General features: G+C 69.8%; 56 protein-coding genes (2 of these 56 only partly in view). 27 read left to right on the plus strand and 29 right to left on the minus strand.

The window, feature by feature from the left end:
• A protein-coding gene (locus JOD27_RS30200; RefSeq protein ID WP_204765698.1) for a penicillin acylase family protein crosses the window boundary here: on the plus strand, positions 1–1,059 show its 3' end. Its footprint begins 1,200 nt before the window's first position; the window shows 1,059 of its 2,259 coding nt (coding positions 1,201–2,259); its start codon lies beyond the left edge, outside the window; its stop codon occupies positions 1,057–1,059.
• Here the strand turns inward: JOD27_RS30200 and JOD27_RS30205 are convergent.
• Positions 1,056–1,814 carry an SDR family oxidoreductase gene (locus tag JOD27_RS30205; RefSeq protein ID WP_204765699.1) on the minus strand — a complete coding sequence of 253 codons (759 nt, stop codon included), beginning with the start codon at positions 1,812–1,814 and terminating at the stop codon, positions 1,056–1,058. The two genes, JOD27_RS30200 and JOD27_RS30205, sit on opposite strands and share 4 nt — an antisense overlap.
• A 99-nt stretch (positions 1,815–1,913) precedes the next feature.
• Here JOD27_RS30205 and JOD27_RS30210 point away from each other — a divergent pair, with 99 nt between their 5' ends.
• Positions 1,914–2,753: a helix-turn-helix transcriptional regulator gene (locus tag JOD27_RS30210; RefSeq protein ID WP_204765700.1), complete on the plus strand. Its 840-nt coding sequence runs from the start codon at positions 1,914–1,916 to the stop codon at positions 2,751–2,753.
• Here the strand turns inward: JOD27_RS30210 and JOD27_RS30215 are convergent.
• Positions 2,746–3,219, minus strand: coding sequence for a GNAT family N-acetyltransferase (locus JOD27_RS30215; RefSeq protein ID WP_204765701.1), 474 nt, complete (start codon positions 3,217–3,219; stop codon positions 2,746–2,748). The two genes, JOD27_RS30210 and JOD27_RS30215, sit on opposite strands and share 8 nt — an antisense overlap.
• A gap of 269 nt (positions 3,220–3,488) precedes the next feature.
• Between JOD27_RS30215 and JOD27_RS30220 the strand changes: the two genes are divergently transcribed.
• The 3 genes from JOD27_RS30220 to lnt all read left to right on the plus strand — a co-directional run bounded on the left by JOD27_RS30220 (position 3,489) and on the right by lnt (position 7,975).
• On the plus strand, positions 3,489–5,012 hold the full coding sequence (locus JOD27_RS30220; RefSeq protein WP_204765702.1) for a sigma-70 family RNA polymerase sigma factor: 1,524 nt from the start codon (positions 3,489–3,491) through the stop codon (positions 5,010–5,012).
• Between the two features lie 103 nt (positions 5,013–5,115).
• A complete protein-coding gene (gene mptB, locus JOD27_RS30225; protein WP_204765925.1) occupies positions 5,116–6,513 on the plus strand; it encodes a polyprenol phosphomannose-dependent alpha 1,6 mannosyltransferase MptB in 1,398 nt (465 codons plus the stop codon).
• Complete coding sequence (lnt, locus tag JOD27_RS30230) at positions 6,500–7,975, plus strand: apolipoprotein N-acyltransferase (protein WP_204765703.1); 1,476 nt, start codon at positions 6,500–6,502, stop codon at positions 7,973–7,975. Before mptB ends, lnt begins: the two co-directional genes overlap by 14 nt.
• Here the strand turns inward: lnt and JOD27_RS30235 are convergent.
• From JOD27_RS30235 to JOD27_RS30250, 4 genes are all read right to left on the minus strand, one after another.
• Complete coding sequence (locus JOD27_RS30235) at positions 7,890–8,570, minus strand: class I SAM-dependent methyltransferase (protein WP_204765704.1); 681 nt, start codon at positions 8,568–8,570, stop codon at positions 7,890–7,892. The genes lnt and JOD27_RS30235 overlap by 86 nt on opposite strands.
• A 549-nt stretch (positions 8,571–9,119) precedes the next feature.
• Positions 9,120–10,055, minus strand: a complete 936-nt coding sequence (locus JOD27_RS46875) for an ArsR/SmtB family transcription factor (RefSeq protein WP_204765705.1) — start codon at positions 10,053–10,055, stop codon at positions 9,120–9,122.
• 169 nt (positions 10,056–10,224) lie between these two features.
• Positions 10,225–10,674 (minus strand): peptidase inhibitor family I36 protein, encoded by a 450-nt coding sequence (locus tag JOD27_RS30245; RefSeq protein ID WP_204765706.1) that lies wholly within the window; start codon positions 10,672–10,674, stop codon positions 10,225–10,227.
• Positions 10,675–10,770: 96 nt separating this feature from the next.
• The gene (locus JOD27_RS30250) at positions 10,771–12,198 is read right to left on the minus strand and encodes a phenylacetate--CoA ligase family protein (protein ID WP_204765707.1); all 1,428 of its coding nucleotides are present in this window, start codon (positions 12,196–12,198) and stop codon (positions 10,771–10,773) included.
• Between the two features lie 92 nt (positions 12,199–12,290).
• Here JOD27_RS30250 and JOD27_RS30255 point away from each other — a divergent pair, with 92 nt between their 5' ends.
• A complete protein-coding gene (locus JOD27_RS30255; protein ID WP_204765708.1) occupies positions 12,291–13,397 on the plus strand; it encodes a glycosyltransferase in 1,107 nt (368 codons plus the stop codon).
• Here the strand turns inward: JOD27_RS30255 and JOD27_RS30260 are convergent.
• The 6 genes from JOD27_RS30260 to JOD27_RS30285 are packed head-to-tail and all read right to left on the minus strand — an operon-like array spanning position 13,390 to position 21,388.
• The gene (locus tag JOD27_RS30260; RefSeq protein WP_204765709.1) at positions 13,390–14,667 is read right to left on the minus strand and encodes a cation:proton antiporter; all 1,278 of its coding nucleotides are present in this window, start codon (positions 14,665–14,667) and stop codon (positions 13,390–13,392) included. The two genes, JOD27_RS30255 and JOD27_RS30260, sit on opposite strands and share 8 nt — an antisense overlap.
• On the minus strand, positions 14,664–15,941 hold the full coding sequence (locus tag JOD27_RS30265; RefSeq protein ID WP_204765710.1) for a cytochrome P450: 1,278 nt from the start codon (positions 15,939–15,941) through the stop codon (positions 14,664–14,666). Before JOD27_RS30265 ends, JOD27_RS30260 begins: the two co-directional genes overlap by 4 nt.
• Positions 15,935–16,930 carry an alpha-hydroxy acid oxidase gene (locus JOD27_RS30270; protein ID WP_307830411.1) on the minus strand — a complete coding sequence of 332 codons (996 nt, stop codon included), beginning with the start codon at positions 16,928–16,930 and terminating at the stop codon, positions 15,935–15,937. The genes JOD27_RS30265 and JOD27_RS30270 overlap by 7 nt, the downstream gene beginning before the upstream one ends.
• Positions 16,927–18,471 (minus strand): NAD(P)-binding domain-containing protein, encoded by a 1,545-nt coding sequence (locus JOD27_RS30275; protein ID WP_204765711.1) that lies wholly within the window; start codon positions 18,469–18,471, stop codon positions 16,927–16,929. Before JOD27_RS30275 ends, JOD27_RS30270 begins: the two co-directional genes overlap by 4 nt.
• Before the next feature lie 12 nt (positions 18,472–18,483).
• Positions 18,484–19,857, minus strand: a complete 1,374-nt coding sequence (locus JOD27_RS30280) for a class I adenylate-forming enzyme family protein (protein ID WP_204765712.1) — start codon at positions 19,855–19,857, stop codon at positions 18,484–18,486.
• A complete protein-coding gene (locus JOD27_RS30285) occupies positions 19,844–21,388 on the minus strand; it encodes an NAD(P)-binding domain-containing protein (protein ID WP_204765713.1) in 1,545 nt (514 codons plus the stop codon). The genes JOD27_RS30280 and JOD27_RS30285 overlap by 14 nt, the downstream gene beginning before the upstream one ends.
• A gap of 63 nt (positions 21,389–21,451) precedes the next feature.
• Here JOD27_RS30285 and JOD27_RS30290 point away from each other — a divergent pair, with 63 nt between their 5' ends.
• The gene (locus JOD27_RS30290) at positions 21,452–22,948 is read left to right on the plus strand and encodes an aromatic amino acid ammonia-lyase (RefSeq protein WP_204765714.1); all 1,497 of its coding nucleotides are present in this window, start codon (positions 21,452–21,454) and stop codon (positions 22,946–22,948) included.
• A 62-nt stretch (positions 22,949–23,010) separates the two neighbouring features.
• On the opposite strand, the gene JOD27_RS46235 is transcribed toward JOD27_RS30290, so the two are convergent.
• The 4 genes from JOD27_RS46235 to JOD27_RS30310 form a co-directional block, all read right to left on the minus strand.
• Positions 23,011–24,258 (minus strand): sensor histidine kinase, encoded by a 1,248-nt coding sequence (locus tag JOD27_RS46235; RefSeq protein WP_204765715.1) that lies wholly within the window; start codon positions 24,256–24,258, stop codon positions 23,011–23,013.
• A complete protein-coding gene (locus JOD27_RS30300) occupies positions 24,255–24,908 on the minus strand; it encodes a response regulator transcription factor (protein WP_372441760.1) in 654 nt (217 codons plus the stop codon). Before JOD27_RS30300 ends, JOD27_RS46235 begins: the two co-directional genes overlap by 4 nt.
• A 274-nt stretch (positions 24,909–25,182) precedes the next feature.
• Positions 25,183–25,980, minus strand: coding sequence for a glycoside hydrolase family 20 zincin-like fold domain-containing protein (locus JOD27_RS30305; protein WP_204765716.1), 798 nt, complete (start codon positions 25,978–25,980; stop codon positions 25,183–25,185).
• A 104-nt stretch (positions 25,981–26,084) separates the two neighbouring features.
• Positions 26,085–26,882 carry a PaaX family transcriptional regulator gene (locus JOD27_RS30310; RefSeq protein WP_307830412.1) on the minus strand — a complete coding sequence of 266 codons (798 nt, stop codon included), beginning with the start codon at positions 26,880–26,882 and terminating at the stop codon, positions 26,085–26,087.
• Between the two features lie 90 nt (positions 26,883–26,972).
• Between JOD27_RS30310 and JOD27_RS30315 the strand changes: the two genes are divergently transcribed.
• The 5 genes from JOD27_RS30315 to JOD27_RS30335 are packed head-to-tail and all read left to right on the plus strand — an operon-like array spanning position 26,973 to position 31,900.
• A complete protein-coding gene (locus JOD27_RS30315; protein WP_204765717.1) occupies positions 26,973–27,851 on the plus strand; it encodes an SDR family oxidoreductase in 879 nt (292 codons plus the stop codon).
• Positions 27,852–27,862: 11 nt separating this feature from the next.
• Positions 27,863–28,738 (plus strand): amidohydrolase family protein, encoded by an 876-nt coding sequence (locus JOD27_RS30320; RefSeq protein WP_204765718.1) that lies wholly within the window; start codon positions 27,863–27,865, stop codon positions 28,736–28,738.
• Positions 28,735–29,193, plus strand: coding sequence for a MaoC family dehydratase (locus JOD27_RS30325; protein WP_204765719.1), 459 nt, complete (start codon positions 28,735–28,737; stop codon positions 29,191–29,193). Before JOD27_RS30320 ends, JOD27_RS30325 begins: the two co-directional genes overlap by 4 nt.
• Positions 29,194–29,202: 9 nt before the next feature.
• On the plus strand, positions 29,203–30,519 hold the full coding sequence (locus JOD27_RS30330) for an MFS transporter (protein WP_204765720.1): 1,317 nt from the start codon (positions 29,203–29,205) through the stop codon (positions 30,517–30,519).
• A complete protein-coding gene (locus JOD27_RS30335; RefSeq protein ID WP_204765721.1) occupies positions 30,458–31,900 on the plus strand; it encodes an acyl-CoA synthetase in 1,443 nt (480 codons plus the stop codon). Before JOD27_RS30330 ends, JOD27_RS30335 begins: the two co-directional genes overlap by 62 nt.
• On the opposite strand, the gene JOD27_RS30340 is transcribed toward JOD27_RS30335, so the two are convergent.
• Together JOD27_RS30340 and JOD27_RS30345 are read right to left on the minus strand one after the other, a co-directional pair.
• Entirely contained in the window at positions 31,866–33,584 is a 1,719-nt protein-coding gene (locus tag JOD27_RS30340) for a sensor histidine kinase (protein WP_204765722.1), read from the minus strand. The two genes, JOD27_RS30335 and JOD27_RS30340, sit on opposite strands and share 35 nt — an antisense overlap.
• Positions 33,574–34,278: a response regulator transcription factor gene (locus tag JOD27_RS30345; protein ID WP_204765723.1), complete on the minus strand. Its 705-nt coding sequence runs from the start codon at positions 34,276–34,278 to the stop codon at positions 33,574–33,576. Before JOD27_RS30345 ends, JOD27_RS30340 begins: the two co-directional genes overlap by 11 nt.
• 79 nt (positions 34,279–34,357) lie before the next feature.
• Between JOD27_RS30345 and JOD27_RS30350 the strand changes: the two genes are divergently transcribed.
• From JOD27_RS30350 to JOD27_RS30365, 4 genes are read left to right on the plus strand one after another with little or no spacing between them, the layout of a single operon-like run.
• Positions 34,358–35,392: a peptidoglycan-binding protein gene (locus JOD27_RS30350; RefSeq protein ID WP_204765724.1), complete on the plus strand. Its 1,035-nt coding sequence runs from the start codon at positions 34,358–34,360 to the stop codon at positions 35,390–35,392.
• Complete coding sequence (locus JOD27_RS30355) at positions 35,389–36,099, plus strand: ABC transporter ATP-binding protein (protein WP_204765725.1); 711 nt, start codon at positions 35,389–35,391, stop codon at positions 36,097–36,099. The genes JOD27_RS30350 and JOD27_RS30355 overlap by 4 nt, the downstream gene beginning before the upstream one ends.
• Positions 36,096–37,265 carry an ABC transporter permease gene (locus tag JOD27_RS30360; protein ID WP_204765726.1) on the plus strand — a complete coding sequence of 390 codons (1,170 nt, stop codon included), beginning with the start codon at positions 36,096–36,098 and terminating at the stop codon, positions 37,263–37,265. Before JOD27_RS30355 ends, JOD27_RS30360 begins: the two co-directional genes overlap by 4 nt.
• 13 nt (positions 37,266–37,278) lie before the next feature.
• A complete protein-coding gene (locus tag JOD27_RS30365; protein ID WP_204765727.1) occupies positions 37,279–37,815 on the plus strand; it encodes a hypothetical protein in 537 nt (178 codons plus the stop codon).
• A 626-nt stretch (positions 37,816–38,441) separates the two neighbouring features.
• Here JOD27_RS30365 and JOD27_RS30370 read toward each other — a convergent pair.
• Positions 38,442–39,461 (minus strand): LLM class flavin-dependent oxidoreductase, encoded by a 1,020-nt coding sequence (locus JOD27_RS30370; protein WP_204765728.1) that lies wholly within the window; start codon positions 39,459–39,461, stop codon positions 38,442–38,444.
• Complete coding sequence (locus JOD27_RS30375; RefSeq protein WP_204765729.1) at positions 39,458–40,042, minus strand: NADPH-dependent F420 reductase; 585 nt, start codon at positions 40,040–40,042, stop codon at positions 39,458–39,460. The genes JOD27_RS30370 and JOD27_RS30375 overlap by 4 nt, the downstream gene beginning before the upstream one ends.
• 135 nt (positions 40,043–40,177) lie before the next feature.
• Here JOD27_RS30375 and JOD27_RS30380 point away from each other — a divergent pair, with 135 nt between their 5' ends.
• Both JOD27_RS30380 and JOD27_RS30385 read left to right on the plus strand, forming a co-directional pair.
• Positions 40,178–41,446 (plus strand): epoxide hydrolase family protein, encoded by a 1,269-nt coding sequence (locus tag JOD27_RS30380; protein ID WP_204765730.1) that lies wholly within the window; start codon positions 40,178–40,180, stop codon positions 41,444–41,446.
• A 10-nt stretch (positions 41,447–41,456) separates the two neighbouring features.
• Complete coding sequence (locus JOD27_RS30385; RefSeq protein WP_204765731.1) at positions 41,457–42,209, plus strand: class I SAM-dependent methyltransferase; 753 nt, start codon at positions 41,457–41,459, stop codon at positions 42,207–42,209.
• Here JOD27_RS30385 and JOD27_RS30390 read toward each other — a convergent pair.
• On the minus strand, positions 42,193–42,969 hold the full coding sequence (locus JOD27_RS30390; RefSeq protein WP_204765732.1) for an alpha/beta fold hydrolase: 777 nt from the start codon (positions 42,967–42,969) through the stop codon (positions 42,193–42,195). The genes JOD27_RS30385 and JOD27_RS30390 overlap by 17 nt on opposite strands.
• Positions 42,970–43,174: 205 nt before the next feature.
• Here JOD27_RS30390 and JOD27_RS30395 point away from each other — a divergent pair, with 205 nt between their 5' ends.
• Positions 43,175–43,402 carry a hypothetical protein gene (locus tag JOD27_RS30395; RefSeq protein WP_204765733.1) on the plus strand — a complete coding sequence of 76 codons (228 nt, stop codon included), beginning with the start codon at positions 43,175–43,177 and terminating at the stop codon, positions 43,400–43,402.
• Between the two features lie 89 nt (positions 43,403–43,491).
• Complete coding sequence (locus JOD27_RS30400) at positions 43,492–43,800, plus strand: DUF1540 domain-containing protein (protein WP_204765734.1); 309 nt, start codon at positions 43,492–43,494, stop codon at positions 43,798–43,800.
• 130 nt (positions 43,801–43,930) lie between these two features.
• Here the strand turns inward: JOD27_RS30400 and JOD27_RS30405 are convergent, their stop codons facing one another.
• Complete coding sequence (locus JOD27_RS30405; protein WP_204765735.1) at positions 43,931–44,746, minus strand: aldo/keto reductase; 816 nt, start codon at positions 44,744–44,746, stop codon at positions 43,931–43,933.
• A 30-nt stretch (positions 44,747–44,776) separates the two neighbouring features.
• Here JOD27_RS30405 and JOD27_RS30410 point away from each other — a divergent pair, with 30 nt between their 5' ends.
• Positions 44,777–45,415 carry a TVP38/TMEM64 family protein gene (locus JOD27_RS30410; protein ID WP_204765736.1) on the plus strand — a complete coding sequence of 213 codons (639 nt, stop codon included), beginning with the start codon at positions 44,777–44,779 and terminating at the stop codon, positions 45,413–45,415.
• A 61-nt stretch (positions 45,416–45,476) separates the two neighbouring features.
• Here JOD27_RS30410 and JOD27_RS30415 read toward each other — a convergent pair whose 3' ends face one another.
• Positions 45,477–45,821, minus strand: coding sequence for an RNA polymerase-binding protein RbpA (locus JOD27_RS30415; protein WP_030466135.1), 345 nt, complete (start codon positions 45,819–45,821; stop codon positions 45,477–45,479).
• 238 nt (positions 45,822–46,059) lie between these two features.
• Positions 46,060–46,815: a thymidine kinase gene (locus tag JOD27_RS30420; RefSeq protein ID WP_204765737.1), complete on the minus strand. Its 756-nt coding sequence runs from the start codon at positions 46,813–46,815 to the stop codon at positions 46,060–46,062.
• A 294-nt stretch (positions 46,816–47,109) separates the two neighbouring features.
• Between JOD27_RS30420 and JOD27_RS30425 the strand changes: the two genes are divergently transcribed.
• Entirely contained in the window at positions 47,110–47,457 is a 348-nt protein-coding gene (locus JOD27_RS30425; protein WP_229812121.1) for a PadR family transcriptional regulator, read from the plus strand.
• Positions 47,454–48,341, plus strand: coding sequence for a hypothetical protein (locus JOD27_RS30430; RefSeq protein WP_204765738.1), 888 nt, complete (start codon positions 47,454–47,456; stop codon positions 48,339–48,341). The genes JOD27_RS30425 and JOD27_RS30430 overlap by 4 nt, the downstream gene beginning before the upstream one ends.
• Positions 48,342–48,344: 3 nt before the next feature.
• On the opposite strand, the gene JOD27_RS30435 is transcribed toward JOD27_RS30430, so the two are convergent.
• Together JOD27_RS30435 and JOD27_RS30440 are read right to left on the minus strand one after the other, a co-directional pair.
• Entirely contained in the window at positions 48,345–49,751 is a 1,407-nt protein-coding gene (locus JOD27_RS30435; RefSeq protein WP_204765739.1) for an MFS transporter, read from the minus strand.
• 54 nt (positions 49,752–49,805) lie between these two features.
• Positions 49,806–50,567, minus strand: coding sequence for a glycerophosphodiester phosphodiesterase family protein (locus JOD27_RS30440; RefSeq protein ID WP_307830413.1), 762 nt, complete (start codon positions 50,565–50,567; stop codon positions 49,806–49,808).
• Between the two features lie 303 nt (positions 50,568–50,870).
• Between JOD27_RS30440 and JOD27_RS30445 the strand changes: the two genes are divergently transcribed.
• From JOD27_RS30445 to JOD27_RS30455, 3 genes are all read left to right on the plus strand, one after another.
• The gene (locus tag JOD27_RS30445; protein WP_045316915.1) at positions 50,871–51,212 is read left to right on the plus strand and encodes a hypothetical protein; all 342 of its coding nucleotides are present in this window, start codon (positions 50,871–50,873) and stop codon (positions 51,210–51,212) included.
• Between the two features lie 72 nt (positions 51,213–51,284).
• Positions 51,285–53,285 carry a putative bifunctional diguanylate cyclase/phosphodiesterase gene (locus JOD27_RS30450; protein ID WP_307830414.1) on the plus strand — a complete coding sequence of 667 codons (2,001 nt, stop codon included), beginning with the start codon at positions 51,285–51,287 and terminating at the stop codon, positions 53,283–53,285.
• Positions 53,286–53,333: 48 nt separating this feature from the next.
• Positions 53,334–53,933, plus strand: a complete 600-nt coding sequence (locus JOD27_RS30455) for a VOC family protein (RefSeq protein WP_204765741.1) — start codon at positions 53,334–53,336, stop codon at positions 53,931–53,933.
• Here the strand turns inward: JOD27_RS30455 and JOD27_RS30460 are convergent.
• Positions 53,930–54,394 (minus strand): PPOX class F420-dependent oxidoreductase, encoded by a 465-nt coding sequence (locus JOD27_RS30460; protein WP_204765930.1) that lies wholly within the window; start codon positions 54,392–54,394, stop codon positions 53,930–53,932. The genes JOD27_RS30455 and JOD27_RS30460 overlap by 4 nt on opposite strands.
• Positions 54,395–54,404: 10 nt before the next feature.
• Here JOD27_RS30460 and JOD27_RS30465 point away from each other — a divergent pair, with 10 nt between their 5' ends.
• Positions 54,405–55,247, plus strand: coding sequence for an alpha/beta fold hydrolase (locus JOD27_RS30465; protein WP_204765742.1), 843 nt, complete (start codon positions 54,405–54,407; stop codon positions 55,245–55,247).
• A gap of 6 nt (positions 55,248–55,253) precedes the next feature.
• Here the strand turns inward: JOD27_RS30465 and JOD27_RS30470 are convergent, their stop codons facing one another.
• Both JOD27_RS30470 and JOD27_RS30475 read right to left on the minus strand, forming a co-directional pair.
• Positions 55,254–56,459, minus strand: a complete 1,206-nt coding sequence (locus JOD27_RS30470; protein ID WP_307830415.1) for a GGDEF domain-containing protein — start codon at positions 56,457–56,459, stop codon at positions 55,254–55,256.
• Between the two features lie 207 nt (positions 56,460–56,666).
• Positions 56,667–56,683, minus strand: the 3' end of a protein-coding gene (locus JOD27_RS30475) for an MFS transporter (RefSeq protein WP_204765743.1). 1,246 nt of this gene lie beyond the right edge of the window; only the last 17 of its 1,263 coding nucleotides appear in the window; the start codon falls outside the window, past its right edge; it ends in the stop codon at positions 56,667–56,669.

Here is a 56,683-nt window from a genome sequence, read left to right on the forward strand (position 1 = left end):
GACATCCAGGTCGTCCCGCACGTCACCGACGAGCAGAAAGCCCGGTGCGCCGGCGGTCCCGACATCGGCCTGGTGATCCTCGACGGCAGCCGTTCGTCGTGTGGCTGGGGCACCGACGCCGACGCGGTCCGGCCGGGCGTGCTGGGCCCGAACCGGTTGCCGCACCTGATCCGCGACGACCACGTGAGCAACATGAACAACAGCCCGTGGCTCGCGAACCCGGCCGCCCCGCTGACCGGCTATCCGTCGATCGTCGGCGACGTCGGCACTGAACGGTCCCCGCGCACCCGCCTGGGCCTCGACATGATCGCCGACCGCCTGGACGGCAGCGACGGTCTCGGCCGGCCCGGCTTCACACTGTCCACTTTGGAATCAACGATGTTCGGCAACCGCAACCTCACCGCCGAGGAAGGCCTGAAGCCCGTCGTGGAGTTGTGCCGAGCCAATCCGACGCTGAACGGCGTCGACGTCCGCGAGGCCTGCGCGACGCTGGCGAAGTGGAGCGGCACCGGCGACACCGGCGAACGCAGCAGGGGAGCGTTCTTCTGGCGGACGTTCATCAACCTGGCGTGGCGGCCGAACGTGAACTTCTGGCTGGTGCCGTACGACCCCGCCGACCCCGTTCACACCCCGCGCGGCATCAACACCGCCGACCCCGGCGTCGGACGGGCTTTCGCAGATGCGGTAAGGGCTTTTGCCAACGCCGGAGTCCCGGTCGACGTGACGCTCGACGACGTCCAGCACTACGAGGGCATCCCGATCCACGGCTGCCGCGGCCCGGAAGGCTGCTTCAACGTGATCTCCGTGCCCGGCGCACCACGGCCGCTGAACCAGATTCCCGACGTGCCGCACGGAACCAGCTTCGTGATGGCCGTGGAACTGACCAAGAACGGACCGCGCGCGAGCACGCTCCTGGTCTACGGCCAGTCCGCCGACAAGGCCTCCCCGCACCACCACGACCAGGCGCGCCTGTACGTGGAGAAGAAGTGGGTCAGCGAGCGGTTCTCCGAGCAGGAGATCGCCCGCGATCCCAACCTCACGGTGCGGCACGTGCATTAGTGCGGGTCGGTGGCGTTGAGCGTGGCGACGACCTGGTCGTAGTCGCCACGCGCTTCGCCGTAGCGCAGGAACTTCACCCGCTCGACCTGGATCTCCCGCACGTCCGGCTGCGTCTCGATGATGCTCATGACCTCGGCGACGTACTCGTCGAGCGGCATGGCGTGGTCGTTGTCGGCCTGGCCCGGCAGGAGGTCCGTCCGCACCGACGGCGGCTCCAGCTCGACGACCCGCACGGACGTGTCGGCGAGCTGCAGGCGCAGGGACTCGCTGAGCATGTGGATGGCCGCCTTGGACGCGTTGTAGCTCGGCGTCACCTTGAGCGGTGCGAAGGCCAGGCCGGACGAGACGGTCATGATCGTGGCGTCCGGCCGCGTCTGGAAGTGCTCGACGAACGCGGCGATCAGGCGGATCGGGCCGAGGACGTTCGTCGTCACGATGTTCTCCGCCGACTCCAGGAACGACTCCGGGTGGTGCCAGTCCTCGACGCGCATGACGCCCGCCATGGTGATCAGCACGTTCAGCGACGGGAAGCGGGCGAGCACGTCCTTGGCCGCGGTCTGGACGCTGTCGGCGTCGGTGGTGTCGATCCGGACGGTCTCGACGCCCGGATTGTCCGCGGCGATCTTCTCGAGCAGCTCGGTGCGGCGGCCGCCGACGATCACGGTGTTGCCGCGCTCCCGCAGGGCACGGGCGAGCGCCAGGCCGATGCCGCTGGTGGCGCCGGGAATGAAGACGGTGTTTCCGCTGATGTCCATGCACCGAGCTTCGGGCAGCGCTCGGCGCGGCGGCAGAGACCGCTCATCGGGGGATCGGCGATCCCTGGTTGGCGGCGCTGAGCCCTCCATACTGGGCAGATGGATCGTGTGGAACTCGCGGCGTTCCTCCGCCGCCGCCGGGAGGAGCTCAGGCCCGAGGACGTCGGCCTGCCCGCGGGAGCACGCAGGCGGGCACCCGGCTTGCGGCGCGAGGAGGTCGCGTCGCTCGCCGCGATGTCCACCGACTACTACACGCGCCTGGAACAGCAACGCGGTCCGCAGCCGAGCGAGCAGATGCTGGCCGCGCTGGCCCGCGCACTCAGGCTGAGCGACGCCGAGCGCGACTACCTGTTCCGGGTCGCCGGCCGCAACGCGCCGTCGCCGCAGGTCACCGGCACGCACGTCGCGCCGGCGTTGCAACGGGTGCTGGACCGCCTCGACGACACACCCGCGCTGATCCTCGACAACCTCGGCGAGATCCTGATGCAGAACAGGTTCGCCGAGGCGCTCTACGGCGACTCGTCCCGCTTCACCGGCCTCGCCCGCAGCGGGATCTACCGCTGGTTCACCGACCCCGACGAGCGGCTGATCTATCCCGAGCACGACCGCGACCGGCAGAGCCGCGCCCAGGTCGCGAACCTGCGCGCCGCCTACGCCGCGATGGGCCCGAAGTCGCGGGCGGGCGATCTGGTCCGCGTGCTGCAACGCGAGAGCGCCGAGTTCGCCGCGATCTGGGAGCGCCACGAGGTCGCGAAACGCTTCGAGGACCACAAGGTGCTCGTCCACCCCCAGCTCGGCGAGATCGAGGTGGACTGCCAGGCGTTGTTCACCGAGGACCAGTCGCAGATGCTGCTCGTGCTCACCGCTCCGCCGCGCACGGAGGCGTTCGACAAGATCCAGCTGCTCGGCGTGCTCGGCACCGAGAAGTTCGTCAGCTGAGCCGCAGGATCGTCTCCTCGATCTCCTCCTTCCTGGCCGGCGCGTAGCCGGTGTCGGTGCCGACCTTCTCGAAGCCCGCCTTCTCCAGCACCCGCAGCGAACCCGCGTTGTCGCTGGCGACCCGCCCGTAGATCGGCCGGTCGGTGACCTCCTCCAGGATCGACGCCACCGCGCGCCCGGCCACGCCCTGACCCCAGACCGCGCGGTCGATCCAGTACGTGATCTCGAGGTCGCCCTCCATGACGAAGATCGCGATGGTGCCGACGACCCGCCCGTCGCCGACGATCACGCGGTTGGTGACGTCGGTGCGTGCCCGGATCTTGCTCATGTGGGCGTCGAACGCCTCGCGGTCATCCGGGTCCTCCGCGGTGAACGCGGCCATCCAGACCGACTCCGGATCCCGCATGAACTCGAAGATCGTGTCCAGGTCCGCGTCCTCGATCGGACGCAGCGCAACCTCGCGCATCGACGAACCAGCCTTTCCGCCAACCACCCCAGTGAAAGCGGACAACGGTAGTCGATCCCGCCGTGCCCGGCGTCGAATAGCTCGAAGTGAACGCGCTCGTCAGTCATTCCCACCTTGGCCGGCTCGGCGCGGAACTCCTCCGCGCCGAACGTGGCCGTCGTCGCCGTGTGACCTGACTCACTAGTCGGCCAGGTTTCTGTGACCTGAGGCGAGACTCCCCGGTCTCCCCAAGGCGTACGGAAGTCGTCGGAGAAGTGAGGGTGTTGGACGTGACGGGTCGGGAGTGGCTGGGCCATCTGGACGAGGAGCAGGTGATCGCGGCACGGGCCGGTGATCGTGCGGCGCTCGACGCGGTCGTCGCGGCTTCCCTGCCTCTGGTCTACAACGTCGCCCGCAGAGCCCTGTCCACCGACGCCGACGTCGACGACGTCGTGCAGGACACGATGTTCCGGGTGATCCGCGGCATCGACTCGTTACGGGAGCCGGAGCGGTTCCGGTCGTGGCTGGTCGCGGTGACGATCAACCAGGTGCGCGAGCACTACCGCCGCCGGGACCTGGCTCCGGCACCGCTGGAGGAGTACGACAGGGCCGATCCGGGGGCCGAGTTCGTCGAGGTGGCCCTGTCGCGGCTGCACTTCGCCCAGCAACGGCGGGAGGTCGACGAGGCCGCCCGCTGGCTGGACCCGGCCGACCGCGAGCTGCTGGCGTTGTGGACGCTGGAGCGCGTCGGGCAGCTGACCCGTGCCGAGGTGATCGACGCGCTCGACCTCGGCGCCCACGCGGTGACGGTGCGGCTGAGCCGGTTGAAGGGCCGCCTGGAGACCGTGCGGCATCTGGTGCGGGCTTTGTCCACCGAGCCGCGCTGCCCCGGACTCGTCCAGGCGGCGCAGGGGTGGTCGGGGCAGCCGAGCCCGTTGTGGCGCAAGCGGCTCCTGCGGCACGTCGACGAGTGCGGGCGGTGCCGTCGCGGGGTGGACGACGCGATGCCGGTCGAGCGGATCCTCACCGGTGCCGCGCTGCTCACCCTCCCCGCGAGCTACCTGCCGCGGTTGCTGGAGAACCTCCGCGAGCACGCGGAAGAGCCCGTCGCGCTCGCCTCCCACCTCGCTGAACCGGCCGGCCTGCTCGGCAAGGTGTCCGCGAAACCCGTCCTGGCGGTGGCCGGCGCGGCGGCGGTCTGCGCGCTGGTCGGCGTGGTCGGGGCGACGGTCCTGTTCCCGTCGGACCCGCCGGCCGCCGTCGCCATCCCGAACACCCTGCCGCCTACGACGGTCACCACGTCCGTCGCAGAGACGACCACCACGAGCACAACGTCGTCGACCACCACCACGACCACGACCACCCAGACCCCGGAACCCGTGCGCGTCCCCACCCCGGAAGAACGTGTCCTGGCCATGATCAACGACGCCAGAGCGGCGCAGGGCCTGCCCGCGTTGGAGGTCGACCCGGCCCTCGTCACCGCGGCCGAGCGGCACACCAGGGCGATGATGAGCAACGGCTGCGGCCTGTCGCACCAGTGTCCCGGCGAGACCGGTCTGGGGGAGCGCAGCACCGCGGCGGCCGTCAAGTGGAGCACGGTCGGCGAGAACGTCGGCATGGGCGGTCCGGTGAAGGACGCCGTCGACCCGATCGCCAGGATGGCCCTCGGCCTGACCCAGAGCATGCTCGACGAGAAGCCGCCGAACGACGGCCACCGCAAGAACATTCTCAGCAAATCCTTCAAGCGCATCGGCATCGTCGTGATCCGCGACGCCAGGGGCACCGTGTGGATGACGCACGACTTCGCGGGTTGACCGACTCAGGTCTAGAAAAGATCATCCTGAAGTAGTACGCCGGAACGCGACCTCAGTCGGACGCGTGACGATCAGTCCGGAAAGCACTGTCTCCTCCGTGCAGATGCCGACGACAGTCGTCCACCGCCGGCCGGTGCCGGTCACCACCGGAAGCCCGGAGCTGTTGCGCTGGACGGGATTCGGCGGTGCCGTGCTGCTCACCGGGGGAGCGTGGGCCACCAGAGCGGTGCCGGTCGCGCTCGCACTCGCCATCGCGGGCGCCGGGCTCGTGGTGCTGACGTGGGCGCTGCTCGGCCGCGCCACGCCCGACGCGGGGTGGCTGCGGCGGACGCTCGCCTGGTGGTGCGCGCCGCTGCTCGTGGCGCCACCGCTATTCAGCGCCGACGTGTTCAGCTACCTCGCCCAGGGTGAGGTGGCCGCCAACGGACTCGACCCCAACGTGGTCAGCCCGGCGGCCGGGGCGAGCGCGGAGGCCGTCGACCGGGTCGGCGTCTACTGGCGCGACACGCCGTCGCCGTACGGGCCGCTGTTCAGCACGGTCGAACGGACGATCACCCAGGTCACCGGCGGCGATCCCGTCACGGGCATCCTGCTGCACCGGCTGGTCGCGGTGCTGGGCCTGCTGCTCATCGTGTGGGCGGTGCCGAGGCTCGCGGGGTCGTCTCGGCGCACCGCGTTGTGGCTCGGCGTGCTCAACCCGTTGGTGCTGTGGCACCTCGTGGGCGGCATGCACAATGACGCGCTGATGCTCGGCCTCATGCTGTCGGGCACCGTCATCGCGTTGCACGCGCTGCCGGAGCTGCGGTGGTGGCAGTTCACGGCCGGTGTGGTGCTCATCGGGCTCGGAGCCCAGGTCAAGCTGCCCGCGCTGGTGGCGCTGGCCGTCGTGGGCACGGCGTGCGCGAGGAGGCTCGGCGGGGGCTGGGTCCGGTTCGTGCTCGCCGGGCTGGGCATGGTCGCGGCCGCCGTCGTGGTGTCGGTGGCGACGTCGCTGGCCAGCGGCTCAGGATTCGGCTGGTTGCAGGCGCTCGGGACCCCGTCGAAGGTCAACAGCTGGATGGCCCCGACGAACTGGCCCGGCTATCTGGTGGGTGCGGTGTTCGGGCCGGAAAGCGGTCAGGCGATGATTTCCTCGGCACGGATCGCGGGGTTCGTGCTGATCCTGTGCGGAGTCGCGGTGGTGTTGAGCCGTCAGCTGCGCGGCGGGGTCTCCGAGGTGATGGCGCTGGGAATGATGATGAGCCTGATCGTGGTGCTGGGGCCGGTGATCCAGCCGTGGTACCTGCTGTGGGCCGTGCTGCCGCTGGCGGCGTGCCTTCCTGCGGGTCGGTGGCGCACGGGGGTCGCCGCGCTGGTCGGCGTGTTCGCGCTGCTGGTGCCGCCGCTCGCGGGCAACTTCGCCGGCCGCGTGCCGGAGCTGATCACCGCGTACGCGCTGGGCATCGCCCTGGTGGGCGGCGCGTACCTCGTCCTGCGCCGGGTGCCCGTTGCGCAGAGCTGATCTCGCCCGCTACGCCGCGGCCGCCCTGGCCGGTGGCGTGCTCGCCCTGAGCTTCCCTCCCCGCACGCTCTGGTGGCTCGCGGTCCCGGCGTTCGCCCTGCTGTGGCTCGCGCTGCGGGGCACGCGGGCCCGCCGTTCCGCCGGCCTCGGCTTCGTGTTCGGGCTGGGCTTCTTCCTGCCGCACCTGTGGTGGATCCAGCACTTCCTCGGCGACGAGTTCGGTCCCTGGCCCTGGCTCGCGCTGTCGGCGATCATGGCCGCGTTCATCTCCGGCGTGTGCGCACTCTTCCCGTTGGTCTCGCGGCTGCCCGCGGCCCCGGTCTGGGCGACGCTCTTGTTCGTGCTGCAGGAGACCGCGCGCGCCCTGGTCCCGTTCAACGGCTTCCCGTGGGGCCGCGTGGCGTTCGGCCAGGTCGACGGCCCGTACGGGCAGCTGGCGGTCGTCGGCGGCGCCCCGCTGGTGTCGTTCGCGGTGGTCCTGACCGGGTTCGGCCTCGCGGCCTGGCTGCCGAGGCTGAAGGCCGGCTGGGCGGTGCTGCCGTTCGCGGCGGGGCTCGCGGTCGGCCCGCTGGTCAACGTCGACGCGCAGAACGGCCAGCGGACCGTCGCGGTCGTGCAGGGCAACGCCCCCGACATCGGGCTCGGCCTGCTCAACGCGAGCAACACGTTGCGCGCCAACCACCTGCGCAAGACCGCCGAGCTCACCGCGCAGATCCGCAGCGGCGCCATCCCCAAGCCGGACCTCGTGGTGTGGCCGGAGAGCGCCACCAGGACCCGCGACCGCGACCCGGTGATCGACAGCGCGGTCGACGACCTCGGCGTACCTGCGCTCATCAGCGCCCTGCGGGACAACCAGAACGCGGTCATCGCCTGGAATCCCGGCACCGGCGCGGGGAAGTCGTACGCCAAGCAGGAACTCGTCCCGTTCGCCGAACACATCCCCCTGCGCGCGCTGGCCCGCCAGGTCACCCCGTTCGCCGATCAGCCGGACCTCGAGGCGGGCACCGAGCCCGGCGTCCTGGACATCGCGAACACCCGCGTGGGCGTCGGCATCTGCTACGAGGTCGCCTACGACTACGTCCTGCGGGAGAGCGCGTCCGCGGGCGCGCAGGTTCTCGTGGTGCCGACCAACAACGCCTGGTACGGCCGCGGCGAGATGACCTACCAGCAACTCGCCATGGCCCGCCTGCGCGCCATCGAACACGGCCGCGCCGTCGTCGTCGCGGCGATCAGCGGCGTGAGCGCGGTGGTCCGCCCGGACGGCAGCGTGGTGCGGCAGACCGGGATGTACACCGACGAGCTGATGGTCGACACGGTGCCGTTGCGGTCGGAGCTGACGTTCGCCACGCGGTTCGGCGGTGCGATCCACGTGCTGCTCACGGCCGGGGCGTTCGGCGCGTGCCTGGTCGCGTTGTGGCGGCGACAGCGAGCACGACGGGAAGGGGAGCCCCTCCCTCGGTGAACCGCTCGACGGCGAGCCCCGCGTCGAGGAACGCGTTGAGCAGCGCGGGCAACGGCCAGTGCGACGCGCCAACCTTGTCCCGGATCCCCTTGTCGGTCCACGACTGCTTGGTCCAGTGCCCGTCGAGGTAACCGGGCCTGATCACGACCGCGGCCTCGTCCGTGCGATCGGCGAACCCGCCGCAGAAGCACGGGTGCACACCGACGTGCACGAACAGCCCACCCGGCGTCAGCACCCTGGCCACCTCGCGCAGCACTGCCGGATACTCGGGCATGTCGGTGTGCACCATCACCGAGATCACGGCGGGAACGCTGTCGTCCCGCAACGGCAGTCGCGCCGCGTCGGCCAGCGCGACCGGCAACCGGCCGCGGGCGTGCCGCAGCATCCCGCCGGAGAGATCGACACCGACGGGCGTCCACCCCAGCTCCCGCACGAGCGCGGCGTGCACCCCGGTCCCGCACCCGATCTCCAGGCACACGCCGCTGCCCTCGCCGAGCAGATCCCGCAGCGCCCGGCCGACCCCGATCGGATCGTCCTGCTGGGCGCCGAGGAACTCCAGTTCGTACCAGTCCGCGATCTCGTCGTAGGCCGCCACCTCACCAGTGGACCGCCGGGACACCGGCGGCCGCCACGGATTCCGCGCCCAGCGAACCTCAGTTGCTCCCAGGCAACGCCGACCCGACTCCTCCAGCAGCACACGACCACAAAGGACACCACCGGCGGTATCACCGCGGTTCCGGCACCGCGAGACCAACCGGACTCGGTCGCGCTGACCACCTGACCGGAGCAGCAGGGCCAGTGCGTCCGACTACGCGACGCGCTGTCCCTGTTCGCACAACGCGGTGCTTTTGGCACGCGGGGACCTTTCGTCCGCTCCGAGAGTACGAAAGCTCCCCGCGTACTCTTCAGCACCGGCGTGTCGTGGCTGGACACGCCGGGCAGTGAGGAACGACTTCGTTGCCGGATTTCCGGCGCGGGACACGAGCCAGCTCGGCCGCTGCGGTGTCAATCGCGGCGGCCATCCACCCGATCGTGGACACTCCAGCTGTCGGACGGTCTTTGCAAGTTGCGTCAGGTGATGTTGGACAAGTTGGTGGAACGGTCCCCGGCGGCGGAAGGAGTAGCCGAGCTGTAGCCCGCAACCTCAGTTGCTCCCGAGCAACGCCGACCCGAGCAACGTCCGCTGGTGCAGCACGGACATCCCCTCCCGTTCCGTCGTCAGCAGCCCGGCCTCCCGCAGTACCGTGGTGTGCCGGCTGACTGCCGACGGCGACGCCCCGAGCCGTTGCGCAAGCTCGGTCGTGGTGGCTCCCGTGCCGACCGCCGCCAGCACCGCGGACCGCGTGGTGCCCAGCAACGCCGCCAACGACCCCTCCTGACGGCGTCCGCTGGTGAGCTGCCGTTGCCACGTCCAGTCGTGGTGCACCGGGTAGACGACGGTCGGCGGTAGCCCGGGATCGGCGAACGCGACGGGTGTGCGGCGGCAGAAGTACGACGGCACCAGCCGCAGCCCGCGCCCGTTGAGGTGCAGGTCGCGGTCGCAGGCGTACTGGACCTCGAGCACCGGCGGCCGCCAGTTCATCAGCGGCCACATCCCGTGCAGCAGGCCCTCGACCGAGCCTGCCGCGCCGCTGCGGTGCAGCCGGTCGGTCTCGATCGCCTCGTCGATCACCGCGCTGTACGGCTCGATCACCGCGGCGTGGTACCGGGCGAGCGCGTCGGTGAGCTCCGCGAGCGCGCCGCCGCAGCCCTCCGCCAACGGCCGGGTCCAGCCCGGTGTCGGGCTCACCTCGGCCAGCAGCTTGAACTCGGTGCGCAGCCGGGCGCGCGGTGTCGCACGGATCGCGTCGAGTGCCGCGGTCAGCCCGTCCGCGCCCTCCGGCGGCGTCAGGAAGTCCGGGAAGTACGGCCCCAGCGGTGAGAGCACCGCCAGCAGACGAACGCCCGAACGGATCACCTGTCTGTCGCCGTTGCGCCGGACGTCGCGCAGCCACGGCTCCAAAAGCAGCCCGCTGTGACCCTCCGTCAGCCGCAATCGGCTGAACACCATCTCCCAGAGCGGATCCACCCTTTCCGCCACCTGCGTACGCTCCAGATCACCAGCGGAAAAATGGATGCGCAACACAGCAACCTCCCGAAGTCCAGGTCACCGTGAAACACGTTACCGCCCGTGTCACTCCGCCGAATTCCGCAATGAAAACCGGGCGCGGGACAGCTGTCCCGCGCCCGGTTCCCGTGCTATCGGAGGATCAGCCGCAGCGGCCGTTCGTCCACTGGTGCGACCGCACCTGGTAGGTGCCAGCCAGATCGCCCTTCTGGCCCTGCTTGGTGCATCCGATCCGGTCGTGGTAGCCGGTGTTGCGGTAGAACACGACGCCGGTCAGCGACGAGGACTGCCCGCGGTTGTAGACGGACTTGACCTCCGCGCTGGTCGCCCACGAGCACTTGTCGGTGCCGCTGGTCCAGTCGTCGTCCCGGTTCTCCCACATGCAGCGTCTGCCCTTGCCCTGGAAGTCGTCCCAGAAGCACACGTGGCCGAGCTTGCACTCCCACTGCGCGAGCGCCTGCCCCGTCTGGATGTCGTAGGCCGCGCCCACGGTCGCGTCGGGGGCCGCCAGCGCGCTCGGAGCCCCGACTCCGACGGCCACGAGCAACGCGACGGGAACCAACGCCAGGAAAACACGCCGAATGAAACTCAAAGATTCCTCCCTCAACCCCATCAATGAATCCGGCGTCACCTTAAGTCGGGAGAGGAATCCAGGAGAAGCTATTGCTTCGTGGCGCAAAAGCTCATTTCACGACCGTCGCGTGTACCTGTGTTTCACGCCGACGGGGAAGTACTCGGGATCGCCGGCGGGCCGCAGCACGACCTCGGGCAGCTGCCGTTCGGCCGGCACATAGTGCGCGAACTCGCTGTTGAGCCGCAGCAGCTGGTCCCTGATCGACTCCGCGATCCGGGTGGCGTCCGGGGTCTGGCCGGGCGCGGTTTCGACGGTGATCCGCAACGAGCGGTCGCGGTCGGCGTCCTCGACCGACTCGATCACGAACTTGCCCGTCACCGTGTCGCTGATGCCCGGCTGCTCCAACCCGACCGTCACGTTCTCCGGGTACACGTTCGCGCCGAAGAAAGACACGGTGAACAGCGACCGCCCGAACAGGTACACGAAGGGCAGCGACGGTCCGGGTGGGGGAGTGAAGCCACACCTGGCGAGCAGTTCGTCGTACCCGAAGATCCCGCCCTCGTCGGCGATCCGGTAGCGGATCAACGGAATGCCTCCGTCCGCCGTGAACACGAGCGTCCCGTCGTGCACCTCGAAGAACCGGCTCGCCGGGTCGTACTGCACGAGCGTGGGCAGCCGTGAGTCGCCGAACACCTCCCGCGCCAGCTCCGGCCGGTCCGCGAGGAACCGGCGAATGCTCACCGACACCGCGGTCTCGTTGCCCAGGACACCGGAATCCGCTGTGCCGTAAAGGGATGCGACGTCACGGACCGGATCGGCGATGCCCGCCCGCCGCGACACCAGATCCCGCCACTGCTCGCTGAAGGCCTCGCCGGCCAGCACGAGTTTGATCGAGTGGGCGCCCCAGTCGACGCCGGGGGTGTCGATGACGTCCTTGAGGAACGGCGGATACCCGAGCAGCACGACCTGCTCGAAGTGCGGTGCCAGCTCTGGCAGGACGCGCAGGATCTCCGCCTTGTTGTTCCCCGGCGCCACAACGGTGATCGGGCACCCCTTGGCCGCCAGATGCCGCACGCACGCCTGGGTGAACAGCCCGCCGACCCACGTGCCCAGCGGAAAGCACACCACGGCCAGCGTGGTCCGCTGATCCGCGCCGAACCCGTCGACCAGCACCTGCTCGAACCGCCGCGCGACGTGCAGCTCGTCTTCCAGGGCCCGCGGCCAGATCGTCGGCCGCCCGCTCGACCCGGACGACACCGCGATCATGTCGCAGCTCGTCAGCGTGCCGTCGCGGCACAGCTCAGGCAACGGATACCGCTCGTGGTAGCTGGGCTTGTCGAGCAGCGGCAGGCGCTGGAAGTCGTCGAACGTCGTGATCGAGCGCGGCTCGATGCCGTTCTCCCGCAACAGCTTCCGGTACGCCGGCACGGTCGCGGCAGTGTGCTGGAAGAGGTCGAGCACCCAGCTCTCCTGCCGCGGCTCGACCGGTTCGAAGAAGTCGTCGAACGCCTGGCGCACACGGAGCTGCCGACTGGTGTCCATGCCTGGAAGCCTATCGGTGTGTCATGGTCTCTATAACTTCAGTGTTGACTAAAACCAATCCTCCCGTGGCACCGATCATTAGGCTGAGGAGGGTGCGCATCCTCTTCTCGTGCCGCCCGGCCTACGGCCACCTGTTCCCGTTGATCCCGCTCGCCAGGGCTGCCAAGAGCGCAGGTCACGACGTGGTGTTCGCGACGGGTCGTGGCTTCGTCGACCAGGTCCGCGACCTCGGCTTCCCGGTACATCCGGCGGGAATGTCGGTGGGAGAGGCCGAAACCGAGGCACGACGGCGGCACGGCGACGCCGAGATCGTCACGCTGATGATCACGATGTTCGCGGACGTGCTGCCGCGTGCGACGGTCGCGGATCTGGCGAGGCTGCTACCGCTGCTCGAGCCGGACCTCGTGGTCTACGAGATGAGCGACGTCGGTGCCGCGAAGGCCGCGCGGGACGCGGGGATTCCGTTCGTGTCGCACGTGATCGGCCGGTCGATGCCGGCCGCGATCGCGGAGCTGGCCGCACCGGAGATGGAGTGGTTGTGGGACGGCGCCGTGCCCGCCAACCCGATGCTGGGCGACACCGCGATCGACCTCTGGCCGGACACCGTGCGCGATCCCGAAGTCGCCAGGGTGCCCGTGGTCCTGCGGCAGCGCCCGGTGCCGTTCGACCTGGATGTGCCGATGCCCGCGCTCGGCTCGGGCAAACCGTTGGTCTACCTCACGCTCGGCACGGTGCAGTTCGGTGCCACGGGGGTGCTGCGCGCGGCGATCGACGGGCTGGCCCGCCTCCCGGTCGACGTGCTGGTCGCCCTCGGGCCGGGCGATCCCGCGCAGCTGGGCGAGGTGCCGGAGTCCGTGCACGTGACCGGATTTGTGCCGCAGGCCAAGGTGCTCGAACGGGCGAGCCTCGTCGTGCACCACGGCGGCACCGGCACGGTGCTCGGGACGCTGGCGGCCGGGTTGCCGCAGCTCGTCCTGCCGCAGGGCGCCGACCAGTTCGTGAACGCGGACGTGCTGGCGGAGAAGGGTGCCGGGAGGAAGCTGGTGGGCGAGGAGATCACCGCGGACGCCGTCGCCGGCGCGGCGGGCCATCTGCTCGATGACCCGGCCGCGCGGAACGTCGCCGCGAAGGTGGCGGAGGAGATCGCGGGCCTGCCCGAGCCCGCTGCCGTCGTGGAGCAGCTGGAGAAGCTCACCTGACGGACGCGGGCGCGGGTTTCACGTCCGCCTGGGCCTCCAGGTGGTCGGGCAGCGACGCGCGGTAGATCGGCATCGCGGCGGCCGTGGTGATGATGGCGACGGCGACGAGGATCGCGAACATCTCCGGGGTGACGAGGCCGTAGGCGAGGCCGATGTTGATGAAGATGAGGATCATCAGGCCGCGGGCGTTCATCAGGCCGCCGACGGCGGAGGCGTAGCGCCACGAGTAGCCCTGCGCGCGGACGACCAGGCCGCAGCCGAGGTACTTGCCGGCGAACGCGGCCAGCATGATCACGGCGAGCGGGAACCACAGCCTGCCGCCCGCGCCGAAGCCGGAGACCTGGGTGTTGAGGCCGCTGAAGGCGAAGAACACCGGCAGCAGCAGGATCGAGTTGAGGTCGGTGAGCTTGGTTTCGAGCTCGTGCCGCACGACGGGGGACTTGGGCATCGCGAGGCCGGTGATGAAGCCGCCGAAGACGGAGAACACGCCGATGTAGTCGGTGAACCAGCCCGCCAGCAGCACGACGAGCAGGATGATCGCCATCATGTCGCGGCTGAGTTTGCCGTCGCGTTCGGCGCGTTCGCCGAGCTTGGCGAGCCATTTGCGGCCGACGGTGAGCATGAGGACGGCGAAGATCGCGGCGCCGATGATCGTGCGGAGTGCGCCGCCGGGGCTCCCGGAGGCGCCGACGGCGATGATCAGCGCGAGGAACGCCCAGGCGACCGCGTCGTCGATCGCGGCGGCGACGAGGGTGAGGCCGCCGATCGGGGTGTTCGCGATGCCGCGTTCCTGCAGAATCCTTGCCAGCATGGGGAAGGCGGTGATCGACAGCGCGCCGCCGACGAAGAGCATGAACACCCACAGGCTCGACCCGGCGGGGCTGAGCGAGTCGAAGAAGATCACGGCGGTGCCGGCGCCGAGCAGGAACGTCGGCACGATGCCGGACACGGCGAGCACGGATGCCCGGCGGGCGTTGGCGCCGGCGGTGAGGCTGTGGTCCAAAGAGGACCCGACGAGGAACATGTAGAAGGTGAGCCCGATCGTGCTGAGCACGTAGAGGGTGTTCTTGACGTCGGCGGGGAAGAGCTGGGCCTGGACGCCGGGTGCGACGGCACCGAACAGTGCCGGGCCGAGCAGGACGCCGGCGACCATCTCGCCGACCACCCTGGGCTGCCGGACCAGCATGGCGAGGCGCCCGCACAGGGTGGTCGCGACGAGCACCACCGCGAGCGCGGCGAAGACCTGCAACGCGAAGTGGATCTGGTTCACGGGATCTCCTGGGGTTGGTGCGTCTCGAAGTAGCGGCTCGCGAGCCGCAGCCGGTGGGCGTGCAGGACCATCGCGGTGCCGAGGACGAGCTGGACGACGCTGCGCCACACGTCTTCCCAGCGGTCGCGCATGCGCATCAGCGCGAGGCGTCCGTGCGGTATGGAACCGTCGCGGACGAGCAGGCACGGGCCGCGGCTCGGCAGTGACCTCGTGTGCGTCACCGATGAGTGCAGCGTGACGCGGCGCAGCACTTCTCTCGTCGCCGCGCGCATCGCGATGGGGGAGAGCCGCCATGCCGGGCAGGGTCGGTTGGCGGCGACGCCGAACGGGATGTGGTGGGCGGTGCGGGCGGAGGTGTGCTCCCAGCGGCCGGGGTCGAACTCGTGCGGGTTCTCGTAGCCGGTCGCGTGGTAGGCCGGGTAGTTGAAGCACAGCACCGATCCCGCGGGGAACGTCGTGTGCTCGTCGAGGGAGATGTCCGCGGTGGTGATGCGGTGGGCGATGCCGAACAGCGGGTAGAGCCGGAACGTCTCGTCCAGCACGTGGGCGAAGTACCTGTCGTCGTGAATCCGTTGTGCTGCTTCGGGGTGCTGGGCCAGCGCGAGCAGCAGGTGCGCCATCCCCTCGGACGTCTGCACGACGGCGGTGTTGAAGTAGGTGCCTTGGAGGTAGTGGACCTGTTCGGTGGGGGACAGGGTGTCGGGCAGGGGGTGCTGGACGTCGGCGAGCCGTGTTCGGAGGTAGCGGGTCAGGCGGGCGCGGCGGGCGGGATGGCGCAAACCCGTGCACTTCAACGAGGTCACGACGTCGTCGGCGTGTCCGACGATCAGGTCGCGGGCCGCGCGGGGGCACGGTTCGCCGAACACGAGCTCATAGAAGTACTCGGCCCAGATCGGCATCATCAGGTCGCGCAGCCGGACGTGGGTGACCGGTTTGGTGATCACCTCGTCCAGCACCTTGGCGGTGCACCTCGCCGCCGCGGCGGACAGCTGCTCGGCCGGCCCGGCGAGGAAGGTGCGGGTCGTGCGGGCCACGTCGTCGTAGCGGGGCCCGGCTTCCAGGTGTTCCTGGTGGACCTCGGGGCCGGGGGAGAGCCAGTACCAGAAGAGGTCCGAGAGCCCGGCGCCCTTGCTGCGGCCGTTCGCGGCGGGATGGCTGTAGAGCTCCTCGAACCGGTCGGGGCCGACCTGGTCGTTGGGGAACGTGATCGCGTTGTCGCCGTTGACCTTCTCGAACACCTTGGCGCGCAACGCGACCACCAGCCGGCTCAGCACCGGACCACGACCATGTCACGGCTGAGCCGCCCACCGCACATCGCGACGACGTGCTGGAACTCGTCGCGCAGCAGGTCCAGCACCCGGCGGACGCCGTTCGAGCCGTCCGCGGCGAGTCCCCAGAGCACCGGCCTGCCGATACCGGCCGCCGACGCACCCAGCGCGACCGCCAGCGCGACGTCGCCTCCACTGCGGACACCGCCGTCGAGCACGACCGGAATCCGTCCGGCGACGGCGTCGACCACCGCGGGCAACGCGTCCACCGCCGCGGGGACGAGGTCGAGCTGGCGGCCACCGTGGTTGGACACGAAGACCCCCGCCACCTCGTGCTCGACCGCCACCACGGCGTCGGCCGGGTGGAGGATTCCCTTCAACCACACGGGAAGCGACGTGATCGATCGCAGCCGGTCGATGTCGTCCCAGGTGAACGGCGCCATCTCGATGTCCCGCAGTCCGCCGGCTCCAGCGAGATCGCGCATGTTCTCCGCGGCCAGACCGGCGGGCAGCTCGTGGAAGCCGTGCTCGATGTCGCGGCGGTGCCTGCCGAACACCGGCGAGTCGACCGTGACCACCAGCGCGGTGCAGCCCGCCCGTTCCGCGCGCCGCACCAGTGCTTCGGTGACGTCGAAGCCTGGCTGCAGGTAGAGCTGGAACCACACCGGCCCGGTGGCGGCCGCCACGACGTCGGCGATCGGCACGGTCGCGGCCATGCTCGACACGAGCACGGTCCCGTCCAATGCCCGTGCCGTGGCCAGCTCACCGTCGGGATGGGCGAGCCGGTGGAACGCCGTGGGCGAGATCAACACCGGGAACCCGGCATCATCCTCCTTGCCTCGCAGCACTCTAGGCAGCAGGGCCAGGCGCCGGAACGCGGCCTCGTTCTCCGCGAGCACGACCTCGTCGCCGGCCCCGCCCGCGAAGAAGTCGTAGTGGACGGGGTCGAGCACCGCGCGTGCCTTGTCGTGCAGCTCCGCGAGCACGGGGTTCACCGCAGGTACTCCCGCAACGGTGCCTTGTGCACGGTTTCGCCGTCCCACTCGTTCTCGAGGTTCTCGGTGAGGTGGTGCTCGTCGACCAGCTCGCCGGCGCGGAACCGCCGGACCACCGGGTGCAGGTAGCGGCCGTCGAGCCCGCTGGTGTCGTCCTGCGAGGTCCGGCCGGCGGAGATGTCGAACGGGTTGACCTTGTCGTGGTCGGCGCCGTACTCCAGCGTCACCGTCAGGTAGGTCTCGACGTCGCCGAACTCGCCGCGCGCCACGGCTTCGTGCAGGTGCGCGACCGGTACCTCCTCGACGTACCGCACGGTTCCGTCCGGGCCGATCAGCACCGCGTCCGCCATGAACGCGAACAGCTGCCACAACGCGGAAGTGCGGTTGACCCGTTCGATGATCGCGTCGGTGACGGCTCCGGGGTCGATGTTCAGGCTCGGCCAGTCCACGCCGTGGTACCGCTGTTCCAGGATCCGGTGCAGTGCGCGCACCCCGTAGCGGAACCCGTGGATGAACCCGCTGGTGGACTTCTTGAAGTCGCGGGCCTGCGTGATCGTGCCCGCGAAGAACAGGTCCGGCACGTTCACCGACTCCCACGCCGCCGTCTGGTCGGGGAACCGCGAGTTGATCGTCAGCCGCGGCCTGCACTCCGGCGTGAAGATCGAGGCGTCGAACCGGAATCCGGTCGCGAGGATCACCCGGTCGTAGCGGATCTCCTTGATCACCTCGTTGACCCGTTGGAAGCTGACCTTCACGAGGTAGCCGTCGCCGTCGCGGCGGATGCCCGCGATGTGCCCGTCCAGCACGGCGTTCTGGGACTTGAGCTGGTAGGTGTCGAGGAAGTTGTTGTTCACGGCCCGCAGGTGGCCGACGAAGTGGGTCTGCCACGCCAGTTTCAGCGAACCGGGTCCGGCGACGTGGATGACCGACGCGGTCTCGACGAGGGCGTCGGCGGTCTCGAACGCCGAGTTGCCGCGCCCGACGATCAGCACCTTCTGGTTGACGAAGTCCGCGGGGTCGACGGAGACGTCGTAGTACGCCTCGGCGTGCTCGACGCCGTCGATCTCCGGCACGTACGGCTTGGACACGCCGGTCGCGACGATCACCCGCCGGGCCCGGTAGGTGACGCCGTGCCGGTCGCGCACCACGAAGTCGTCCGGCCTGCCGACCGACACGACTGTGGTGTCGTAGCGGATCGGCAGGTCGTTCTTCACCGCGAAGTCGCCGAGGTAGCGGACCATGTCGTCGGCGTGCGGGAAGTAGCGCGGGGTGTAGCCGGTGAACAAGAGCTCGGGATCGTCCGACAGCAACGAGTTCCAGTCGACGCGCAGGTTCAGCTCCGGGTCGTCCCAGCCCGTGTACACCTTGTTGATGGAGATCAGCTTGCGGTGCCGGGGGAAGCGGGTGAAGAACGTGCCCGCCGCCGCGCCGGACTCCAGCACGAGGTGGTCACGTCCCGCCTGCTTGAGCAGGTAGGACGCCTGCAGCCCCGCCGGACCCGCGCCGATCACGAGACACTCGGTCGAAACCTCGCTGGACACGACTTTCTCCTTCTACGCAGTCAACAGGCGCTTGTCTGGCTTGCCGCTGGGCGCGACAGGGGGTTCGGTGATCGCGGTGAGGCGCACGGGTGCGCAGGCCGCGCCCAGTCGTCCGGTCACGAGCTCGCGCAGCTCCTCCAGTTCGGGGACGCGGTCGCCGTGCGGCACGACGAAGGCGTGCACGGCCTCGCCCGTGTCGTCGTCGGGCACCGCGACCACGTAGGCCTCGGCAACGTCCGGGTGCTCGGCGATCACCTGCTCGATCGGGCCGACGTGGTGCAGGTTCGCGTTGACGATCACGACGTCCCTGGCGCGGCCGGTCAGGTGCAGGTAGCCGTCGGCGTCGAGGTGGCCGAGGTCGCGGGTGCGGACCCAGCCGCCGGCGAACACCTCGGCCGACTCCTCCGGGTTCCCCCAGTAGGCACTGGCCTGGGCGGGCGTGCGCACGTACAGCTCGCCGTCGCGGATCTCCACGTCCACCGGCGGTCTCCCGGCCGTGCCGGGCGGGTCGGACGGCGTGGCCATCGAGATCATGCCGGTCTCGGTCTGGCCGTACCCGTGGAACAGCACCGGTCCCAGCACGTCGAGGGCCTCGCGGTGCCGGTCGGTGGTGAGCGGTGAGCCGGAGACCAGAAGTGCGCGCAGCGTCGACAGGTCGGCGGGGGAGTGGCGCTGGGCGGCAACGAGTTTCGCCAGGCCGGGCACGGTGATCACGCGGGCGGTCGCGCGGTGGCGGGTGATCGCGTCCGCGGGGTTGTCGGCGACGACGACCGTGCCGCCCGCGGTGAGGGTCAGCACGGCGTACTCGAACATGACCTGGCTCGACAGCGATCCGAACACGAGATAGCGGTCGAGTCGTGAGGCCAGCTCCCGGATCGCGGGTGGCCAGGCGCCCGGACGCGCGGTCCAGGCGTTGGTCATCGCGGCGTAGGTCTGCGCGCACGCCTTGGGCATCCCGGTGCTGCCGCTGGTGTGGATCAGACGCGCGATGTCCTCGGGCCTGCCCTCACAACGCAGTGGTGCGGCTGGAGCCTCGACCAGCTTCCCGACGTCGGGATCACGGACGGTCAGCTTGATGTCGAGGCTGAGCAGGTGTTCGATCTGCGCCTCGGGCAACCCCGGTCGTACGCCCAGCACCCGCGTGCCTGCCAGGTGCGCCGCGATGATCGTCGCGAACGCCTCCGGGGTGACACCGAGCAGCAAGGCGACGCCGTCACCGGGGCCGAGACCGTTGGCGCGCAACCCGTTCGCGATCCGTGCGATCAGATCGAGCATCTCGCTACCGGTCACCACGCGGGTGCCGTGCTCGAACACCGGCCGGTCCGCGGCGGCGCCGAGCACGTCGAGCACCGCGCGCGGGAACGGCTCGGTGTCACGCGCCGGCAAGGCATTCCTTGACGAACACGACCAGCGGCTGCTGGTGCACGTCCGGCATGTCCCAGTGGTTCTCGAGGTTCTCCGCGAGGTGGTGGTTCGCGGTGAGCACGCCGTGGCGGTAGTAGCGCACCACCGGATGCAGGTAGCTCGCGTTCGCCGCGTTGACCGCGTCGTTCTCCGCCACCCGCGGCACGGTGATGTCGAACGGGTCCACGGTGTCGTGGTCCGGCCCGTACTCCAGCGTCGCGACGAACCGGTGCTCGGCCGGACCGAGCCCGCCGTCCGCGACGTAGGCGACCGGCACCTCCTCCTCGTACCGCGCGTCACCGCCGTCGACCGTGACGACGTCGCCGATCACCGCGAACTGCTGCCACAGGCACGAAGACGTGTTCACCCTCGCGATCACCGCGTCGCTGATCGCCTCGGGCGACAGCTCCACTTCCGCCGCTGGCCACGGGATGTCGTGGTGGCGGGCGTCGAGGACGCGGTGCAACGCGCGGGCGCCGTAGCGGAAGCCGTGGATGAACCCGCTGGTGGACTTCTTGAAGTCACGGGACTGCGTGATCGTGCCCGCGAAGTACAGGTTCGGCACGGTCACGGACTCGAATGCCGAGGTGAGCTCCGGGAACCGGTCCTTGATCACGAGCGCGGGGCGGCAGCTGTCGTCGAAGATCGAGGCGTCGAACCGGAACCCGGTGCACGCGATGATCCGGTCGTACTCCAGCTCGCGCAGCTTCTCGACCGTGCGGGCGTAGCGGAACTGGATCCGGAACCCGCCGTCCGGCCGCGGTTCGATGCGTTCGATCGTGCCGTCGATGACCGCGTTCTCGGACTTGAGCTGGTAGGTGTCGAGGAAGTTGTTGTTGACCGCCCGCAGGTGCCCCACGTAGTGCGTCTGCCAGGCCAGCTTCACCGAGTGCGGCCCGGCGACGTGGATGACGGCCGCGTGCTCGACGAGCGCGTCTGCGGTCTCGAAGCCCGAGTTGCCCTTGCCGATCACCAGCACCCGCTGGTCGGTGAACGACTCGGGATCGGTGTCGAACGTGTCGTAGCGCTCGGCGTGCTCGATGCCGGGGATCTCCGGCACGTAGAGCTGCGAGACCCCGGTGGCCATGACCAGGTGCTTCGCCCGCCAGCTCTGTCCACTGTGGTCGGTCACGGCGAACCCGTCGTCGTCGCGGGAGACCTGGGTGACGTCGATGTCGTAGTGGACCTGGAGGTTCGCCGCGAAGTCCCGGAAGTAGCGGACGATGTCGTCGGCGTCCGGGAAGTACTTCGGGCTGTAGCGGGTGAACAGCAGCTCCGGGTCGTCGGTCAGCAGCGAGTTCCAGTCCATCCGCATCCGCTGCTCCGGATCGGTGAACCCGGTGTGGACCTTGTTGATGGAGATGAGCTTGCGGTGCCGCGGGAAGCGGGTGAAGAACGTGCCTGCCCCGCTGCCGCGTTCGAGGACGGCGTAGTCGCGACCGTCCCGGTCCAGCAGTGCGGCGAGCTGCAAACCGGCCGGTCCCGCGCCGATGATCAGGTAGTCGTGCGCCATGCACCGGGAAGCTACCCAGCCGATCTCAGAACTTTCTGAGATCGGCCGCCTACCGTCCGTGCCGTGACAGCGACCGCTTCTGACACGTCCGTGGACCTCGGCGCCCCGCTGACCGCCGCGCATCTGCTCGGCGCCGCCTCACCGCTGCCGGTGCTCGTCGGCTCGGCCGTCCTGGACCGCGTCGAGCAGGGCCGCGCGTACCTGCGCACGGTGCTCGCCGACGACGAACGCCCGGTGTACGGCGCCAAGACCGGGTTCGGCGCCCTGGTGGGCTTCGCGGGCAGGTCCACCGAAGCCGACCAGTGCGACAACACCCTGGCACACCTCGGCGCCGGCCAGGGCCCCGACCTCCCCCTCGACATCGCCCGCGCCGCACTGCTCGTGCGGACGTGGTCGCTGGCCCAGGGCCTCTCCGGGGTGTCCGCGCACGTGGTCTCGGCACTCGCCGCGATGTTCGCCACGACCTTCGTCCCGGCGATCCCGCGCTACGGATCCGTTGGGGCGAGCGGAGATCTCATCCCGCTCGCGTACGCGGCGCAGGCCCTGCGCGGCCGAGGGCACGCCTACTTCGACGGGGTGCGGATGCCCGCTGCCGAAGCTCTCGCCGCGCCCGGACTGACGCCGCTGGACCTCGACGGCAGGGACGCGCTCGCTCTCGTCAACGGAACCTCGGTCACCACAGCGGCCACGGCCCTCGCACTCTCGTCCGTGCGGGCCTCGCACCGCGCGGTCGCGGATCTGACCTGCCTGCTCGTCGACGTCCTCGGCGCCGACCCGGGATTCCTCGACCCGCGCCTGATCACGGCGTTCGGGCACACAGGCGCCACCGACATCGCCGCACGGATGCGCGCGTTGCTGGACGGCGCGCAACCAAGCGGCGACCGCGCTTTGCAGGAGCCCTACAGCATCCGTTGTTCACCCCAGCTGCTCGGCGCGGCCGAGGACGCGTTGCGCTACGTCGACGGCGTGGTCGCCGCGGACCTCGGCGGCGTCAGCGACAACCCGTTGTTCTTCCCGGACGACGACCTCGTCGCCCACGGCGGCAACTTCTTCGGCCAGCCGGCCGCGTTCGCCGCCGACATGCTCGCCATGGTCACGGCCTCGATCGGCAACCTGGCGGAACGCCAGCTGGACCTGCTGGTCGACCCGTCCCGCAACACCGGCCTGGCACCGATGCTCGCCGCCGGTCCCGGTCGGCAACACGGCCTGCAGGGCGTGCAGCTGGCGACCACCGCCTTCATCGCGGAGATCCGTCGCAACGTGCTGCCCGCCAGCACCCAGAGCCTGTCGACCAACCTGCGCAACCAGGACGTCGTCCCGTTCGGCACGCAGGCCGCGTTGCGCGCCTACGACCTCGCTGAGCTGTTGCGGTTGCTGTGCGGCTCGCTGGCCTTGGGGCTGCGCCAGGCCGTGCACGTGGGTGGGAGGAGGCCGACGGCGCCGCGCTGTGCGGCGTTGCTGGACGCCCTCGCCGACGCCATCGCGCCGGTGGATCCGGACCGGCCGCTCGACGTCGATGTGCGGGTGGCGGCGCACGTGGTCACCGGGCGGGCGTGGTGACGGGTGGTCCGCGGTTCGCCGCGTGTCTCGTGCCGCACGCGGAGCCCGGCCCCAGCGCCAGTTCACGAGCAGGCTGAGGTGATCCTTTCCCGCAACGCCGCCGACGTCCGCCCCGCCACCGGCAGCCTCACCGTGAACCGCGCACCTCGCCCGGGCTGCCCGTCCGCCTCCACCGTCCCGCCGTGCCCGGCCACGATCTCCCGCACCAGCGCGAGCCCCAGCCCGAACCGCTTCTCCCCGTGCCCCCGGTGGAACCGGTCGAACAGCCGCTGCGCCTCACCGGGCTCGAACCCCTCACCGGTGTCGGACACCACCAGTTCCACGTGCCCGCCGTCCACCCCCGCCCGCACCGAGATCCGTCCACCCTCCGGTGTGTGCCGCACCGCGTTCGCCAGCAGCTGGTCCACCGCCCGCCGCAACGCCGTCTCGACCCCGTCGACCACCAGCGGGCTGCCGCCGACCTCCACCGTCAACGCGATCCGCCGCTGCGCCGCCCGTTCGGTCTCCCCGGCGACCGCCGACGCGGCGACCTCGGCGAGGTCCACGGGCGTACCGTCGAGCCCGCGATTGAGCTGCGCGGACAGCAGCAGGTCGTCCACCACATCGGCCAGCCCGCGGATCGACCTGGCCAGCGCGTCGAGGTCGTCCCGGTGCCGATCGGGCAAATCCGCGGCGGCCGACAACAGCTGCGCTCGCAGATGCGCCCGCGCGATCGGCGTGCGCAGCTCGTGGCTCGCGTCCGTGACGAACCGGCGCTGCCGCGCCAGGGCGTCGGCCAGCGGCCCGAGCGTGCGGCGGCCGATGCCGAAACCGATGAGGGCCGCCACGAGCAGACCGGCGATCAGCGCGATGCCCAGCGCCTGCAGCAGGTGCGTGCGGTCGGAGAGCTGGTACCGCAGGTCGAACACCGACTGCACCGTGGTGCCGTTGGCGCCGGGCGAGGTCAGCACCATGTACTCCGTGCCGTTCGCGGACACGTCCCGTTCGACGGCCGCGCCGGTCGAGCGAACCGCGTCGAGATCACCGCGCACCGGGAAGCCGTCGGGAACCGGCAGCGTCCCCAGGTCGAGCGCCCCGTTGTCGAGCACGAACACCCAGGCGCACCGGGGCGCGACGCCGGGCACGCCGAACCGGGCGTTGTACCGCAGCTCGCGCGTCACCTGGGTTTCCTGCGCGTGCACCATGACGACGTACGCGATCGCGCCGACGAACGCGATCATCACCGTGATCGCCAGCCCCGCCAGCACGCTGACCCGCCACCGCGCCCGCCGCACCTCCGCGCGCTCCGCCTCGACCCACGACGCCCTCACAAAGCCCCCAACCGGTAGCCGACCCCCTGGACCGTGCGCACGACCGACCGCCCGACCTTCGTCCGCAGATAGTGCACATAGGTGTCCACAATGGACTGTGAAGGCGCGTCGTGGAACACCGTGCGCCGCAACGACGCCCGCGTGTGCACCGTCTCCGGATGGGTCGCCAGTACTCGCAGCAGCCCGAACTCCCGCTCGGTCAGCGGCACCCGTTCACCGTCGGGCAGCACGACCCGGTGCTGCTCGAGCTCGAGTCGACCGGCGCCGATCCGCAGCACCGCGGCGAGCTCCGCCGCCCGCCGGCCCAGCGCCCGCAGCCGCGCGGTCAGCTCGCCCAGGTCGAACGGTTTCGTCAGGTAGTCGTCCGCGCCGGCGTCGAGCCCGTCGATGCGATCCCGCACGGTCCCCATCGCCGTGAGGATCATGACCTGCGTGCGCACCGACCGGGAACGCAGCCGGGACAACAGGTCCAGCCCGTCCAGCGCGGGCAGCCCGCGGTCGATCACCACCACGTCGTACGGCCGGGTGAGCGCGAGATGCAGCCCGCGCTGCCCGTCCAGCGCGATGTCCACGCCGTGTCCCTCGCCGCGCAACACGGCGGCGAGCAACTCCACCAGCTCTCTGTCGTCCTCCACGAGCAGCAGCCGCACGCCACGAAGAATCCCACGCACACAGGGACTCCGACCAGGTCGCCAACGCAGTGCGAACAGCAACCTCTCGCCGTTCACGGATGTAACCGAACTGCTCAGTCCGGCTCTCCGCGGCCGTTCATGCCCCCGCACCCCGGCAGGACCGGCATTTCAACGATAAACAGCTGACTCCCGCACCACGCCGACCTGCGATCGGACGCTTCCTGTGAACGCGGCAACCACCCATCGCCACGTCTCCGCCGCCCCACCCCCGGCACCCGCCGGCGCCGTTCGTCTAGGTCCAGGCCGGTGCCACCGCGGACGCCGTGAAATGGCCACCGACCCACCCGGCGGTCGCGACGGCGCGCAGCCCGTCGTCGCCCTCGGTGAGCCTGCCGTGCGGGCCGAGCACGTCCACGTCGCTGCCGTCGTGCCACCGCACCGGCAGCCGGTTGTGCCGCTCGAGCAGACCGGCGAGCCTCCCGGTCAGCTTCGCCCTGCCGATGTGCACCCACCGGCTCGGGAACAGCTCCAGCAGCTCGATCGTCGCCGGGCTGATCTCCGGCACGACCGTGATGCCGTGGTCGAGGCCGTACTCCACGACCTCGCGGATGTGGTCGGGATCGCCCTCGGGGAACACATGCAGCACGTTGAGCTTGTAGGCGGCCATCTGGTCGATGGCCTTGCGCATCTCCGCGGGCGGCAGCAGCGGGCTCGTGACACCACGCCAGGCGAACGCGGGGGAGTCCTGCACGTCGGCCGCGCGGACCGTGCCGTCACGCGTCATCAGCTGACGGAACGACTGCACGCCGTGACGCAGACCGGCCTGGGTGCCCGCCCGGAGCATCACCGCGTGGTTGCTGACCAGCAACGCGTACCCCTCGGGGCCGAGCCCGCGCATCGCCGGGTCGTGGGTCACCATCAGCATGCCGTCGGGCGACTCGGCGAGCAGGTAGCCGGTCTGGCGGAAGATGTGCTCGCGCAGCAACGCCGCCGCGGTGCGGGCCTGCCCGGTCACGCGGACGGCCACGTCTTCAGTCAGGGGGAACGCGCCCGTGCGACGGGGTGCGCTCGCAGGCATGGGAACGATCACCGGATTCCTCTCCAGCGGAAAAACGCGGCACGGCGTGCGCCAGTTCCCGTTGTAGCAGGTTTACCCGGAGATTGGTCCAGACCTCCCAGTGATCGGGAACACGATCAGGCGATGGTGATCGACTCGATCGTGGCGTCGGCCAGCGGCGTCGCGGTCTCCGCGTACTGCCGGGCGAGCGACTGGAAGAGCTGTTCGGCCTCGATCGCGGGCCATCCGGCGTCGAGCAGCTCGGCCGGCAGGTGCGGGTCCTGCCGCACCAGCTCCAGCCAGTCGGAGTGCAGGACGAGCTGACGCGCGAGGTCGTCCGGCAGCGCCTTCAGCGGCGCCGGGCCGCCCCAGCGCGCGAGGAAGTCCTGGTAGCGGGCGGCGATCGCGGCCGTGTCGAACGCCCGGTGCGCCAGATCCGCGGCCTCGGTCGGCTTGGCGTGCTGCGCGGTGAACACCGTGACGTGCTGGGTCAGGCCCAGGTCCTCGATCATCCCGGCGACCTCGCGGGACCCCGGCGCGATCCACAGGCCGTTCTGCACCGGCCCGAAACCCGCCCACAGCAGCTGCGAGCGCAGGTCGTGCCGCTCGCTGCGGCGGCTCTCCGGCAGCGAGAAGCCGATCAGCGTCCACGTGCCGTCCCAGTCGTTGTTCAGCGCCCCGGTCTGCCAGATGCGCCGCTCGCCGTCCTGCAGCACGTCGGACGCGCGGGGGGTCAGTCCGAAGTAGACCTTGCGGCCGTTGCGGTGCTTGGTGAGCAGGCCGCGGGTGGTCATCCGGGCGAGCGTCGACCGCACCGCCTCCTCGGAGACGTCCACGCGGGCGAACACGTCGATCACGCTGCCCGAGTACACGGCGATGTCGCGGCCGAACACGTACAGGCCGAGGAAGTTGAGCATCAGCGACTGCGGAGTCACGCTGTCACGATACATGTTGGGCAGAATCTAGACGAGCGTCACGAATATGCCTTACGTTGGTGTGGCCACCCAACGAGAGGACGAAGTCGGATGGATCTGTCGGGAAAGGTCGCGATCGTCACCGGTAGCGGCCGCGGTCTGGGCCGTGCTTACGCGGAGGCCTTGGCGCGCAACGGGGCCAAGGTCGTGGTGAACGACGTGGACGCCGCCGCCGAGGAGGTCGCCGCGAGCATCGGCGGCAAGGCCGTCATCGCACCGGTCGGGTCCACCGAGACCGCCCAGCTGCTCGTCGACACCGCCGTCGAGGAGTTCGGCCGGCTCGACGTGCTCGTCACGAACGCGGGCATCCTGCGCGACCGCGTGCTGTGGAAGATGAGCGACGACGACTTCGACGCCGTGATCAACGTGCACCTGCGCGGCACCTTCACCTGCGCCCGCGCGGCCGCGGTCAGGATGCGCGAGCAGGGCACCGGCGGCAGCCTCGTGCTGATCTCCTCGCCCGCGGGCCAGCGCGGCAACTTCGGCCAGACCAACTACTCCGCCGCGAAGGCGGGCATCGCCGCCATGGCCCGCACCTGGGCACTCGAACTGGCGAAGGCGAACATCGACGTCAACGCCGTCGTCCCGGTCGCCGCCACCGAGATGACCAGGACGATTCCCGCGTTCGCCCCGCTGATCGAGGAGTCCGAGCGCACCGGCGCGCCACTGCCCGCCTGGGTGCGCCGCGGCGAGGGCCTGGGCAGCGTCGAGGACGTCACCGGCCTCATCGTCTACCTCGCCTCGGACGCCTCGAAGGGCGTCACCGGGCAGGCCATCGGCATCGGCGGCGACCGGCTCGCGCTGTGGTCGCACCCCGCCGAGAAGCAGGTCGAGTTCGCCGACGGCGGCTGGAGCGCCGAGGAGATCGCGCAGAAGCTGCCCAGCTTCGCGCCCGAGACCTACGGCATCCCCGCGCCGGTAGCGCCATGAACCTTGCCAAAATGAACGTCGACGACCTCACCGCGATCGACGTCCACACCCACGCCGAGATCTCCTGCGACGGCCACAGCTCGCTCAGTCCGGAGCTGATGGAGGCCTCCGCCAAGTACTTCAAGGCAGGCCACCGCCAGCCCACGATCGCCGAAACGGCGGCCATCTACCGCGAACGCAACATGGCCGCGGTGATCTTCACCGTCGACGCGGAGTACGCCACCGGGCACCCCCGCATCAGCAACGAGGAGATCGCCGAACAGTGCGCCGAGCACTCGGACGTGCTGATCCCGTTCGCGAGCGTCGACCCGTGGAAGGGCCGCGCCGCCGTCAGGGAAGCCCGCAGGCTCGTCGAGGGGCACGGCGTGCGCGGCTTCAAGTTCCACCCGAGCCTGCAGGACTTCTCGCCGGACGACAGGATGGCCTACCCGCTCTACGAGGCGATCGAGGAGCTCGGCGTGCCCGCGCTGTTCCACAGTGGACAGACCGGCATCGGTGCCGGCGTGCCCGGTGGCGGCGGGATCCGGCTCAAGCACTCCAACCCCATGCTCGTCGACGACGTGGCCGTCGACTTCCCCTACCTCAAGATCGTGCTGGCCCACCCGTCGTTCCCCTGGCAGGACGAGGCGCTCGCGGTCGCCACGCACAAACCGTTCGTGTACATCGACCTCTCCGGCTGGTCACCGAAGTACTTCCCGCCGCAGCTCGTCCGCTACGCCAACACCGTGCTGCAGGACAAGGTGCTCTTCGGCTCCGACCACCCGGTGATCACCCCGGACCGCTGGCTCAAGGACTTCGCCGCCATCGACGTCAAGGACGAGGTCCGTCCCAAGATCCTCAAGCACAACGCCGCCCGCCTGCTCGGACTCGTCAAGGAGAACGCATGACCACGACCGTCAACGGAATCGAAGAGCTCAAAGCACTGGCGGGCGCCGACCTCGGCTACACCGACTGGTTGCAGATCGACCAGAACCGGGTCAACACCTTCGCCGACGCCACCGACGACCACCAGTGGATCCACACCGACCCCGAACGTGCGGCCGCCGGACCGTTCAAGGGCACCATCGCCCACGGCTACCTCACGCTCGCCCTGCTCATCCCGCTGATGACCGAACTGCTCGACGTCTCCGGCGTGCGCATGAGCATCAACTACGGCCTGGAGAAGGTGCGCTTTCCCGCTCCGGTACCGGTCGGCGCCAAGATCCGGCTCAAGGGCCAGGTCGCGTCCGTCGAGGACGTCAAGGGCGACGGCGTTCAGGTGACCGTGGACTTCACGGTCGAGATCGAGGGCACGGACAAGCCCGCGTGCGTCGCGCGGGGCATCTACCGCCACTACGCGTGAGGTGAAACCATGGCGTCAACAACGCAGTTACGCCGAGCCGTCACATCCAGCTTCCTCGGCAGCGTCATCGAGTACTACGACTTCCTGCTCTACGCCACCGCCTCCGCGGTGGTGTTCAACAAGGTCTTCTTCTCCTCGCTCGACCCGCTGGTAGGCACGATCGCGAGCTTCGGCACGTTCGCGACCGGCTACCTCGCCCGCCCGCTCGGCGGTGTCCTCTTCGGACACTTCGGCGACCTGCTGGGCCGCAAGAAGATGCTCGTGCTCACCATGAGCCTGATGGGTGTGGCGAGCTTCCTGATCGGACTGCTGCCCACCTACGCCCAGGTCGGCTGGCTCGCCCCGGCAGGGCTCGTGCTGCTGCGCGTCGTGCAGGGTATCTCCGTCGGCGGCGAGTGGGGCGGCGCGGTGCTGATGTCCGCCGAACACGCCACCTCCCGGCGCGGGCTCTGGGCGAGCTTCACCAACGCCGGCGCGCCCTGCGGCATGGTGCTGTCCACCGCCGCGCTCACCGGCACGGCCGCGCTGGTGGGGGAGCAGGCGTTCCTGCAGTGGGGCTGGCGGGTGCCGTTCCTGCTCAGCCTGGTGCTGCTGGCCGTCGGCCTGTTCGTCCGGATGAAGGTCGAGGAGACCCCGGTGTTCCAGGCCGAGAGGAAGCGCACCTCCGCACCGTTGATGGACGTGCTGCGCCACCACCCGCGCACGCTGCTGCTCGGTGTCGGCGTCGGCCTATCGGCGTTCGTCGCCCAGTCCACGCTCACCACGTTCATCCTCGCGTACGGAGTGCATGCCGGGACCCCCAGGCAGTCGATCCTCAACGCCCTCACCCTGTCCTCCGCGCTCGCCGTGATCGGCATCCTGGCCTGGTCGGCCGCGTCGGACCGGCTCGGCCGGCGGCCCGTCGTCCTCGCCGGCGCCGTGCTGATGGCGGCCTTCGGGTTCGCGCTGTTCCCGTTGGTGGACAACGGACTCATCGTGCTCGCCCTGGTCGTCGGCCAGGCCGTCCTGCACCCCATGATGTACGGCCCGCTGGCCGCCCTGTACAGCGAGCTGTTCTCCACCGGCAGCCGCTACACAGGTGCCTCGCTGGGCTACCAGCTCGCCGGGCTCGGCGCCGGCCTCGCACCACTGCTGTTCGCCCAGGTCCAGGCCTCGGCAGGGACCACGGCCATCTCGTTCATCCTCGCGGCGTTCTGCCTGCTGACCGTGCTGTGCACGCTCGCACTCCGGGAGACCAGCCGCACCAGCCTGACAGGAGACCTGAGTGCGGAACGCGGGACTGGGCAGCTGGCCGGCTCGCCGGGCACGGATGTCGCCCCGGCGTGAGGCGTTCACGTTCGAAGGTGCGTCGACCACCTACGAGGAGGTGGCTCGGCGCACCACGAAACTCGCGCGACGGCTGGAAGAGCTCGGTGTGCGGCACGGCGACCGGGTCGCCTACCTCGGCCCCAACCACCCGTCGTTCGCCGAGACGATGTTCGCCACGCACCTGCTCGGAGCGATCTTCGTCCCGCTGAACTTCCGGCTCACCACCGCCGAGATCGACTACCAGCTCGCCGACTGCGGCGCGCGCGTCCTGGTCCACGCGCCGCAGTTCCGGTCCGACCACCCGTCGACCGTCTCGCTCGACGACTACGAAACGTGGCTGGAGGGCGGCTCCGAGGAGCCGCTCGACGTGCCGGTGTCCATTGAGGACAGTGCCCTGATCCTGTACACCTCCGGCACCACCGGCAGGCCCAAGGGCGCCGTCCTCAGCCACGCCAACCTGCTGTGGAACACCTTCAACCTGATGATCGGCGTCGACATCGCCGCCGACGAGGTCGCGCTGGTCGCGGCGCCGCTGTTCCACGTGGCGGCGCTGACCCAGACGCTGCTGCCCACCTTCATCAAGGGCGGCCGCAGCGTGATCACCCCGCGCTGGGACGTCACGGCGTGCCTGGAGCTGATCGAGTGGGAACAGGTGACGTGGATGTTCGGCGTCGCCACGATGTACGCCGACCTCGCGGCCTCCCCGCGGTGGCCGACCGCGGACCTCGCCTCGTTGCGGGTGCTGCTGTGCGGAGGCTCCGCGGTGCCGGACTCGGTCATCCGCACCTACCAGGACCGGGGCCTGGTGTTCTGCCAGGGCTACGGCCTGACCGAGACCGCGCCGGGAGCGACGTTCCTGGAAGCGGCCGACAGCGTGCGCAAGGCCGGTTCCGCCGGCGTGGCGGTGTTCTTCGCCGACGTCCGGCTGGCCGACACGGGTGAGATCGAGGTGCAGGGCCCGAACGTCACGCCCGGCTACTGGAACGACCCGGTCGCCACCGCGAACGCGTTCACCGAGGACGGCTGGTTCCGCACCGGCGACGTCGGGCGGCTCGACGACGAGGGCTACTTCTACGTCGTCGACCGGGTGAAGGACATGTTCATCTCGGGCGGGGAGAACGTGTACCCGGCCGAGGTGGAGAACGCGATCTCCGACCACCCCGACGTCGCCGAGGTCGCCGTCGTCGGGGTGCCCGACACGCGGTGGGGCGAGGTGGGCCGCGCCTTCGTCCGGCCGCGGTCGGGCGCACTGGTCGACGCGGCGGTGTTGCGCGACTTCCTGTTGCCGCGCCTGGCGAAGTACAAGATCCCCGTGCACGTCGACGTCGTCGCCGAACTGCCGCGCACCGGCTCGGGCAAGGTGCTCAAACCCGCCCTGCGCCGGCTGCCGCTGCCGTGACCGGGAGGCGCACGGTGAACGTGGTGCCCCGCCCCGGCGTGCTCGTCACGCCGACCGCACCACCGTGCGCCTCCACCAGCTTCCGCACGATCGCGAGCCCCAGCCCGCTGCCGCCGGTGCTGCGGGCCCGCGACTTGTCCGCCCGCCAGAACCTGTCGAACACGTGCGGCAGGTCCTCCGCGGCGATGCCGGACCCGGTGTCCGCCACGGAGATCACCACATCGGACCCGTCCGCGACCGCGCCGACCGTCACCGACCCACCGGACGGCACGTACCGCAGCGCGTTCGAGACGAGGTTGTCGAGAATCTGCCGCAACCGCAACGCGTCCGCCTCGACCGTGAGCTCCTCCGCCGACACCACGAGCGCGATCCCCGCCTGCGCTGCCCGTGCCTCCTGCGCTGCCCTGACCTGCTCGACCGCGGCCGCGACGGGCACCGGCTCGATCGTCAGCCGCAACGACCCTGCCTCGGCGATCGCGAGGTCCTGGAGGTCGTCCACCACGTGTTGCAACACCAGAGCCTCCTTGAGCAGCAACGTGATCAGGGCAGGGTCGAGATCGCTCACCCCGTCCTCGGCCGCCTCCAGCCACCCGCGGATGTTGCTCAACGGCGTGCGCAGCTCGTGCGCCACATCGCTCACCATCGCCTTGCGCGCCTGCTCCAGCTGCGTCCTGGACTCGACCATCGTGTTGAACGCCCTGGTCAGGCCCGCGATCTCGTCCTGCCCGCGCACGGGAACCGGCGGAATGTCGCTGCCACCCGACATGTGCTGAGCGGCAGCGGTCAACGCCCGCAACGGCCGCGTGATCCGCGCGCCCGCGAACGCCGCCACCCCGACGGCGGCCAGCAGCACCGCGGCCGCCACACCCACGATCTGCCAGCCGTTGCCCGACAACGAGATCGCCGCGGTCGGCCGGCCCGTGCGGTTCGTCAGGTACAGCAGCACCGGCGGCGCCACATACGGCGTGAGCTGCTCCTTGCGCGAAGCGGCGACGCACGCCGCGACGGCGGGCTCGTCCGGTGGCGGCACACCACTGGACTGCTTGCGCGCCGGCGTGTAGTCGGGATCCAGGTCGACCGGCGGCAACGACCTGCGCGCCAGACAGGCGTTGACCAGGTCCTCCAGATCGAGCAACGCGTAGAAGTCGGCCGCGGTGTCGAACGGCAGCTCCTTGTCCCGGCAGTCCGGCCCGGTCCGCTCCTTCTTGACCATCCGCAGGCAGAACAACGTCCCCGTGCGGTCCTCGCGCTCGCGGAAGTCGATCGGCGTGCGGAACGGCCCCAGCACCCGCTTGTCGATCCGGTCAGCGGGCGCGTCCGGCACCAGCACCGGGTCGACGGCCAGCGCGTCCACCACGGCGGCGGCCGTCGCGGGCAGCTGACCGCCGTCCCCGCCCTGGTCGGCGACGGTCTGCCCGTCCTTGGTGACCAGCACGATCCGGCGGTTCGGACTGTCGTCCGCCAGCGACCTGATCACAACGTCCACATCGGACCAGTCGCGGTTCGCGGTGGCGTACTGCAACAGCGCGGCGTAGATCCGGTTGTCCGCCGCCAGCTCCCTGCCCTGCTCGCGCGCGATCGACGCCTGGGTCAGCCGGGTGGCGAGCCACGCCGTCGCGGCGATCGAGCACACCGCGATCAGCACCACGACCACGAGCAGGCGGGTGAAGACGCTACGGCGCATCAGCACGTCCGGCGGTGAGCTTGTAGCCGATGCCGTACACGGTGACCAGGTGCTCCGGCGTGCGCGAGTCAGTCTCGATCTTGCGGCGCAGGTTCTTCACATGCGTGTCGATCGTCCGCGCGGTGAGGTAGCTGTCGAACCCGTGCATGCGGGCCAGCAGCTGCTCGCGCGTGAACACCCGGTTCACCTCGGACGCGAGCACCTCCAGCAACCCGAACTCGCCGGGCGTGCACTCGACCGGCGCACCCCGCACCGTCACCTCATGCCGCACCGGGTCCACCACGATCGGACCCACCCGCAACAACGGCGCCGGCCGCGCGGCCGGCCGCCGCCGCAGCAACGTCCGCACGCGCGCCACGAGCTCACGCGGGCTGAACGGCTTGGTCATGTAGTCGTCCGCGCCGAGACCCAGCCCGTGCAGCAGGTCGTCCTCAGTGGACCGCGCGGTGAGCATGAGCACCAGCACGCCGGATTCGTCCTTGCCGGCCCGCAAAGCCCGGCAGACGTCCAGGCCGCCCAGTCCGGGCAGCATCAGGTCCAGCACGACGAGCTGGGGCTGCTGGGCGCGGACGACCTCGAGCGCCTCCCGTCCGTCGTGGACGACGACAACGCGGTGGTGGTCCTGCTCGAGGTAACGGCGGACCAGCTCGGCCTGGTTCTCGTCGTCCTCCGCGACCAGGATGAGAGCGCTCACGGGCCGAGGATACGGACGCCCTCGCGGCGATCACCGGTTCGTCACAGGATCCTCACAAGTGCCGATCAAGATCCACGGCATGCGCAAGACCGTTATCGCGGCGGCCGCGGTGCTCGTCGTGGTCGTCATCGCCGCCGTGCTCCTGGTCCGCGGCCGGCCCGACGAACCCGCCGCAGCCCCGCCACCGGCGCCGAAGACCACGACCGTGCGGAAAGGAGACCTCACGAACACCCGCGTCCTGCAGGGCGACCTCGGCTTCGGCACGGCCAGGCCGGTCAAAGGGGGCACGGGCACGGTCACGAAGCTGCCGGCGGTCGGTCAGGTCACCGAACTGGGCAAGGAACTGTACCGCGTCGACGACCAGCCGGTAGTGGTGTTCATCGGCGCCACCCCGCTGTTCCGTCCGCTCGATGCGCCGGGCCTCAAGGGCTCCGACGTCGCCGTGCTGATCGAGAACCTCGCCGCCCTCGGCTACCAGGTCGGCACCCGCCCGCGTGACCCCTCGAAGGCCGAGCTCACGCCGGCCGTCGTCGACGCACTCAAGCGGTGGCAGAAGGCGCAGGGGGCCGAGCAGACCGGCGTCCTGCAGCCCGGCCGCGTGCTCGTCGTGGACCGCCCGATGCGTGTGCAGTCGGTGAAAGCCCAGCTGGGCGTCCCGGCGGCCGAGGAGCTCTTCGAGATCACGCCGACCACCCGCCTGATCACCCTGCAGGTGCCGGCCTCGGAACTGGGCGCGGTCAAGGCCTCGATGCCGGTCACGATCGTCCGCCCGGATACGCGCGAGGTGCCCGGAAAGGTCAGTTCCGTGACGAACACGCCTGCCGCGGAGAACGGCGGCGGTCCCCGGGTCAGCGTCGTGATCACGCCCGACAACCCCGCCGACGTCGCTGACCTCGACATCGCGCCGGTGCGGCTGAAGTTCACGACCGAGAGCCGAACCGGCGTGCTCACCGTGCCGTTGGCTGCTTTGGTGGCGCTGAAGGAGGGCGGTTACGCGGTGCAGCTGCCTTCCGGTGCGTTGAAAGCCGTGCAGACCGGCCTGTACTCGCAGGACAAGGTCGAGATCTCCGGTGACGGCATCACCGACGGCCTCGAAGTGGTGACGGCCGAGTGACCCCGGTGCTCGCGTTGCGCTCGGTCTCGAAGCACTACCCCGGCGGCGTGAAGGCGTTGGATTGCGTCTCGCTGCAGGTTCGTCCGGGGGAGTTGCTCGCCATCGTCGGCCCGTCCGGCTCGGGCAAGTCCACCCTGCTGCACCTAGTCGGCACTTTGGACCTGCCGTCGTCCGGCACGGTGGAGATCGACGGCCTGGACGTCTCGTCGCTCCCGGACCGCAAGCTGTCGGCGTTGCGGGGGAGCCGGCTGGGGTTCGTGTTCCAGCAGTTCCACCTCTCCGACGGGCTGACCGCGGTCGAGAACGTCGCCACCGGCCTGCTGTACGCGGGCGTGCGGCGGCGCGACCGGCACGCGCTGGCCGTGTCGGCACTGGAACGCGTCGGGCTCGGGCACCGCGTCGACCACCGGCCGCAACAGCTCTCCGGCGGTGAACGGCAGCGCGTCGCCATCGCTCGTGCGGTGGTGAACAACCCGTCGCTGGTGCTGGCCGACGAACCCACCGGTGCGCTCGACACCGCCAACGGACTCGCGGTGCTGGAGCTGTTGCGGGAGTTGAACCGGCAGGGGACGACCATCGCGTTGATCACCCATGATCGGGACATCGCCGCGTCGTTGCCGCGCCGGGTGGAACTGCGGGACGGGCGGATCGTCGCGGACACCGGCGGCCCCGCCGAACGGACAGTGGTCACGGGGAGCGTGTTATGACTCGCCTCTCCCCGGCCGACCTGCTGTCCCTGGGCTCCCTCGGCCTGCGCACCCGCAGACTCCGCGCCGCCCTCTCCGCCCTCGGCATCGCCCTGGGCATAGCCACCGTCATCGTCGTCACCGGCATCCCGGCCTCCAGCCAGCAAGCCCTGCTGGACGAACTCACCGCCCTGGGCACCAACCTGCTGCGAGCCCAACCCACCCAGCGCAACGAGAACCCGGTCCTCCTCCCCGAGTCCTCCGTGGCGATGGTCCAGCGAATCGGCCCGGTCACCGCCGCCGCAGCCGTCGCCAACACCCACACCCGAGTCCGCCGCAACGACCTGCTCGACCCCGGCCACAGCTCCGACATCACCGTCCTCGCCGCCAGCCCGAACGTCCTGGACACGGTCAACGGTCACATCCAGACCGGCGAGTTCCTCCGACGCCCGAACTTCCCGGAGGTCGTGCTCGGCAACGTCGCCGCGACCAGGCTCGGCCTCCAGGACATCCGCGAGCAGCCCGCGGTGTTCGTCAAAGACAAGTGGTTCACCGTGGTCGGCGTCCTGGCGCCGAACCCGCTCGCCCCCGAGCTGGAACGCGCGGTCCTGGTCGGCTGGGAGGCCGCCCGCACCCACCTCGGCTTCGACGGCCACCCGACGGTCGTCTACGTGAAGGCACGCGAGGAGTCCATCGAGGACGTTCGCGCGGTCCTGCCTGCCACGTTGTACGGCGAGATCCCCGGTATGGTGCAGGTCAGCCGCCCGTCCGACGCCCTGGCCGCCAAGCGCGCCACGCAGAACTCCTACAGCGCGCTGTTCCTGGGCCTGGCAGGCGTGGCGGTCCTCATCGGCGGCGTCGGCGTGGCCAACACGATGGTGATCTCCGTGCTGGAACGGCGCAGCGAGATCGGCCTCAGACGAGCCCTCGGCGCCACCAAGGGCCACATCCGCGCCCAGTTCCTGACCGAGGCGGTGCTGCTCTCCGGCCTCGGCGGCCTGGCGGGCACCGCGCTCGGCACCGCGGGCGTCGCCGGCTACGCCACGCTGCACCGCTGGCCGTTCGTCATCCCCCTGCCGGTGCTCGCCGCAGGCGTGCTGGCCGCGTTCGTCGTCGGCGCCGCCGCAGGTCTCTACCCCTCCATCCGCGCCGCCCGGCTCACCCCGACCCAGGCGCTCTCCGCGTGACGAAAGGAAAGAAATGAAGGCCCCACTGGCCGCGCTGCTTTTCCTGCTGGCCGCCTGCAGTCCGCCGCCCGCGCAACCGGGCGTCGCCTCGATCTCGACGCCGAACAGCAGCGCCGCCCCGACGTCCGCGGCGCAGGAACAGCGGCCCCGCGAACGCCTCGACATGACGCCGGAGGACATCGACGCCCTGTACGCCGCGTACGACCGGTGCCTGGGCCAGTTCGGGATGGACAAGCAGAGCCAGGTCGCGGCCCGCCAGGCCGGCACGGTGCCGCCCAAGGCAGAGGAGGACAAGGCGCTCAAGGCCTGCGAGTCGAAGGACCCGCTGCCCCCGTGGGAGAAGGACGTCAACAACCCGGAGGCCGTCGACTTCGCCAACCGCGTCGTGCAGTGCCTGCGCGGCAAGGGCGTTCGTTACGTCGAGGTGCACAACGAACCCGGCGCCGAGCAGGTCTCCTACGCGTTCGGCGGCCCCAACAACGACGCCGCGTCGATCACGCTCGGCCTGGAGCACGCGAAGGAGTGCGAGATCGAGGCCTCCAAGAAGTAGCCGCTTGTGTCCCGCGCCGGAAATCCGTACCAGAAGTCCAGTCTTCTTTCTTTGGCACGCGGGGGCCTTTCGTCCGCTCCGAGAGTACGAAAGCTCCCCGCGTACTCTTCAGCACCGGCGTGTCGTGGCTGGACACGCCGGGTAGTGAGGAACGACTTCGTTGCCGGATTTCCGGCGCAGGACTATCTAGTGGAGCGTCGCGGCTTGGTTGTGCTCCGTTGAGTCGGGCTGGGGGCTGGGCGGTCTGGTGCTCGTCACCGAAAGCCCGGATGGCCGCGCTCTCATGCACGTCCGCTGCCGAGATGGCGGTAGAGAAATGCCGACGCAAACGTTTTCTGATCACCTCAACTGCTGCCAACCGTGCAGTTGGCAGCCGTGAGAGCGCTATCTTCATGATCGAAGCGCGGCTGCCTGCCGGCATCACCCTCACTGTCACATCCCAAGAGATAGCTGCGACACGCGACTAGCGGTGCGACTCGGAACGTTCGCGAGGTAATTCACGCTCAGCAGGACACCTCGCGGCACCGCCCCCACGCCCCCGTACAACCAGTACGAAGGTGTGGGGGCGGCACCACGATGCACACGTCCGACCGCAAATTCCCCCGGTAACATTCCGCGCCACACCACTAAACGAGGAGCTCGCGGACCCGAGGCACCACCTCGGTTCCGTAGAGCTCGATCGTCCGCATCAACGACCCGTGCGACAGCCCGCCGATCCCGTACTTCAGGTCGAACCGGCTGGCCTTCAGGGTCTTCATCGTCCGAGCCATCTTCTCCGCGACCGTCTCCGGCGACCCCACGAACAACGCGCCGTGCGGTCCCACCTCGTGCGCGTAGGACTCGGGGGTCGGCGTGGCGAACCCGCGCGTCTTCCCGAGCCGTGTGATCACGTCGAGGTAGTGCGGCCAGAACTCCTCGCGCGCCTGCTCGTCGGTCGGCGCGACGTGGCCGGGGGAGTGGATCCCGATCGGCAGCGGTGAGCGGCCGAACTTCTCCAGCGCGTGCAGGTACAGCTCGGAGAACGGGGCGAAGCGGCCGGGGTGGCCGCCGATGATCGCGAGCATCAGCGAGAAGCCGTACGAGGCCGCGCGCACCACGGACTGCGGGCTGCCGCCCACGCCGATCCACGTCGGGAACGGCTCGGTGAACGGCACGACGTCCTGCTCGTGCAGCGACGCGCGCGTCTTGCCCTGCCACGTCACCGGGCCGCCCTTCAGCAGCTCCGCGAAGAGATGCGTCTTCTCCTCGAACAGGTCCTCGTAGTCGGCGAGGTCGTAACCGAACAGCGGGAACGAGTCCACACTGGACCCGCGGCCCAGGATCACCTCGGCACGGCCGTCCGACACCGCGTTCAACGTCGAGAAGCGCTGGAACACCCGCACCGGGTCGTCCGAGCTGAGCACCGTCACCGCCGAACCCAGGCGGATGCGGGAGGTCCTCGCGGCGATCGCGGCGAGCACCACGTCGGCCGCCGACAGCGGCATGTCCGGGGTGTGGTGCTCGCCGATGCCGAAGAAGTCCAGGCCCACCTCGTCGGCGAGCACACCCTCCTCGACGACGTCGCGGATGGTCTGGGCGTGCGTCAGCGGCCTGCCCTCGGCGTCGTGGGTGACGTCGCCGAACGTGTCGAGCCCGAACGTGGTCATGCCAGCTCCTTGGTGAACTTCTCGAATTCCGGACGGGCGACTGCGACGCCGAACAGCGGGCTGCCCGGCTCCAGCAACCGCCCTGCGGCCAGCGACCCCACCGGCACCGGCTCGAAACCGATGCGGCGCAAGAACTCCGACACGGCCTCCACCGCCGCCGCGTCGTCACCTGCCAGCCCGACGGCACGGCCGTCCGGCGGTTCCATGTCCTGACAAGCGATGTGGTTGAGGGTTTTGACGACACGCGCGCCTACCAGTCGCGATGCCACCTCTTCGGACGTGCCCAGCGGTGCGGCGGCGGGCGGCCAGTGGTTCATCGCGTCGATGACGATCTTGCCCGTGAACATCCCCGGTTCGAGCATCCCGAACCGGTGCCACGGGATCGCCAGCACGACCAGGTCCGCATCGGCCACGGCGTCCGAGGCCGACAACGGCACCGCACCCGGCGCCAGGAACTCGGTGATCATCGCGATCCGCGCCGGATCACCCGAGCCCGCGATGGCGACCGGACAGCCCGCCGCCACAGCGAGACGCGCGAGAACCGGACCGACGTGGCCCGCACCGAGAACAGCGATCCGCACAGCACACCCGACCTGACCTAGTTGACGTGTCACCCTATCTAACCGGACTTTACCCCGGTTATTCCCGATGACGTACCAGGCCGCCGTCACCCGACGCTCGCGAACCTCGAACCGGCATCCCTACGGTCGGAAACCGTGTCCACCGAGCCGTCCCGCCGCAGTTTCCTGTCCGCCTCCGCCGCAGCAGCGCTCACGTTCGGCCTGCTCAGGACCAGCCCAGCGCAGGCGAGCGGTGACATCCGACCGTTCCGCGTGCACATCCCGGAGCGCGACGTGGCCGACCTGCGCCGCCGCGTCCTCGCCACCCGCTGGCCCGGCGCGGAGCTCGTCACCGACCTCTCCCAGGGCCCGCCCCAGCGGACCGTGAAGGCGCTCGCCCGTTACTGGACGCACGACTACGACTGGCGCACCACCGAAGCCAAGCTCAACGCGCTGCCGCAGTTCATGACCGAGATCGACGGCCTGGACATCCACTTCCTCCACGTCCGCTCGAAGCACGCGAACGCGTTGCCGCTGCTCGTCTCCCACGGCTGGCCCGGCTCGGTCATCGAACAGCTCAAGATCATCGGACCGCTGACGGACCCGACCGCGCACGGCGGCAAGGCCGGGGACGCCTTCCACCTCGTCATCCCGTCGATGCCCGGCTACGGCTTCTCCGGCACACCGACGACGACCGGCTGGGGCCCCGACCGCATCGCCCAGACGTGGATCGAACTGATGAAACGCCTGGGCTACAACCGGTACGTCGCCCAGGGCGGCGACTGGGGCGCGCTGATCGTCGACCTCATGGCGCTGCGCAAGCCCGCCGGACTTCTCGGCGTGCACACCAACCTTCCCGGCGCCGTCCCCGTCGACATCGACAACGCCGCCCGCGCCGGCGGCCCGCAACCGCCCGGGCTGCAGGGCGACGAGCTCAAGGCGTGGCAGGACGTGCTCTTCCGCTACAGCAAGGGACAGGCCTACGCGCGGATGATGGGCCTGCGCCCGCAGACTCTGAGCGGGTTCGCCGACTCCCCGGTCGGGCTGGCGTCGTTCATGATCGACCACAACCTCGCGAGCCTCGGCCTGATCGTCAGGGCGGGCGACGGGCACCGCGAAGGCCTGACGCGGCAGGACATCGTGGAGAACGTGTCGCTGTACTGGCTGACCAGCACCGCGATCTCCGCCGCCCGCCTGTACTGGGAGAGCAAGTACTCGGTGATCGCGGCCAAAGGCGTCACGCTGCCGGTCGCGGTCAGCGTGTTCCCCGAGGAGGTCTACCAGGCGCCGCGCAGCTGGGCCGAACGCGCCTACCCGAACCTGATCCACTACAACCGGGTCGCCAGGGGCGGGCACTTCGCGGCGTGGGAACAACCGCAGATCCTCGCCGAGGAGATCCGAGCGGGGTTCCGTCAGCTGCGCTAGCTTGCGCGGCATGTGGGACGGCGGTGACGCGTACGAACGCTATGTGGGCCGGTGGAGCCGGCCGGTCGCGCGGGAGTTCCTGCGGTGGCTCGACGTGCCACCTGGCCGCAGATGGCTCGACGTCGGCTGCGGCACCGGCGCGCTGACCGAGACCGTGCTGGCCCATGCCGAGCCCGCCTCGGTCGTCGGTGTCGACCCGTCCGCGGCGTTCCTCGACCTGGCCCGGCAACGGGTGCCCGGCGCGACGTTCGAGGTCGGCACCGCGATCGACCTGGGCGACCGCACCGCCGACGTCGTGGTGAGCGGCCTCGTGCTCACCTTCGTGCCCGACGTGGCCCGCGCGGTGGCGGAGTTCGCCCAGGTAGCCCCGTATGTCGCGTCCTACCTGTGGGACTACACGAGCGGCATGCAGATGATGCGCCTGTTCTGGGACGCCGCGAAGGACGTCGATCCCGCGGCCGCGTCCCAGGACGAGGGACTGCGCTTCGGCGACGTGAGCGACCCCGGCCCGTTGCGCACGTTCTGGACCGGCGCCGGCCTGCGCGACGTCGAGGTGACCGGCATCGTCGTGCCCACGGTGTTCCGCGACTTCGCCGACTTCTGGGAACCCTTCGAGGGCGGCACCGGCGCGGCACCCGCCTACGCCGCGACGCTGCCCGCGGAGCAGCTCGCGGCGATCCGCGACCTGCTCCGCTCCCGTCTCCCGCAGGACGGCCCGATCGAGCTGACCGCCAGGGCGTGGGCCGTCAGAGGTGCGCGCTGAGGAACCGCTCCAGGTGCGGGTTCACGTCGGCGGCGTGGGTGAGGCTCAGGAAGTGCGCCCCACCGTCGACCGTGACCAGTTCGGCCTTGGGCAGCGCGGCGACGAGCGCCTCCGCCTTCGCGACGGGGTAGGCGAGATCGGCGGTGCCGTGCAGCACGAGCACGGGCACGGTGATCTCCCCGGCGCGCTCCAGCACACCGTCACGGCTGACCAGGGCCTTCGCGATCAACCGCAGCCGGTCGGGCTCGACCGCGCTCCACTTCGGCGTCCACTCCGACGCGTCGTGGTCGCCGAGGCAGATCTTGGCGGTGCTCTCGAGCACCGTCTCCGGCCCCTGTGCGATCCACACCTCGGTGAGCTGGTCGTACGCGGCGGCGATCTGCTCGTCCTCCGGCTCGGCCGAGGTGCCCAGCACCGCCAGCGCGGTCACGCGTTCCGGCGCCAGCAACGCCATCCTGAGCGCGATGAACCCGCCCTGACTCGTCCCGATCACAGCCGCGGTGCCGACATCGAGCGCATCGAGCACCGCGAGCGCGTCCCTGGCCACGTCCCAGTAGTCGAACGGCCCGTTCGCGGGCGTCGCGCCGTGACCGCGCTCGTCGATCGCGATCAGCCGGTAGTCCTTTCCGAACACCTCGACCTGCGGCGCCCACATCGTGACGTCCATCAGAAAGCTGTGCAGCAGCACGACCGCCGGGCCATTGCCGCCGTGGTCCACGTAGGACACCAGCTGCCCGTCGCCCGTCGTGACTGTTGCCATGCCGAACCCCCATGTCTCACCCAGTGGATCATCAGCGGCACCCGCCCCTGATCGCGGGCGCGGGTGACTGCTCCTGCTGTTGTCGATCGTCGTCCCCGTACCCGCGGCGGCGCAACAGCCCAAGATCAGATTCGGCACGCCCTGCGTCCCCGGCTGCCCGGCGAGATCGGTCGGCGACGACCGGGTGCCCCGGCGTGATCCCCGAGTGTGGCGGAAGATCGCCACACTCGGGAAAGTCACCCCGTCCGATATCCCGTACCTCGCACCCGAGATCCAGTCGTTCTATAAGGCCGCATCGCCGCGCGGAAAAGACACCCCCGACTTCCACGCCGCGTTACCGCTGCTCAGCGCCGCGCAACGCCAGTGGCTGATGCAGCCGACCACCGCGACCGGTGGTTCGCGCACCTGGCTGGAAATGATTGTTGAAGGATAGGCTCGCCTAATTCCCTTCGAATTGCGGGCCTTCTGCCGCGGTGGCATCGTCCGAATCACCGAACCTTTCCCACCACGGCAGGAGCGGACATGACCACCCTCGAGAACCCGGCGATGCCCGCCGTCCACGATTGCACCGTGAGCGACTGCTCCTACAACCACGACGGCTGCCACGCCTTCGCGATCACCGTGCGGGGCGACAACGGGGCCGCCGACTGCGGCACCTTCATCCCGCTGGGCACCAAGGGCGGCCTGGACAAGGTGATCGCGCAGGTGGGTGCCTGTTCCCGCACCGACTGCGTGCACAACGCCTCGCTGGAGTGCACGGCGGAGAGCGTGCGGGTCGGTCAGGGCGAAGGCGACCATCACGCGAACTGCCTGACCTACCAGCCTCGTTAGACTTCGCGCCGACCGCCCGTCGCGCAGGATCACGCCCCGCGCCCAGGAAACCGATGCCGGACACCAGCTGGCCGTCGAATCCCTGCGCGGACAGCAGGACCTACCGAACCGGATGGATGCGAGGCCGCGGTCAGAGCATGGCGAGCGGCTCGGGGCCGGACGGGGGAGGGAACGCGCGGTCCAGCTCCGCCAAGTCCTCCGAGGACAGCCGCAACGACAGCGCCGCCGCGTTCTCCTCGACGTGCTCGACCGTGCCCGCTTTCGGGATCGCGTTCACGTGCGGCAGCCGCAGCACCCACGCCAGCGCGACCTGGGCGGGCGTCGCGTCGTGCCGCCGCGCGACCTCCGCCAGCGCCGGCGAGTCCAGCAGGCGGCCCTGCTCGACGGGGGAGTAAGCCATGATCGGCATCCCGGCCGAGGCGTGCCACGGCAGCAGGTCGTGCTCGGGACCGCGCCGGGACAGGTTGTAGAGGATCTGGTTGGTCTGGCAGAAACCGGGCAACTCCCGCATGTCCGCCACGTCGAAGTTGCTGACACCCCAGTGCCGGATCTTGCCCGCCTCGCGCAACCTCTCGAACGCGTCCACGGTCCGCGCCAACGGCACGCTCCCGCGCCAGTGCAGCAGGTACAGGTCGAGGCGGTCGGTGCCCAGCCGGCGCAGGCTCGCCTCGCACGCGCGCACGGTCCCGGCCGTGGAAGCGTTGGACGGCAGCACCTTCGACACCAGGAACACCTCGTCACGGCGTCCGCGCACCGCCTCGCCCACGAGCGACTCGGCGGCGCCGGAGCCGTACATCTCGGCCGTGTCGATCAACGTCAGCCCGAGGTCGAGACCCGCCCGCAGCGCCGCGATCTCCGCGGCACGCCGGGAAGCGGACTCGGCCATCATCCACGTGCCCATGCCGAGTGCGGGAATCGTCTCACCGGACGGCAGCGTGACAGTCATGCGCTCCAGCTTGCCGGGTACGTTGGACCGATGCGACGTGCGGGCCTGGTGGTGCTGGTGCTGCTCGTCGTCGCGCTCGCCGTGCTGGCTCAGCTGGTGGACGTCCCCGACGGCGCGAGGCTGCGGGAACTCGTCGACGACGCGGGCAACGCGGCCCCAGCGGTCTTCCTGGCCGTGTGCGCGCTCGGCACCGCGGTGTTCTTCCCGAAACCCGTCCTCGCCACGGCCGCAGGGCTGCTGTTCGGGGTCGCGTGGGGGAGTGCGCTGGCGATCGCGGGGTTCACCGCGGGCGCGATGATCGCGTTCGCGGTCGCACGCAGGCTCGGCAGGGACGCGGTGGCACCGTGGCTGGGGAAGCGGCTGCACACCCTGGAAGAGGTCTTCGCGCGCCGCGGGGTCGAGGCCACGCTCGTGATCAGGCTGCTGCCGGTGCTGCCGTTCACGCTGGCCAACTACGGCGCGGGCGTCACGTCCGTCAGGGCGGCGCACTTCGCGCTCGGCACGGCGCTGGGCCTGGTGCCGTCGACGGTGCTCGCGGCCGTGCTGGGGGACGCGCTGAGCGACATCGGGTCACCCCGGTCGATGGTGGCGCTGGGGATCTGGGCGGCGCTGGCCGTCGGCGGCGTGTGGTGGGGACGCAGCCTTCTCCGAGCAGCCCAAAGGGCGTGAGAAGGCGCGCAAAAAGCCGTCCCGGCACCAGACCGGAACGGCTTGAAGCGTCTGCGAGAGATCAGGCCGTGCGGGTACGGCGTCCGCGCAGCTCTTCGAGGCGCTCGTCGAGCAGCTCCTCGAGCTCGGGGATCGACCGGCGCTCCAGGAGCATGTCCCAGTGCGTGCGCGGCGGCTTGACCTTCTTCACCTCCGGCTCGACCCCGTCGATGATCTTCGACTCGGTGCCGTGGAGGCGGCATTCCCAGGTCGGCGGCAACTCGGCGTCGTCGGAGAACGGGACCTCGAAGTCGTGTCCCTTGGGGCAGGCGTACCGCGCCGCCCGGCGCGGAGCGAGATCGTGGTTGCGGTCGGTCTCGTAGCTGACTGCTCCGAGCCGGCTTCCACGCAAAACGCGGTCGGCCATGGCGGTGTCCTTTCGCTCGGCTCAGGGCCGGGGCCCAGGCTTCTTGCTCACCGTGTGCAACGCCCGGATTGCTCCGTTTGTTTCCGGTTCGCTCTCATGGTCGCCCACAGTGACGTCGTTCACTCGTCAACGAAGGCTTCCTACTAATGGATGCGATCGCCACAGGATCGTGACGCGTTATCAAGCTACTGCGCTCATGCGTCACTCTAATGGCCTAGCGGCGGCCGTGTGTAACCGGCTATGCCAGTCGGAGCTGACCACTTTGTGCGACGTCAGGGCCTAGGTCACCCAACCGGAAGTGACGCCGACAGAGCACTTGGTAGCGGACAGTAGTTTCCGTGGTATCGGTTACACCGTTGCTCTCTGTACCCGATCGGTGCTGTTCCGTATCCGAAACGGTGTCCGCGACCAGAACCGTGTCTCCAGCGCGAATCACCCGTCCGGCCCGCACCCGCGCGTTGAACCGTCCCGGCACCCCGCACCAGCACAGAACCTCGACCTGGATGGCCTTCAGCTCGTCGGCCAGTTCGAACAGCCGCCGCGAGCCGGGGAACAACTCGCCGCGGAAGTCCGTGGCGAGCCCGAAGCAGTACACGTCGACCTGGACGTCGTCCGCGAGCTCCGCCAGCTGCTCCACCTGCTCGGGCGTGAGGAACTGCGCCTCGTCCACGATCAGGTAGTCCACCCGCCGGCCCTCTGCCCACTCCGCGCGCACGAGCCGGCGGAGATCGTCGTCGCGGATCTCCGCGGCCTCGCGCGTGATGCCGATGCGGCTCGAGATCTGCGGGCGGCCCGACCTGTCGTGCCGCACCAGCAGCAGCCCGCGCCGGCCCTGGCGCGAGTTGTTGTGGTCGATCTGCAGTGCGAGCGTCGACTTGCCGCAGTCCATGGGGCCGAAGAAGAACTTGAGGTGCCCCACCACCGGCGTCGAGCGCCGGGAACCCGCGACAGGTACGGCGGAGAGGGCATCTGTCGGATCGGGAAGGGCGTCCACGGCGGGTCACCCTAGTGCCTGGCTCCTGATCAACTGGAATCCCCACGGCGTATCCCTGCCCATCCTGCGTCCCTCCGCATAGGCCGCTGCTCCGTTGGCTGGATGTTGCCACTGCGCAGCCCGCCGAAACATCGTCTCGATTCGGGACCACTGCCGCGAACGTCAGTCCCGATCGTCACCCGGAGGTGGCCGCCCTGCCGACAATATGCTCGATAACTTCAGTGCTGTCTGAAATCAAACGAACCCAGTCATTCCGCTTCCCGATATAGCTCGCGACGCGATATATTCAACGACATGAGTGGTCGGGTCATGTCCGAGCAGGCGTTTCTCGTGCTCACCGCACTCGCGGAGGAGCCGCTGCACGGCTACGCGATCGTGCAGGCGGTCGAGCAGCTGTCCGAGGGGCGCATGGTGCTGCGCGTGGGCACGCTGTACGGCGTCCTGGACCGGTTGGTGGCGGACGGGCTCGCCGAGCGCGACCGTGAAGAGGTGCACCAGGGCCGTCTGCGGCGCTACTACAAGCTCACCGACTCGGGTGTGCGGGCGCTGCAGGCCGAGGTGGCGCGGCTGAGCGCGAACGTGCGGGCGGCATCGGCGGTGCTGAGGGGGAGGGGCGTCCAACCATGGACGAGCAGGGCATGAGCAATCTGGAGCACAGGTACCGGCGGCTGCTGAAGGTGCTGCCGAAGTGGTACCGGCAGGACCGCGAGGAGGAGATGGTCGGGATCTTCCTGGCCGACCGCTCGGACGACCTCGACCTGGAGCACAGCTGGCCGGGGTGGGGCGAGACCGGGGCGATCCTCGGGCTCGCGGTGCGCACGCACCTGGCGGCGGGGGCGGCGCTCACGAGCGTGCCCGCCAGGGTGATGTGGCGCGGCGAGGTCGTGCGGGCGCTGGGGATGATCGGGCTGCTGCTCGGCGTGTTCTACGCGGGGGCGGCGATCACGAACCTGGTCGTCGCGTACGGCAACCCGGAGTGGGCACCGCCGATCACCTGGTGGCGGTTGCTGGAGCTGGGGCCGGTCGTGGCGTTCGCGGCGCTGCTGAGCGGCAGGCGGACGCTCGCGAAGGTCGCTGCGTTCGCTCCGGTGGTGCTGGTCGTGGCCACGCTCGCACAGTCCGGCGGCCCCGTGTTGCTGTGGAGCCTGTTCCAGCTGCCGGGCATCGTGACGTTCCTGTGCCTGTGCCTGGGTTTCCACCGGGAGGCGCCGACGCCGCCCGCGCGCAGGTTGCTGTGGTGGGGTGGGGGAGCGTTGCTGCTCGGCATGCTCGGCGGGTTCGCGACGGGCACGGGGCTGCTGGCGATCGCGTTGATCACGGTGATCCTCCGTGTGGTGGCGTTCGCGCGCGGCGACTTCGTGCTGGGGCGCGCGGTGTCGTTGTTCGCGCTGCTGCAGCTGGCGCCGCTGGCGTTCCTGTTCGTCGGGGGAGAGGTGCGCGTGATCGTGCTGCCGCTGGCGGTGTTGCTCGTGCTGTGCGCGGTCGCGCCGGTGCGGAAACCGTCGGCGCGACCGCGGGTGTCGTGAAGGTCAGACGAGCGTCGGTTCGGCGTTGCCGACGGCCTTGATGGCCCTGCGGACGGGCACGAAGATCAGCAGGACGAAGCCCGCGACGAAGAAGATGATCAGCGCGAGGATGGCGGGCCGCAGGCTGCCGGTCGCCTGGCCGACGCCGGCGAACACCAGCGGCCCGAGCCAGCTGGTGGACCGCTCGCCGACCTCGTAGAGCGAGAAGTACTGGGCTTCCCTGCCGGGCGGCACCATCTGGCTGAAGAGGCTGCGGGACAGGGCGTTCGTGCCGCCGAGCACGATGCCGATGCCGGCGGCGACGAGGTAGAACTGCATCTCGTCGCCTGCCTTCACGAAGAACGCCGCGGTGATCACGACGATCCACACGACGAGCGAGCCGAGGATCGTCTTCTTGGCACCGACGCGCTTGGCCACGAACCCGTGCAGCACGCCGCCGACGAACGCGACGAACTGGACGATCAGGATGACCGTGATCAGCGTCTGCTGCTCGAACTTCAGCTCGACGCTGCCGTACTGCGCCGACACGTTGGCCACGGTGGCGATGCCGTCGGTGTAGATCAGGTAGGTGCCGAGGAACGCCAGCGTGAGCGGGAAGGCCTTGGCCTGCTTGAGGGTCGTGCCGAGTTCCTTGAACCCGGCGGAGATCACCGAGCCGCCGTGTTCGTGGCCGTGGGGCGCCTGGTGCTCGGTGAGGCGCGTCAGCGGGATGATCGTGAAGCCCGCCCACCACACGCCGGAGATGACGAACGCGATGCGCGCCGCGTCGCCGGCCGTGATGCCGAGGGAGTCCGCGGACAGCGTGATGCCGAGCTGGATCGCCAGCGCCACACCACCGCCGAGGTAGCCGAACGCCCAGCCGCGGCTGGACAGCGCGTCGCGTTCGTCGGGTGTCGCGATCTCGGGCAGGAAGGCGTAGTAGACGACCACGCTGGCGCCGTAGCCGATGTTGGCGATGATGAAGAACAGCACGCCGAGCGTCCAGTTTGTGCCCTGCACGGCCGCGAGCGCGACGGTGGCCGCGGACCCGGTGAAGGCGAAGAAGGCGAGCATCTTCTTCTTGTTCTGCGTCCGGTCCGCGATGGCGCCCATGACCGGCAGAACGACGACCTGGATGACGGTGGCGAGTGAGAGCAGATAGCCCCACAGCGAGCCGGAGGGGAACTGCAGCCCGAGGAACGTGACGTCGCAGTGGTCGAACGCGTTGTCGCCCGCGCAGGGATTCGCCCCGTTGAGCGCGGTGTCCGCTTTGGCGGCGTTCTTCGCGATGCTCGTCAGGTACAGCGAGAAGAACACTGTGACCACGGACGTGGGGAACACGGAGTTCGCCACGTCGTACCAGACCCAGCCGCGCTGTTCCCGGCGGCGGGCGGTTTTGGCGTCGGCGGCGTCGTCGCCCTTGACCTTCATGTCGGCGGACTGTACTTGTCCGCCGACACGTCCAATGATCGACTGCCCAACCTGTTACCAGGCGCCGCGCGACCGGAGTACGTCGCGCAGCACATCGGGCCTGTCGGTGACCAGTCCGTCCACCCCGATGTCCAGCAACGCCCGCATGTCGGTCTCGTCATCGATGGTCCACACGTGCACCTCGAGGTCCCGCCGATGCGCCGCCCGCACGAACCTCCGGTCCACGATCGTGAGCCGCCCCTGGTTGACCGGCACCTGCGCCACCTGCCCCCGCACGGCGAGCCCGGCGAACGGAATCCGCCCGGCTGCCCACAACGCCCCGGCCGACCGAGGCCCCATGGACGTCAGCAACCCAGGCCCGCCGCGCCGCCGCAACCGCGCCAGCCGGTTGTCGGAGAAACTCGCCAGACACACCCGATGCAAGGCCTTGGCCTTGCGCAGTAACGCGAGGATCGGCTCAACGGCCCGATCGGTTTTCACATCGATGTTGAAGAACGTGTCCGGCAACTCCTCCAGCACGTCCGCCAACCGCGCGATGGGCTCCCGCCCGCCGACCCGCGCCATCCTTACCTCGGCCCACGGCAGCTCCGCCACGAGCCCGTGCCCGTCGGTGGTCCGATCCAGCGTGAGGTCGTGGTGCACCACGACCTCACCATCAGCCGTGGCATGGACATCGGTCTCGACGTAGCGGTAGCCCTCCTGCACGGCACGCCGGAACGAGCTCAGCGAGTTCTCCATGCCGGTGAGGTCGTCGACATGCCAGCCGCGGTGGGCGAAGGCGCGGGGACGCGGTCCTGCGAGGTACGGGTGGGTCACGCCCCGAGTGTGCCTTCCACGGCCGACTTCCTGGTGGACAGTGGGTGGCTGGACACTTTCTTTTCTTCCTCTATCTCTTCAGTGCAGACTTAAATCAAACATCACGAAACCGGACCACCCCGGCACGCATCGCCACCGCACCCCACCCACACGCGGGCCCAACCCAACCCACCGGAACACAACCAAACCCCACCCGAATCGAACACCAATCGTCGTACCGGTACTCTCGCATCCCCTACGAAGGTCGGGCTTTCTGGCGCGTCGCTGGAGACCACCACCCGCCACCCGCTACCGTCGCGCGCCATGGAGCGCTCCATGGAGGCGGATGAGCCCAAGCACTGCGCGTGGTGCGGGAGGCGGTTGCCGGGGAGTGGGCGGATCGGCCGGCCGAGGCGGTACTGCGCGCAGCCGTGCCGTCAACGCGCGTACGAACGCAGGGCCGCGTTGCAGAGGGGTGGCCTGCCGGAGGACGCGGTGGTGCTGAGCACGGCGGAGCTGGCTGATCTGCAGGACAGGTTGTTCCAGTTGCGGTGTGCGGCGGAGGACGTGGTGACCGCGGCGCAGGACGGGGCGGAGAACGAGGAGCTGCGGAAGCTGGCCGCGGAGCTGGTGGAATCGGCGAAGGGTTTGGAGCGGCTCAGGTAGCCGTTCGCACATTTGCGAACTGACCGGCGTAGCGGGTTGCTTACGTCCGGTGATCGGACGATCATGACGCGCGTGACCTCCTACTGCCGCACGGTGCTGGACCGAGCGGATGTCGGCTATGCCGTGACGGATGCGCGCGGGAACCTGTTGTGGTGCAACCGTGCGTTGGGTGCGGTGCTCGGGATTCCGGTCGAGCAGGCTCATGGGCGGTCGTTGCCTGCGCTTCTTCCTGGTGTGCCGGAGGTTCCTGCGCCGGCGCGGGAGGTGCTGGTGCCGGGTCCGAAGTGGCTCGAGGTGCGGTGCAGCCGGTTGGGTGACGATCTGATGTACGAGGTCGTGGACGTGTCGGCGTGGCGGGATCGTGAGCTGACGGTCACGCAGGAGGCCGACGCGCTGCGGCGGGCTCAGGCGTTGGGGCGGATGGGCACGTGGGAGTGGTCCATCTCGGACGACCGGGTGACGTGGTCGGACACGTTGCTGGAGATGTTCGGGTTCGCGCCGGGGACGGCGTTCGACTTCGAGCTGTACTCGCGGCTGGTGCATCCTGACGACCTGCCGATGATCGAGGAGACGCTGGACGCGGCGCTCAGGACCGGTTCGGTGTTCACCTACACGCATCGGATGATCCGTCCTGATGGCAAGGAGCGGGTGTTCGAGTGTTTCGGTGAGGTCGTGGTGGACGACGAGGGTGCGCCGGTGCGTGCGTTGGGCACGGCGCATGACGTGACGCAGTCGTCGCGGGTGCACGACGAGCTGGTGCGGATGGCGGAGCAGGATCCGTTGACGGGTCTGCCGAACCGCAGGGCGTTGACCAGGGCGTTGGAGCAGGAGCTGGCGAACAGCGGTTCCGGTGCGTTGCTGGTGCTGGATCTGGACAACTTCAAGGATGTCAACGACCTGCGGGGTCATGCCGTGGGTGACCGTGTGATGCGGATGCTGGCGAGTGCGTTGCAGTCGCGGCTGGGTGATCGGTTGATCGCGCGGCTGGGTGGTGACGAGTTCGCGGTGGTGTTGCCGGGTGCGTCGTTGCGGGACGCGTCGGAGGTGGCGGACAACCTGAAGGAGGCGGTGGCGGGGTTCCCGTTGGCGGGGATCGGCACTCCGGCGCGGATCACGGTGAGCACGGGGCTGGCGGAGTTCGGTCCTGGTGATTCGTGGGAGCTTGTGCTGGCGAACGCGGACCTGGCGCTGTACGCGTCGAAGGCGGCGGGCCGGGATCGGGTGACGGTGTACGAGCCGAACCACTACGCGGACACCGTGAAGCGGGTGAGTGTGCTGGATCGGCTGCGGGCGGCGCTCGCGGGCGGTGGTCTGGCGCTGTACGGCATGCCGATGGTGGAGCTGAACACCGGTACGACGCTGGGTCACGAGTTGTTGTTGCGGTTGGAGGATCAGCAGGAGCCGTATCTGGGGCCGGCGGATTTCCTGCCGGTGGCGGAGCGGAGCAACCTGATCCTGGAGGTCGACCGCTGGGTGTTGTCGACGGCGATCGACGCGTTGGTGGCGGAGCCGGATTCGCGGTTGCGGTTCAACGTGAACGTGTCGGGCCGGACGTTGGAGGATCCCGATTTCGGGAACTTCGTGCTGGACAGGCTGGGGTCGGCGGGGGTGGCTCCCGGCCGGTTGGGGCTGGAGATCACGGAGACGGCCGCGGTGACCAATTTGGACGCTGCTGTCACGCTCGCGAGGCAGCTGCGGAGTTTCGGGTGCCGGATCACGTTGGACGACTTCGGGTCGGGTTTCGGGTCGTTCGTCCACTTGAAGCATCTGCCCATCACGGGCATCAAGATCGATGGTGAGTTCGTGAAGGGCATCGAGACCAGTGAGGCGGATGCGGTGCTGGTGTCGGGGATCGTGCAGATCGCGAACGGGCTGGGGTTGTCGTCGGTGGCGGAGTGGGTGGAGCGTCCGTCTCAGGTGGAGGCTCTGAAGAAGCTGGGTGTGCGGGTGGGGCAGGGTTTTCACCTGGGCAGGCCGGTGCCGTTGCGTGACGTGGTGAACGCGGAGCGCATGCCGCCGAATGGAGCATTGTCGTCTCGGGTGGTCGGAGCAGAGGATGGTGCGCGCTCCTGATCACCGCCTGATGGGATGCTCGTGTCTTCTGGTCTGCGTCGTCTTGAGTTGAGTGTTGCCGAGCCCGAGTTGTCGGTGGACTTCTTCGCCGCCGTGCTCGGTTGGACGGTGATAGCGGAGCCGGGCGGGTCGTTCACGGGCTGGGTCGGTGACAGACTCGCGGCGCAGGTCGTTGCGGGGCAAGAGGGTTGGCGTCTGTTCTTCGGCGGTGACGAGCCTCGTGCGCTGCGGGCGAATTCCTTTGTGGACAGTGGCAGGGTGTTGCACGGTCCGTGGGCGCCGCCGCCGCGGCACGGTGAGCCGTGCTGGGCGGAGCTGGTGACCGGTACGCCGGATGACGAGTACTGGGTGCGTGAGCTCGGCTGGGCCGTGCGGGGTGATCTCTTCACGTCGGCCCGGCACGGTGATCCGCGTCCGGTGGCGGGCACGGCGACGTCGCCGACGGCCGGTGAGCCGCGGTGGGGCGTGTTCTTCGCCGTGGACGATCTTCCGGCCGCGTGTCAGCGGGTGTCCGAGTTGGACGGTCGGGTGTCGTCGGGCCCTGGACTGTTGCCGCTCGGGGTGACGGCGTCGATCGAGAGCCCGCACGGCGGTGGCTGCGTGTTGCTGGAGAAGCCCGCGGGCTGGGGCGGGAACCGGGCGGGTTAGGCGTCCAGTTCGGGTGGGAAGCCGCCGGTGGCGACGGGGCCCCAGCTGTCGATGGTGATGCGGATGAGTGCTTTGCCCTGGCGCAGCATGGCGGCGCGGTACTCGTCCCAGTCGGGGTGTTCGCCTGCGATGCAGCGGTAGTACTCGACGAAGTCCTCGAGTGCGTCGGGCAGGTCGAGGACTTCGGCGGTGCCGTCGATCTGTACGTAGGGGCCGTCCCAGTCGTCGGAGAGTACGCACATCGTGACGGATGGGTTGCGGCGGGCGTTGCGGGTTTTGGCGCGTTGCGGGTAGGTGGACACCACGATGCGGCCTTGGGAGTCGACGCCGCAGGAGACGGGGGAGACCTGCACGCCGTCGGTGGTGGTGCGGCGGGTGATCAGGACGCCGTGGTGGCGGGTGCGGAGGAACTCGAGCAGCTGAGGCCGGTCGACGACGTCGGCGGTGGCGATCTTCGGCATGATGTGCAGCATGGCACGGTTCACCTCGTTCGACGGCACGGAACTCGCCTACCGGGAAGCGGGACAGGGGGCGCCGCTGGTCGTCCTGGCCGGTGGTCCCGGCAGGGCGTCGGCGTACCTGGAGACTCTCGGCGGGCTGGACGCGTATCGCAGGCTGGTCGTTCTGGACAACCGGGGTACCGGGGAGTCGGCCGAGCCGGCGGATCCGTTCACCTACCGGCGCGACATGCTGGTCCACGACGTGGAGATGTTGCGTCGGCATCTGGGGCTGGAGCGGGTGGACGTGCTGGGGCACTCGGCGGGGGCGGGGATCGCGATGGGGTTTGCCGCCGATCACCCGGATCGTGTGGGGAAGCTGGTGTTGCTGACGCCGGCGTTGCGCAGTGTCGGGTTGTCGCCGGAGCAGAGCGACTGGGACGCGTTCCTGGCGGCTCGTGCGGATCAGCCGTGGTTCGAGTCGGCGACGACGGCGTTGCGGCGCACGGCGGAGGGTGACGTCTCGGTGGAGAACCGGGTCGCGGCGTCGCCGTTGCTGTACGCGCGGTGGGACGAACGCGCTCAGGCGCACGCGAACGCGGAGCTGGGGCAGTGGAAGTACCAGGTGGCGCTGGGCTACAACGCGGAGGGCGCGTTCGTGCCGGGTGTGCTGCGGCGGGCGCTCGCGGACTTCGATCACCCGGTGCTGGTGTACGCGTGTTCGGCGGATCCGATCTCGCCGGTGCGGCGGTGTGTGGAGCTGGCGGAGTTGTTCCCGGAGGCGACGGTGCACGTGCACGAGGGTGTGGGGCACTACCCGTGGGTGGAGGAGCCTGACCACGTGGCGAAGCAGATCGCGACGTTCCTCGACAGCTAGCGACAGCTAGTGCGCCTGGGCGGTTGCGACGCGGTCGCGGCCGTTGCTCTTGGCCTGGTAGAGCGCCTCGTCCGCGGCCAGCAGCAGCGGGCTGAGCTCGGTGGCGGTGTCGGGGAACACGGCGGCGCCGACCGAGGCGGTCAGTCCGTTCACGACCTGGTCGCGGCCCAGGCGGTCGATCACGACGATGTGCAGGCCCGCGATCTCGCAGCGGATGCGTTCGGCGGTGGCGCGGACCTCGTCGTTGCTGACGCCGGGCAGCAGCACGGCGAACTCCTCACCACCGAATCTGCCCACGAGGTCGTAGGAGCGCACCGAGTGCTTGAGCGCGTCGGCGACGGCGCGCAGGACGCGGTCGCCGGCGAGGTGGCCGTAGGTGTCGTTGATCTGCTTGAAGTGGTCGAGGTCGAGGATCAGGACGCCGACGGTGGAGACGAGGCGGCGGGCGCGTTCGATCTCGCGGCCGGCGACGTCGTGCCAGAACGTCGCGTCGACCAGGCCGGTCTTGGAGTCGGTGCGGGCGGCGACGCGGAACTGCGGCAGCAGCAGGCCCATGTGCAGGGCCAGGACGGTGAGCAGCAGCATCGGCGTCAGCCACGGCCGGGCGGTCATGATGATCGCGAATCCTGAGCCGAGGCCGATCGACGCAGCGATGATGAGCTGGTCGGAGGCGTGGCCGAGCGCTGTGCGCACGGTGTTCTGCCGGTTGGTCATCACGATGGCCAGCACGACCAGCGCGTAGTTGACGAACCAGTACACGAACCCGGCCAGCACGAGCGCGGCGAGACCTCGCGGCCCGGTGAGGTCAAGGGGCCGTGTGGTCGAAAACAATTCGAGTATCTGTTGCGCGGCGACGCATCCGAGTACCACAGTGGCCGCGGAGAACACCTTCCGGTGCAGGACCGCGCGACGTTTGTAGACCCGCAACCACTCGTGGCCGAAGCTGATCGCGATCAGCAGGACGAGCAGAGGTGCGGGTAGCGCGAGCACGCCCGCGAACAGCCAGACGGACTGCATGTGCGCGTGCGGTGACCCCTCTGCGGAGAGTTCACGGATCCGTTCGATTCCCTGCGCGGCTTCGAGGTGCACGACGGCACCCCCTGCCAGCAGGAAGAACCAGGTCCATGCCAGCACGTCAACAGGGGTAGTCCGTGCGGTGGCGAGCGCGACGAGGGACGCTGCGCCGTCCACCGTCACGACATAGGCCAGCACCAAAGGAGGAAGAGACCATAGCTTCCACCGGCGCGGGTCGAGCCAAGGCACGCTGCCACCCCCACCAACTGTCAGGAACCAACCACTGTAGCTAGCGGGTCACGCAAAGTCGTGGCTCCATGTGGGGGACCTCACGGTGAGTAGTCCTCACGGAATGCACGTCCACCATCGCCCGGATTCACACGCAACGAACACCCATAGGAGCAGTCATGATCGTCCGTACC

This window comes from Lentzea nigeriaca, assembly GCF_016907955.1.
Classification (GTDB): Bacteria; Actinomycetota; Actinomycetes; order Mycobacteriales; family Pseudonocardiaceae; genus Lentzea; species Lentzea nigeriaca.

Excerpts from the sequence above, each read along its gene's own strand:
- JOD27_RS30415 (WP_030466135.1), bottom strand. The coding sequence starts at position 45,821 with ATGGCCGACCGCGTTTTGCGTGGAAGCCGGCTCGGAGCAGTCAGCTAC.
- JOD27_RS30315 (WP_204765717.1), top strand. The coding sequence starts at position 26,973 with ATGGATCTGTCGGGAAAGGTCGCGATCGTCACCGGTAGCGGCCGCGGT.
- JOD27_RS30460 (WP_204765930.1), bottom strand. The coding sequence starts at position 54,394 with ATGCCGAAGATCGCCACCGCCGACGTCGTCGACCGGCCTCAGCTGCTC.
- JOD27_RS30430 (WP_204765738.1), top strand. The coding sequence starts at position 47,454 with ATGAGCAATCTGGAGCACAGGTACCGGCGGCTGCTGAAGGTGCTGCCG.
- JOD27_RS30390 (WP_204765732.1), bottom strand. The coding sequence starts at position 42,969 with ATGGCAACAGTCACGACGGGCGACGGGCAGCTGGTGTCCTACGTGGAC.
- JOD27_RS30465 (WP_204765742.1), top strand. The coding sequence starts at position 54,405 with ATGGCACGGTTCACCTCGTTCGACGGCACGGAACTCGCCTACCGGGAA.
- JOD27_RS30320 (WP_204765718.1), top strand. The coding sequence starts at position 27,863 with ATGAACGTCGACGACCTCACCGCGATCGACGTCCACACCCACGCCGAG.
- JOD27_RS30285 (WP_204765713.1), bottom strand. The coding sequence starts at position 21,388 with ATGGCGCACGACTACCTGATCATCGGCGCGGGACCGGCCGGTTTGCAG.
- JOD27_RS30330 (WP_204765720.1), top strand. The coding sequence starts at position 29,203 with ATGGCGTCAACAACGCAGTTACGCCGAGCCGTCACATCCAGCTTCCTC.
- JOD27_RS30435 (WP_204765739.1), bottom strand. The coding sequence starts at position 49,751 with ATGAAGGTCAAGGGCGACGACGCCGCCGACGCCAAAACCGCCCGCCGC.
- JOD27_RS30325 (WP_204765719.1), top strand. The coding sequence starts at position 28,735 with ATGACCACGACCGTCAACGGAATCGAAGAGCTCAAAGCACTGGCGGGC.
- JOD27_RS30210 (WP_204765700.1), top strand. The coding sequence starts at position 1,914 with ATGGATCGTGTGGAACTCGCGGCGTTCCTCCGCCGCCGCCGGGAGGAG.
- JOD27_RS30370 (WP_204765728.1), bottom strand. The coding sequence starts at position 39,461 with ATGACCACGTTCGGGCTCGACACGTTCGGCGACGTCACCCACGACGCC.
- JOD27_RS30215 (WP_204765701.1), bottom strand. The coding sequence starts at position 3,219 with ATGCGCGAGGTTGCGCTGCGTCCGATCGAGGACGCGGACCTGGACACG.
- JOD27_RS30360 (WP_204765726.1), top strand. The coding sequence starts at position 36,096 with ATGACTCGCCTCTCCCCGGCCGACCTGCTGTCCCTGGGCTCCCTCGGC.
- JOD27_RS30425 (WP_229812121.1), top strand. The coding sequence starts at position 47,110 with ATGAGTGGTCGGGTCATGTCCGAGCAGGCGTTTCTCGTGCTCACCGCA.
- JOD27_RS30205 (WP_204765699.1), bottom strand. The coding sequence starts at position 1,814 with ATGGACATCAGCGGAAACACCGTCTTCATTCCCGGCGCCACCAGCGGC.
- mptB (WP_204765925.1), top strand. The coding sequence starts at position 5,116 with ATGCCGACGACAGTCGTCCACCGCCGGCCGGTGCCGGTCACCACCGGA.
- JOD27_RS30340 (WP_204765722.1), bottom strand. The coding sequence starts at position 33,584 with ATGCGCCGTAGCGTCTTCACCCGCCTGCTCGTGGTCGTGGTGCTGATC.
- JOD27_RS30250 (WP_204765707.1), bottom strand. The coding sequence starts at position 12,198 with ATGGACACCAGTCGGCAGCTCCGTGTGCGCCAGGCGTTCGACGACTTC.
- JOD27_RS30410 (WP_204765736.1), top strand. The coding sequence starts at position 44,777 with ATGCGACGTGCGGGCCTGGTGGTGCTGGTGCTGCTCGTCGTCGCGCTC.
- JOD27_RS30405 (WP_204765735.1), bottom strand. The coding sequence starts at position 44,746 with ATGACTGTCACGCTGCCGTCCGGTGAGACGATTCCCGCACTCGGCATG.
- JOD27_RS30400 (WP_204765734.1), top strand. The coding sequence starts at position 43,492 with ATGACCACCCTCGAGAACCCGGCGATGCCCGCCGTCCACGATTGCACC.
- JOD27_RS30385 (WP_204765731.1), top strand. The coding sequence starts at position 41,457 with ATGTGGGACGGCGGTGACGCGTACGAACGCTATGTGGGCCGGTGGAGC.
- JOD27_RS30365 (WP_204765727.1), top strand. The coding sequence starts at position 37,279 with ATGAAGGCCCCACTGGCCGCGCTGCTTTTCCTGCTGGCCGCCTGCAGT.
- JOD27_RS30445 (WP_045316915.1), top strand. The coding sequence starts at position 50,871 with ATGGAGCGCTCCATGGAGGCGGATGAGCCCAAGCACTGCGCGTGGTGC.
- JOD27_RS30350 (WP_204765724.1), top strand. The coding sequence starts at position 34,358 with ATGCGCAAGACCGTTATCGCGGCGGCCGCGGTGCTCGTCGTGGTCGTC.